This window comes from Verrucomicrobiota bacterium, from assembly GCA_019247695.1.
In the GTDB taxonomy this organism is placed as follows: Bacteria; Verrucomicrobiota; Verrucomicrobiia; order Chthoniobacterales; family JAFAMB01; genus JAFBAP01.
Window position 1 is genome coordinate 1 of the sequence record JAFBAP010000088.1, and the last position, 52027, is coordinate 52027.

Here is a 52027-nt window from a genome sequence, read left to right on the forward strand (position 1 = left end):
CGCCGTGTGAACTCTTCCGTGGTGCCCGCCAAACCCGCTGTGCCCGCCGTGTGACCGGGGGGCGAGGGTCGAGTTTGGGCCTCCGGTGTGCTTGTTTGGGCTGGAGGGATCTGAAACAACGTTTACGTTCGAACCGAATTGATCGCAGCAAAAGGATCGACCGTTAAGGACTATGGATTACGCTCAGGCTGTTTTGGAATTGGCGCACGCTGCCGGAAGCCATCCGTCAGGTTGGGTCATCTGGGACGAGGGACTCGTGGCGGGAAAACAAGGGAAGCACCTGGCCATCAGTGCTCCGGGCGCTCGCCTGACGAATCTGCAAGCGTCAGATCTGATTGCCGTGAAACCGGCGGTTCTCCTTGAGGCGCTGACGGCGAATCATGGCCGCACCCACGTCGACAGCGAGATCCTGGGGCAGGCGCGGCTTGCGCCGGATGCGCCGGTACCCGGCCCGGAAGCATTCCTGGCGGCTGAACTCCTGGCGGAGGATTGGCCGGCGCTCCTGGTCCTGCTTCAGCCGGTACCTTTGCACCAGATTCTGGCATCGCCGCGGGCGCGGCAGTTTGCGGACCGCCGGGTGACGGTGAGCGAATCGTACGGCCTGGGCCGGGCGATGCCGTTGGTGCCGTACGCCGACCCGGGGATCGCTCTGGCCAAAGAAATGCGCAGCCGGATTTCCTTGTGGCGTGACCGTTACAAAGCGGTTCCGCGCATCGTGCTGCTGCAAAATCAAGGGGTGATCGTGCTGGGTGACACCGTGGCCGAAATCGTCGAGACGACGGAGAAGCTGATGAAGGCCGCCGATGTCTTCATCGGGGCGAGTGCGCTTGGCGGCCCGCAATTTCTCAGCATCGACAACCTGGACCGGGCTTTGGTGTTCCAACAGGCATTATCGCCCGTCGCCCCGGCTGACCGCGCCGACGATGCAGACGAGTGAACCCGGGTTCCGTCGAGGGAGGACCGAGGGTCTGGCCCGCGCCGTGGCTCCTCGTCGGGGCGGGATTGGCGGGTTATGTGCTCCTGCTGGTTTCCAACCCCGTTTTCCCCTTCCTGCTGAACGGGTTGCGGGCGCTTCAACGGCATCCCCGGATCTGGCTGTGGTTCGGGGCACTGAGCGGTTCGTATTTTCTTTTACAATGCATTCAGGCCTACGAACTTGGTTTCCTGCAAATCGGCGTTTCCGACGTTCTCTACTGGCCGGCTTTTCAGCCTGAGACCGAAAGCATCGCCGCCGCGAAAGCCTGGCTGCCGGCCCTCGATGGTGTGGCCGGTCTTTTCCAGCAAGCCGTGGTTACCTTTCCGGCCTCAGCCCTGGCGGCGTTCCTTTTCCTTGTCAACTGGCGGAATGCACGCACCACGACCTTCTCGGTGGCGCGAAAACGCCTGGAGCGGTGGCGGTTCCCGGTGTACTTCGGCGTGCTTTTGTGCGCGGTTGCCGCCCTTCTCAAGCCACTTTTCGCCGTCTGCATTTATCTGCTCAACGATTTTATCGGTGCAGTTCAGTTGCTGCAGCTCGGGGCGGTTCTCGACGCGTGCTCATTCCAGTTTGAAGCCCTGTTCGGCACGCTGATCCAGGTTTACCTCGTGCTCCTGGTCTACGCGTGGCTTCGCGGCCTGAGCGTGTCTTCCGACCGCGTGTTCGCTCTGGCCATCAAGCGCAGCGTGCATGCCGCCCGCTGGACCGGCCTTTTTCTGCTGGCGGGACTGGTGCTGGTGCACCTGCCCCTTCTGACGACCTACGCCCAGCTTCAGGGTGACGCGGACTTTACAAAGGCGGTCGTGCAGTACATTGACCAGATCGCACGCCCTTTGCTGGATGTGGTCCTGATCCTTTTCTGTTCCGTCCAGTTGAGCCTGGTATTCCATAACGAGGCGTTGAGCGACGCCCTGGGCATGCACGCCGCCTTCGTACGCGCCCATTGGTACCGGCTGCTCTGGTTTTTGCTGGTTGCCGCGCTGCATTTCTTTTTGCTGGAATGGCTCAGGCATTTTCTCGCGACCGGTTTCCCTGAGAATTCCTTTCCGGAGCGGTTGACTACCCTGCTCGCGCTGGAGGCCAAAGCGTTCCTGTCGGCATGGTTTCTCGCGAGTTGGGTTTGCCTTTACCGGGGGTGCACGGGAGCGGGACCGGCGGTGAGGTTTTAGGGTAGCGGGTAACGAGTAACGGGTAACGAGTAACGAGTAACGAGTAACGAGTAACGAGTAACGGGTAAGGGGTAAGGGGTAAGGGGTAACGGGTAGCGGGTAGCGCGTAATGAGTAACGGGTAACGGGTAGCGGGGAGCGCGTGGGGGCAAATCGATGGCGATGTGGTGAAAGCCAGTTTTCGCTTTACGCGGGCTGACGCGCGTGGTGAGCTTCCGTGTCCCGGCTTTTGAAGAATTCCGTAATGCCCATTCTTCTTCGTGCTCAGCAGCTCCAGGGTAAACGCCAGTTCGGGGACCAACCCGAGGAGAAGGTGCAGCCGTTCGATTATGCGTTTGAGTCCCGCCGGATCTACCGGTTGGACGGTCCTGACCGGGGCGGCAAGGACCTGGCGTGGCGCCTCCTGACGCTGCTGGAGCGCCCGACGGCAGGCGAACTGCTCGTGCGCGAGGCTGCCACGTCGCGTCTCGGCGACGCCGCGCTGGCGGAGTTGCGAAACCGCGAAGTCGGCTACGTTTTTCCGACGCCGTACCTGTTGCCCGGGTTCACGGTGGTTGAGAATGTCGCCATGCCGTTGTTCAAGGTCCTGCAGGTTGACCCGGCGGAGGCAAAAGAAATTACGGAGGAACTGTTAGGAATAACGGGTCTGTCCGGCGTTACGGAGGAGACTCCGGACGGCCTGACGGCGCTCCAGCAACAGGTTGCCGCCCTGGCGCGTGCCGTTATCCACCGGCCCTCGTTGCTAGGCATCGAATCACTCGGAAAAAGCCTGGCTCCGCGTGACGCCCTCCTGTTTTCGGAGGTTTGCCAGCGACTCGTAAATCACTTCGGACTCACGGCTGTCGTCACCGTGGCGCCCGGCACGGAGACCGCCTGGTCAAGTGTAATCCTGGAAGTTGCGAACGGGACGGTGCAAGAAGTAGTAAAGGCTCACCCAAGCCAATGAGTTCCGCGCAGGAGATTACCAAAAAGAGCCAGTCAAATCTGGCGCTTGCGTTCTTCGCTCTCCCGCGGCAGCGCCGCGAGGCGATAACCATTTTCTATGCGTTTTGCCGTCACATAGACGATCTCGCCGATGATGCAAGCCAACCCCTCGATGAAAGGGTTGCGGCGTTGCAGGCCTGGCGAGCCGCTCTCCGGGGACCGATTCCCGGCGAAATGCCGTTTGCGGCGGAGATGAGGGGGGTGATTGAGCAGTACCGGATCAATCTGCGGTACCTTGACGACATCCTGGACGGGGTGGAGTCGGACCTGAGCCCGAGCCGGTTCCAGACCTTTTCCGATCTCAGCCGGTACTGCTACCGGGTCGCCAGCGCGGTCGGCCTGGTGAGCATTGAAATCTTCGGCTACCGCAACCCGGGAACGCGGCGTTACGCATACATCCTGGGGCATGCGTTGCAGCTGACCAACATCATCCGGGACGTCGAAGTGGATCTGCGCAACGGCGGGCGAATTTACCTTCCGCTTTCCGAAGTGGAACAATACGGCTACTCGGAGGAACAACTCCTGGCACGCGCTTATAACCGCCGGTTTTTGAACCTGATGCAAGCCCAGGCCGAGCGCGCCCACGGTTTTTTCCGGGAAGCGCGCCGGTTACTGCCGCGAGAAGACGTGCGCTCGATGGTGGCGGCCGAACTGATGCGCGCCACCTATTTCCGGCTGCTGCAAAAGATCGAGGCGGACCGGTTCCGGATGTTTTGCCGGCGCTACCGGCTCGGCACGGCGGAAAAACTTTCGATGATCACGCTCGCGCTTTCGTCCAACTGCCTGGGTATCAAACTGTGAGTGAAACTGCCCCGTACACGCGAGCGTAACGGCTCGGGTACGCGAACTCGCTTCAAGAGGAATGGAATTGGAACATCGTTGTATGAGGTTAAAAATCTGTGTACTGGCGGTCGTGACGTCGGCCGGCTTGTTGAGCGGCTGTGACACGCCCGAGGGGCAAGGCGCAGGCTATGGTGCCGCGGGGGGTGCGATCATCGGCGGTCTGGCCGGCGGTAACGTCCGGAGCGCGGCGGCCGGTGCAGCCGCGGGAGCCGCGACGGGTGCGATCATCGGAGCCATCGTGCACGAGAACGAGCGCCAGCGTTATGATCAGGATGCCCCGCCGGGGGGATACCCCTATGGACGCCGGACCGAATACCCGGGAGTGGTGCAGAGCCCGTATTATCCGCACAACCTGATCGACGTCCACGGGATCCCGCCCGGCGCCCTGGTGCTGGATCCATCAGTGAACCGCCCCTTCGTGCGGCCCTGAGGGGAAATGCCACAAATGGAAGAGAGTGGCGGGTAACGGGTAATGAGTAACGGGTAACGGGTAACGAATGTAAGGTGTCGGGTGTCGCGTCGAGTAAATGCCGCTGAGCGGTGACTTCGACGGCTCATGCGCGTGGCGTTGATTCCATACCGCCGGGGTTACAACTTCGGCCCGTGCCCTTCCACCCGACACCCGACACTCGTTACCCGTTACCCGCCACTGTCTTCCATTTGTGGCATTCTGCTTCTAGCGGAACAGGAGCCGGCAGAAGGCGATCGCGGCGATCATGCCGGCCAGGTCGGCGAGCAACCCGGCCGCAATCGCGTGCCGGGTCCGGGTGACGTTAACTGACCCGAAATACACCGCCACGACGTAGAACGTCGTCTCGGCACTGCCGTAAATGGTGGCGGCCGTGTAGCTTGTGAGGTGATCCGGCCCGAGGCGTTTTACGAGGTCGCTCAGCACGGCAATGGAGCCGCTGCCGCTGAGGGGGCGCATAAGGATCATCGGCAGCAGATCCACCGGCGCGTTCAGCTGCCTAAACACCGGTGCAAGCAGTTGTTGCAACATCTCCAGTGCGCCCGCCTCCCGAAAGACGCCGATGGCCACCAGGATCCCGACCAGGAACGGGATAATGCGCACGGCGATCTGAAACCCTTCTTTTGCGCCCTCGACAAATTCGGTAAAGACCGGAACACCGCGGCCGGCCGCGTACAAGGGAAAACCGGTGATCAGGCAAGGAACCACCAAGGGCGAAAATGCCCGGAACAAGTTGGCCGGGAATCCGGGTGCGTCCGGCGGCGCCGCCTGCCCAAGCACTTCCGGAAAAAGGGTGTGAAGGAAGAGGAAGCTGAGAAACAGCACGAGCGCGGCGAGCAACGCAGCCGCCCAGGGGGCAAGGGGACGCAGCCCTGAAACGGCCGGCGCCGGGGCAGAGGGGGTGCTCGCCGGGGGGGGTCCCGGCGCGGATCTTCGCGTAAAGTACGGGTTTTGCCGGGCAAAGACGGGCAGGCGCTCGAGAATCTTCACGATCGCGACGGCGCACACCGTGGCGAAGCCGGTGGCCAGCAGGGTGGGCGCAATGATTGCCGTGGGGTTCCGGCTTCCATTGATCGCCAGGATATTCATCGCGGTAGCCGGGACCAATTGGACGGCGCTGGTATTCAGGGCCAGGAACATGCACATGGCGTTGCTGGCGGCGTTTGCGCCGGCGTTGAGGCGGTTGAGTTCACCCATGGCTTTGAGGCCGAGGGGGGTGGCGGCATTGCTGACGCCGAGCATGTTGGCAGCGATCGACATCATCATCGAGCTCATCGCCGGGTCAGCGGGTGGAACTTCCGGGAACAGGCGCTGCATCACCGGACGAATCAGCCGGGCCATCACGGCGATCAGCCCCGATCTTTCGGCCAGACGCATCAGGCCGAGCCAGAGCGCCATGGTGCCCACCAGCGGCAGCGCGATGTCCATGACCGCACTCTTGGCGCTCGCGAACACGGCTTGATTCAGGGCGTCCAGTCGTCCGGTGATGCCCGCCACGATGACGCCGGCCAGCAGCAAGCCCGCCCAGATAAAATTCAACATGGAGCGGGCGGCTGATTTCTCTGCAATTGCATAAGCATCTCTTGAAGGCAGCGGCAGGCTGGGCTTGCGACGGGGCCGATTGTGACAGAACTGACAGTGGCGGAAAGGAAAGTTTCGGTTGATCGGCTCAAAGCAACCCGGGAAAGTGATTAATCAACATCAGGTCGATTCACGAAGAATTGCCTTTGCCGCATTTCACCTCGTATTGTGCGACCGAAGGTGACGTGAAGCCAAGAATGCGGAATCTGGCGGTTGAACTGGCGCCGTTCGGCAGTACCGTCAACAGCATTGCCCCCCAGTCCGATTGAAACGCCTATCAACGCCAAGCTGTTGAGTGACCCGAAAGCGCTGCAAGGGCTGTTGAGCAACATTCCGCTGGCCCGGCTCGGGAAGCCTGCGGACGTTGCGGGCGTCGCAGTTTTTTTGGGCTTCGGCAGACGCGGATTACATAACCGGCGCGACCATTTTTGTGGACGGGGGATTAACCTGGAACTACAGCGAACAATAACGACGAATACCTATGCAAATCGGCATCGTAGGCCTTGGCCGGATGGGCGCCAACATGGCGCGCCGCTTACAGCGTCATAATCACACGGTTGTCGTGTTCGACCGAAACAAGGAAGCCGTCCAGCGCATGGCCAAGGAAGGTTTTGAGGGGGCCCATTACCTGGAGGAACTGGTTGAAAAGCTGGAGAAACCACGGGCCGTGTGGCTCATGGTGCCTGCGGGGCTGCCCACCGAGAGCAGCGTGCAGTCGCTCAAGGCGTTGCTGGATGCGGGCGACGCCGTGATCGATGGAGGTAATTCCTTCTACAAGGACGACGTGCGCCGCAGCCGTTCGCTTCATGAAAAGGGGATCCACTACATCGACGCGGGGACCAGCGGGGGGGTCTGGGGCCTTGAGCGCGGGTATTGCTTGATGATCGGCGGACCGGAGGAGGCCGTTAAACGCCTGGAACCGATCTTTGCGGCGTTGGCGCCCGGAAAGGGCACGATCGACGCTACGCCGGGCCGGGAAAAACTCCAAAGCACCGCCGAGCAGGGCTACCTGCACTGCGGGCCGTCAGGTGCGGGCCATTTTGCCAAGATGATCCATAACGGGATCGAGTACGGCTTGATGCAGGCTTACGCGGAAGGTTTCGACATCCTGCGCGGGGCGAACGCCGACCAGCTGGAGGATGGTTACCGTTACGATTTTAACGTGGCCGACATCGCCGAGCTCTGGCGGCGGGGCAGCGTCGTGGGTTCCTGGTTGCTTGATCTGACGGCCATGGCGTTGGCTGAAGACCCGGCGCTGGACCATTTCTCGGGGTTCGTGCAGGATTCGGGCGAAGGCCGCTGGACGGTGCAGGCCGCCATTGAAGAATCGGTTTCGGCCGATGTCTTAAGCACATCGCTGTTTACCCGGTTTCGCTCCCGCAGAGAGCACACCTATGCCGAAAAAGTGCTCTCGGCAATGCGCAACAAGTTCGGCGGCCACGTCGAAACCTTTCCCGGCGAATAAGTGAGGTTATATGGACGTATGCCAGCCGACTCCGCGGGCGGGTGATCCGTGCGCGATCGTGATCTTCGGTGCGTCGGGGGATCTCACGAAGCGCAAGCTCATCCCGGCGCTCTATAACCTGACTTCATACGCGCTTCTGCCGGACAAGTTCAGCATCATCGGGGTTGGTAGGCAGGACTGGTCGGATGCAGCGTTTCGGGATCAGCTGGGCAAAGACCTTGCCCAGCTGGGCACCCAGCCGGTCGACCCAAAAATATGGGGTTACTTTGAGCAGCGAATGAGTTTCTGCTCAGGCGACTTCGGCGACGATCAGACCTATGAATGCCTCAAGGGTTCGCTCGAGCGATCCGAAAAGGAATTGGGCACCGGGGGAAACGTCCTTTTTTACTTTTCGATCCCGCCCGGTTTGTTTGCCCCAGTGGCCGAGAAGTTGGCTCAGCATGGGCTGACCAGGCAGGAGAAAGGCAATTGGCGGCGGGTGATCATCGAGAAACCGTTCGGCCACGACCTCACGTCGGCCCGCGAACTTAACGGGCGGCTCACGAGCGTCCTGGAAGAAAACCAGATTTACCGCATCGACCATTACCTGGGCAAAGAGACCGCGCAGAACCTGCTGATCTTCCGCCTGGGCAACGCGGTATTCGAACCGATCTGGAACCGGCGGTACATTGACCACGTGCAGTTGACGGTGGCGGAGTCGCTCGGCGTGGAGAACCGGGGCGCCTTCTACGAGCGGGCCGGCGCGTTCCGGGATGTGATGCAGAACCACATGTTCATGCTGCTGGCGCTGATCGCGATGGAACCGCCGACGTCGTTGCAGGGGGAAGCCGTGCGAACCGAGAAGGTCAAGGTGCTTGACGCGATCCGTAAACCTTCCGAGGAACAGGTGCTGCGCATGACGGTGCGCGGCCAGTACGGCCCGGGAATCATCGACGGCAAACCGGTGCCCGGTTACCGCCAGGAGGCCAACGTGGATCCGCATTCGCTGACGGAGACCTACGCCGCCATCAAGCTTATGATCGACAACTGGCGCTGGGCCGGGGTGCCGTTCTACTTGCGGACCGGCAAGCATCTGGCCAAGCGCAGCACCAAGATCGTGATACGCTTTAAGATACCGCCCCTCGCGCTCTTCGGTGGCGCGGAAAGCGATCCGATCGCGCCTAACTACCTCGTGTTCCACATCCAACCCGACGAAGGCATCGCCTTCCAGGTCCGAGCCAAGGTACCGGGGCCGACCATCGCGACCAAGGCGGTGCACATGGATTTTGACTACAGCCAGTTCGGGGGCCAAGTGCCGACCACCGGGTATGAAAAGCTGCTCTACGATTGTATGGTCGGCGACGCCACTTTGTTTCATCGGACCGACATGGTCGAGGCGGCCTGGACGGCGGCCCAGCCGATCCTGGACGCGTGGGCCGAGCATCCGCCCGACGATTTCCCGAATTACGACGCCGGGTCCTGGGGACCGGCCGCCGCTGATGCCTTGATGGCGCGGGACAACCACCGCTGGTGGTACGCCCCGGCGAAATAGCGGCGCAAAGGAGAGTTCGGAGTTCGGTCACACGGCGGGCGCAACGGGTGTGGCGGGCACAACGTAAGAGTTCACACGGGCACACCACGGGCACAACGTAAGAGTTCACACGGCGAACACGGAGAGCCACGGCGACCACCGCGGGAAGAGGAAAGAGTTCGGAGTTCGGCGTTCGGAGCGGCATCCTGGGTGCCGGCTGCCGCTGTCGAGTCCAGCGTTTGGGATTCTGTTTCTACGTATTCTGCGGATGATTCTGTCTTCCCGCCGTGTGAGCGTGACCTCAGGGGAGATCGGACCGGGTTCTACGACGCCTCCGAACTCCGAACTCCGAACGCCGAACGCCGAGCCCCGAACTCTTTCCTCTTCCCGCCGTGGTCGCCGTGGCTCGCCGTGTTCGCCGTGTGAACTCTTACGTTGTGCCCGCCAAATCCGCCGTGCCCGTGGTGTGACGGCGTTGCTTTTTGAAGACTGCGTGCTTAGCTTGCCAGCCTCTTGTTGGTTATGGCTGCAAGCATTATCCCGAACGAACGGTTGCACGAAATTCAATTTAGCAACGACGAGATCGCGCGTTACTCCCGGCACCTCATCATGCCGGAGGTAACGCTTGAGGGTCAGAAGAAACTAAAGGCGGCCAGCATCCTGTGCATTGGGACGGGCGGCCTTGGCTCGCCGATCGCCCTTTACCTTGCGGCTGCCGGCATCGGGCGGCTCGGGCTCGTCGATCCTGATGTCGTCGATTTTTCTAACCTGCAACGCCAGATCCTGCACGGAACGGACGACGTCGGCCGTAAAAAGCTGAACTCGGCCCGTGACCGCATCAAGGAGATCAACCCGAACGTCCAGGTTGACCTGTACGACACCCTGTTCCGGAGTGACAACGCCAGGGAACTGGTTGCCCCATACGATGTCGTTATCGACGGAACCGACAACTTTCCGACGCGCTATTTGTCGAATGACGTCTGCGTCCTGGCAAAAAAGCCGAACGTGTACGGGTCGATATTCCGTTTCGATGGCCAATGCACGGTGTTTGCGCCGCACCTCGGGGGTCCCTGTTACCGGTGCATGTTTCCGGAGCCGCCCCCTCCGGGCATGGTGCCCAGCTGTGCCGAGGGCGGGGTCCTCGGCGTTCTCCCCGGCATCATCGGGGTGATGCAGGCCATCGAAGCGATCAAGCTTATCCTGGGGATCGGCGAACCGCTGATCGGACGTTTGGCGAGTTTCGACGCGCTCAAGATGCGTTTTCGGGAGTTTACCATCCGGCGGGATCCCCAGTGCCCCCTGTGCGGTGAGCATCCGACCATCCACGATCTCATTGATTATGAACAATTCTGCGGGTTACCTCAGGCGGAAGAGGAGAACGCCAGGGAAATGCAGGTGCCGACGATCGAGGCGCGCGAACTCAAGGCGAAACTGGACCGCAACGAGCCCTTCGTGCTGATCGACGTGCGCGAGCCGTACGAGTATGAGATCTGTCACATCCCGGGCTCGCGCCTGATTCCGCTCGGCGAACTGCCGGCGCGTCTCAGTGAACTCGACAGCGCGGACGACATCATTCTTCAATGCAAGAGCGGGGCGCGCAGCGCCCGCGCCTTGCACATCCTGCAGGAGGCGGGCTTCAAGAAACTGAATAACCTTGAAGGCGGCATCATTGCGTGGGCGGAGCAGGTTGATCCTTCCGTGCCGAAATATTGAGCCGGCGAATTCAGCCTTAACAAATGGGCTTTGGTTTTGAACCCGCCTGTTGCTGATGACGGGGTTGCAACCCCGGATCCCGGGTTGATCGCGATCCTGAGGTGCCCGGTGACCCGGTCCGGGTTGCGGTGGGCTGAACCGGAAGAACTGGCCCGGGCACAGCGCGCAATGGCCGCCCGCGCCTTGAAAACGCGGGTGGCAGGCGAGCAAATTCTACCGTTCGAGCATTGTTTGGTTTGCGAAACGGGCGAAATCTGCTACCCCGTTCGCGACGACTTACCTTTTCTCGTCCCAGAAGAAGCGTTTCACCTGCCCCCGGCTTGATTCATTCCGTGTATCCGAGCCCGGCGCCCATCACCCCCGTATGGCCAAGGACGAAAAACTGCAAAACCGGTACATAATTCTTGACGAGCTGGATCAGAACAAGTCCGTCGACCAGGACGAATACAAGGAAAAGCTCAAGGACTACCAATTACGGATGCTGAACCTGCAACGGGTTCTCATGGATTCAAAACACAACGTGGTCGTGGTTGTGGAAGGACCCGATGCGGCGGGAAAAGGAGGCGCGATCAAGCGGCTGGTGGAAAAGCTGGATCCGCGCGGTTACCGGGTTTATTCCATCGTCAAACCGACGGATGAAGAGTACCGGCACCACTACATGTGGCGGTTCTGGAACAAGCTGCCTGCCTATGGCCGGATTGCGATCTTTGACCGGTCCTGGTACGGGCGCCTTCTGGTGGAACGGGTCGAGGCTTTTGCGACGACTCACGAATGGAAGCGTGCCTATCGTGAAATCAACGACTTTGAACGTTTGCTCACCGACGACGGCACCGTGATCGTCAAGCTCTACCTTCATATCGACAAGGATGAACAGCTGAAACGGTTTCGGGTGCGGGAGGCCGACCCGTTAAAGCACTGGAAGATCACCGAGGAAGACTGGCGTAACCGGCGCAAGTGGGAGCGCCATAACGAGGCGGCACAGGAAATGTTCGCACAAACGTCGCCGCCGCACGCCCCCTGGACGGTGGTTGCAGCGAATTACAAATGGTACGCGCGTCTGAAGGTGCTGAAGACAACGCTCAGGGCAGTCGAGGCCCTGGACCTTAAAAGTTAGCTTTGGCCGCTGCGGCGTGCGGCACTTCCCTTTTCCCACGGACCGCGATGATTACGTCTGCCAAAAACTATTCTGCCCCGATCGTTTACGGTTGCATGATGATCGGCGGCGCGTTTGACGCCGCCCCGCTTGATGGCGCCCAGCGGAAGAAGGGCCGGGCGGCGATTGAGGCTGCCTTGGAATGCGACATCAATTTCTTCGACCACGCCGACTTTTACTGTTACGGGAAATCGGAAACGATTTTCGGCGAGTTTCTACGGGATCACGCCGGTGAACGGGACCGCTTGGTCGTCCAGAGCAAGTGCGGCATCATTCTACCCGATCAGCCCGAGAAAGGGTTGCCGGGCCGTTTCGACTTGAGCTACCAGCACATCATGGAGGCCGTCGAGGGCAGCCTGGCGCGTTTGCAGACCGATTACCTCGATGTGCTCCTGCTCCATCGTCCGGACCCGCTGGTTGAACCTGAAGAAGTCGCGCGCGCGTTCGACGACCTGCACCGCAGGGGCCGGGTGCGTTCCTTTGGCGTGAGCAACCATTCGCCTGCACAAATCGAATTGCTGCAGGCCTACGTCGACCATCCGCTGCGCTTCAATCAGATCGAGTACAATCCGCTCCACACCGTACTGCACGATGCGGCCATTCACGCCAATATGCGCCGCCCGGAGTACGGCAATCCCGGTGAAGGTATCATCGAGTATTGCCGGATGCATGATATTCAGCTCCAAGCGTGGGCGCCCTTGGCAAAGGGGCTTCTCACCGGAAAAGCCGATTCGGCCGAAGTTGAGCCCCGGGTCAGGCGGGCCGCCGATTACGTTGCCAAGCTGGCCGGTGAATGGGGCGTCAGCCGGGAAGCCGTGGTCATCGGCTGGGTCCTCCGGCATCCGGCGCGCATCCAGCCGGTCGTAGGCACAACCAATCCCGATCGTCTGCGTTCGGCTTGCGAAGCGCTCCAGCTGAACTTCAGCCGTGAGGAATGGTACCAGCTATACACGGTGGCAATGGGCCACCGGGTTCCGTAAGCACCCGGACGAGTTGGGCCGCGGTGCCCCCGCCTGCGCGCGCCGGGCGAGCATCCGCGCCTGGGTCGGATCGATCCGGCCTTGATCCGGGACGCACCACCGGCGATTCAGTACGGATGCGCAGGATGTTGGTGCTGGCGGTCGTTGCGGCCGCGGTCGCGGGCGGTCAACCCGGCCGGGTGCGAGCGGAGAACGCTCGGGACTATGCCGTCGCCGGGGTGGAGATGGTCAGGGCCGGCAAAGACCGGGAGGCTCTGGACGACTTCACCAAAGCGATTCAACTCGCCCCCGGCGACGCGATGCACTACCGAAACCGGGCCGCGCTATACGGCCGGATGGGGGCCTGGGACAAAGCCGCGCAGGATTACACGACGGCGTTGAATCTGCAGAACGATCCCGGGGTGCAATTCAACCGTGGGTACAGCTACCTGCAGGTTGGCAGAGGCGACGATGCGCTGAAAGATTTTGAGGCCGTGCTTAGGCAGCAACCGGATAACGAGCGTGCCCTGCGGCTTCATGCGTACCTCCTGGCAGCGCGAAAGGAGCCGGAAAAGGCCATCGATGATTATGATAGACTTCTGGCCAGGAACCCGGACGACGCCGCGGTTTTGAAGGCCCGTGCAGATGCGTTCCTGGCAATGGGGCAACCGGACCGGGCGATTGCTGACGACACGCAGGCAGTCAAGCTGAACCCGCAGGACGCTGAGGCTCAATCGGCGCTGGCGACGGCGTGTTTGCGGGCCGGCGACAAGGTACGGGCCTTGGAAGCGCTCGATGCCGTGCTCCGGGCAAAGCCGGACGACGTCGACGCCCTGATCCGGCGTGCCCGGCTTCAATACGAGCGGGAACAGTTCGCCGCCGCCGCCGCGGCCTACACGACGGCGATCGGGCTCAAACCGGCCGAGGCCGAGCTTTATTCCGGCCGCGGGTACGCCCGGCTCAAGCAAGGGGATAAACCCGGTGCCCTGGCTGACTTCAACAAAGCCGTCGAACTTGATCCGAACCGGCCGGCCTATCACACGACGAGAATCTACCTTTATGAATCATTGGGTGAAACGGAAAAGGCAATTGAGGATCTCGGCCGCATGCTGGCCCTTAAACCGGATGATCCGCAACTGCGCCTGCACCGCGGCGACCTTTGCCTGAAAGCGAATCAGCCGGACGCAGCTTTGGCGGATTATGATTCGATTCTCCGCGCTGACCCCGGCAACGTTTCCGCCTTGGCCGGCAAAGGCCAGGCGCTGGCGCAGAAAGGCGACCGGCGCGCCGGAGCCGAACAATTACAGAAGGCGTTGGGCACGGCCAAAGATCCGAAACAACAGGACGAAATCCGGCAAAAGCTGCGGGCCCTCGGGGTCGGACCTCTGCTCTGAAAATGCCACAAATGAAGACGTGGCGGGTAACGAGTAACGGGTAACGGGTAACGGGTGTCGGTCACACGGCGGGCACAGCGGGTTTGGCGGGCACAACGTAGGAGTTCACACGGCGAACACGGCGGGAAGAGGGGGAAAGAGTTCGGGGTTCGGAGCTCGGCGTTCGGAACGGCAGAGAACGCCACAAATGACACTGGGTGGCGGGTGCCGGGTAAGAGAGACGCTATATCCGTCGTATGCCCCCTAATCTGTGTAATCTGTGGATGTTTTCTCTTTTCTGCGTTCTTCTGCGTGTTCTGCGGATGATTCCTGTCTTCCCGCTGGGTGAGCCTGACCCCCTGGGGAGATCGGACCTGATTCTACGCTGCCTCCGAACTCCGAGCTCCGAACCCCGAACTCTTTCCCCCTCTTCCCGCCGTGGTCGCCGTGGTCGCCGTGGCTCGCCGTGTGAACTCTTACCCCGTGCCCGCCGAACCCGCTGTGCCCGCCGTGTGACCGACACCTTTCTCCAGTTGTGGCATTCTCCTAACTGCCGTCAATGCTGTACTTGCCCGGGCCGACAAAGGCCAGCAGCACGAATATAAACAACATTTCCAGCGGCCGGGAATACTCCTCAAAATGGTGGGTGGCATGCAGCACGGACATAAAGGCCACGAACATGGTGAAGGCGATAAAACTGCACGCCGGCCGGAACAGAAGCCCCAGGATCAGCAGGACACCGCCGAAGCACTCAGAAAGGCTCGCCAGCAGGCCCCAGGCCAGCGGCAAAAAGCTGATGCCGAGGTTGGTCATGGCGTGGCCTAGCCTGATCCACATCGGCGCGCCGCCGGCGAGCTTGGGCCAGCCATGCAGCACGTACATGACTCCCAGGCCCAGACGACCGACTAACAGGCCGAAATCAGAGTATTTGCTCAGGAAACTCAACATGACTCGATCAAGTAACGATTTTCGGTGTGGGACATGGTCTTCCCACCCGGCGGGGAAGGGTGGCCTGCCACAGAAGGCCGAGGAGTTCAATTGAGCGTCCTGATTACGGTTCCCGCCCGGATGCGACCGCCGGCGGGTTGCTGTTGCTGCTTGCGCTGCCGATCCTTTCGGCCGCTATCTCGGCTGGAAAGACTTCAAACCGGGCCAACGCTTGCTGCACCCGGGCGAGCGGCAGACCGACCACATTTTCGAACGAGCCTTCCACTCGCTCGATCACGAGTTCCGCGGCCGATTGGGCCGCGTAAGCACCCGCCTTGTCAAGCGGGTCAATCAGGGCGTGATAGCGTGAAATCTGCGCGTCCGACAGCGGCTTCAGGGTGACGTACGTCAGTTCCGCATCAACCACGGCTTTGCGGTCCGCGTGGCAAACCACGCAAAAAGCTGTTACGACGAGGTGCGTCTTTCCCGCTAATTCTTTCAGCATCGCTGCAGCCGAGTCGAGGTCTGCGGGTTTGCCGAAAGTCTTGTTTTCCAGGGCTACGACGGTATCGGCGCCGAGTACCACCGCGTGAGGATGCTCCTGTGCGACCTGGCGCGCCTTGAGCCCGGCATTTAGCAGGGTGAGTTCGCATGGGGAGAAGTGCGCCGAGTCCGATTCCTGGACGCGACTCGGGCGGACCTCGACGCGGTAACCGGCGCGCCGAAGGAGATCGGAGCGCCTGGGCGACGTGGAAGCGAGGATGAAAGGCTTCACTTCTGGGTAGTGGGTGACGGTTTGGTAATACCTGCCGGTGACGGCGACGGCGACGATGCCGGGCTGGGCGCAGCGTTCATCTGCAGTTCCTGATAACCGTCCGGGATCGCAAAATCAGCATCGTTGATGGCGGTCTCTTGTACTGAAACAATCGTCGTGACCACCTTCTGGCCCATCACCTCGACCGTGGTGCGGATCGGCAGGCCGGGGAATTTATCGGGCGGGAGCGCAAGCGGACGAAACGCCTCCATACCAGGACCATTCTGTACGTTGTAAAGGACGGTAACCAGTTGCTGATAATTTTTGAAGTCTTTATCGATGGCGACCGTGTTGTGAACGCCGTTCAGGTCGTAGGTATACTCCTCGGTCGGGTAACCATTGATTGTTTCCTGTTTGCCGGTCGGTTTCAATTCCACTCCCGCCGGGTTGTCGGCTTGGTTGCCCAGCATGTTTTTCATGGCGTTAGCCTGGGCAACCATCTGCTCTTTGCTGATCTTGATGAATGCCTTTTGCGGATGAATCAGCACCACCGTTTCGCCCGTGTTGGAATCCATGATGGCGCTCGACTGTTCCGTCGCGTCCACCCGGCATTTCCCGTCCTTCAGCTTAAGCGTGATATTTTCGTTCTGGCCTGCGTTCTCGACGGTTTGCGTGATGACGTAGTCGGCGCGTGCCCCTGTGGCGAGGGCAACAACCGTCCAGGCAAGGAAGAATAAGGGTTTCATCGAAAGGAGACAAAACGTAGCCCGTATCCCCGAGGTGACGCAAGGAGAGCTGATCGTGCCGGGTCAATCGTCGTTGATGACCCCGACCAGCGACACCGGCTGGGGTAACGGCAGTTTCAGGCGCCAGCTCAGGAACGATGCCGGCTGGGTTTTCCAACGAGCGAAGTTCAGCCCGTTGTAGGTGACGACCCGCCAGCGTGGCTCCAGGGGGATGCCGCTGAGTTCGGGCGCTGAAAAAACGCAGGCGGCCGGGCCGGAGCCGGCGAGGAAGGACGCCGCGCTTTCCGGGCGCAGCCGCTGATGGAATGGCCCGGTCACGCTTCGCAGATACCACACCAGGCTTTGTTCATCGTAACCGACCGAACCGGTCCGCGTGTCGGGCCGAAGGTAAGGGCGCAGCCGCTGAACGATCATCTTGGATGGAAACGCGGGTTCAACCGCGGCGAAACCGGCCGTGGCAATCAGAACGTAAACTGCAACGCTCAGGCCCGTGACCCGTCCGGCCGGGAACTCAGGCGACAGGTGCCGGCCGACCAGGAGCGCGAGCAGGGGGAACGCGGGCAGGGTGTAGTGGGGAAGTTTCGTCTGGATCAGGGTGAACACGAGGAAAACGAGGCCTGCCATGAGCAGGAGATAACGATCAACGGCGGCCCGCATGCCGGCTGCCCGGCGCAAAACCTTCAGCAGGCAAAAGCTCCAGGGGGCGAAGCTGACAAAAATCGTGACCAGGTAGAACGGCAGGAAAAGCAGGTACCCCGCGATCCCGGGCGCACCATGGCTCTCCATCGGTTCGATGGAGCGTTGGACCACGTGTTTGCCGATGCCGACGCGCAGAAATTCACCGTGGGTCAAGACCAAGGCCGGTACGCCCCAGACGCCGACGATGACCAGCATCAGGATCAAGCCGGCTCCCTCCGAGATCCACAGAGCGGGTTGGCCATCCCGGGTCCGCTTCCGCGCGTAGACCCAGGGGGTGATCAACGGCAGCAGGGCGATCGGGCCCTTGGCCAGAAAACCCAGGGCTAACGCCAGGTAAAATGCCGCCCAGAGGCGGACCGACGCCGGGCGTTCGAGCCGCTCCCAGCCTGTCCAGCACGCCGCGGTGAAGAAAAAGACCATCGGCATGTCGGCCACGGCGGCACGGGCATGGACAAAGACCTGCAGGCATGTGCCGAATACCAGGGCCGCGGTCCAACCGGCGCGGGAGTTGTTGCCGCAGCGGCGGCCCCAGGCGGCAATCAGCAAGGCGGTGGCGGCAGCAAATACCGTCGAGGGAAATCGAACCGCGAAATCATTTTGGCCGAACAGCTTCATCGCGCCCGCCTGGCACCAGTAAGTGAGCGGCGGCTTATCGAAACGGTACTCGCCGTTAACCCGCGGGATGATCCAATCACCGCTTTGCAACATTTCACGCGAGGCTTCGGCGAAGCGTGGCTCATCCCGGTCGATCAACGGCAGGGTGGAGTTGCCCAGGCCGTACAGCGCCAGCAGCGCGGCAAACAGCAGCAGGCGGCCGGACCAGGCGGGAAAAGCAGAAGCGTTCACTTGAGCATCGGTGGAACTGAAAAGCCGTGCGTGACGGCCGCGGCATCCCGTGTTAGCTGATTTTTTTGCGGCATGGGGCACGCCCACCCTACTGAATTCTCGCGTGATGCAAACCGGAGAGTGGTTTGGACGCTGGCGCTTTCCGCAATCGCCGCCGGCCTGATCGTGGCTGCCTTCTGCGGCGATGCCGCTTGCATCCAGTGGATGCAGGCGCATCAAAACCGGACGGTGTCACGCCTGGCGGCAAAGCTCAGTGAGTTCGGGGATTGGCCGGAACTCATGGTCTATGGTTCGGTGGTCCTGGCCATCGCCTGGATTCGCCGCGCCGGCCGGTTGGTGCATTTGGTTCTCTGTATGATGCTGGCGTCAACGCTTGCAGGTGCGGCCGTGAACTCCATCCGCCTCCTGAGCGGCCGGACCCGGCCGGGTGAGCGGGAAATTCGCAGCGGCTGGTACGGGCTGTGGTACGGCAAGACCTTTCTCCTGCGCAAGAATAAGTTTCACAGCTTCCCATCGGGGCATACCGCCAGCGCCTTCGCTTTTTTCGGCACGGCCGCATGGGCGCATCGCCGTTGGGGGTGGCTCCTCCTGAGCCCGGCCGGTGCAATCGCCTGGTCACGGTTGTATCTCAACGCCCATCATCTGTCCGACGTCGTCGTGGCCCTCATCATCGGGCTGCTCCTGTCTTTTATCGTCTGGCGCCGGGCCGGCCCACGGGTACGCCGCTGGGTTGATGCCCGCTGGCGGCTGCCGGAATCACCCACCGGCCATAAATAGATATGGAAGCATCGGAGCATGGAAGCGCGCGGCGCCAGGGTGTGCCGGGTGCCGGGCTGCCCGCGGCCAGCAACTCTCATCCAGCCATCCGCGCCCGTCTGCTCCGCCTTCGCGCCACCGGGGCGCACTTTAAAAAAAAGCGTGCCAAGACAACGGGGAGTCGTTTAGCTTTTTTAAGATTTCGCAAATGGGGCCATGATGGTGCGTTTGGGCCGGCGTCGGATTTCCCCAGTCCGTCGAACAGGAATGCGAATCGCGGTGATCGCAATCCATAAATCGGATCGATGCCGCCAGGGGTTGATACAACCGTTACAACCGAGACAAGTCATACAATTTAAGCCCTGAGGTATGCCGCATCATGAAGTCGAAGTTTAGGACACACGTTTTTCGCGTCTGGATGCTGGTTGCGTTGTTGCTCTCCTTGGGAGCCTGGGTAGCGGCTCGCGCCGGCGAAGTTCTTTACGCCGATGATTTCACCAACCTAGACCCGACCTGGGGCACCCCGGGTGACATCATCCGCGTCCAGGACGGCAAGCTGGTTCTTAAGCCTGCGCCTAACACGTCCCAAAACATTCTCAACCAATCGCAGGTCTTCGAGGATGCGGAAATAACGCTGGACGTCACCATCACCGACGGAGCGACCGAGGTGCCGGGTGGACTGATCTTCTGGGCGAAGGACTACAGTAATTTTTACTGCTTGTGCGTCAACGCGAATGGCAGGTTCAAGATCAGCCGGTACGTGACGGACCGGTGGCTTAATCCGATCAACTGGACCGAGACCAACGCCCTCAACAAGGGCCTGGGGCAAGTCAACCGGCTGCGGTTGGTGACCACAAGCCATCAGGCGATCATCTACATCAACGACACTTCGATCCTGACCTTCAACGGCCAGCCGCCTCGGGGCGGGGGGTGCATAGGAATTTCGGGTACCTCGGCCGAAGGAAGCCCGACGGTCTGGCAATTTGCCAACCTGCGCGTGATCGCCGCTTCGCCCGGCGGACCAGTGGCTGCGCCTGCCGGTCCGGCGGTACCGACGCCGGCGGCGCTGGCGGCGGCGTCGCCTTCACAAGCTCCACCGGTGCCGACGGCCTCGCCGGCCGCGTCGGTTGCGCCGTCACCGGCTGCAACCGTGGCGGCAGCCGCAGCTACGCCGGCCGCACCCGCAGTGCCGTCGCCCTCCCCTGCGGCGGTCAACGCGGCAACGCCGACTGAAGCGGCGCCCGGACCGGCTCCCGCCGCGACCCCGGTTGTTGCCGCGAGCCCGGCCGTTGCCGCGACGCCTGGACCTGCCGGGGGACGCCGAGTTGCGCTCAGGCTCCATGGGTCGAACACGATCGGCGCTGAACTCGCCCCGGCCATCGCCGAGGAATTCCTGAAGCACGAGGGCGCCATCTCGGTGCAGCGCAAGCCGGGGCTCAGGGAGGATGAAACCAATCTGGACGCCGTCCTGCCGGATGAATCGGCGGAATCGGTGGTCATTGAAATCCAGGGCCATGGCTCCAAAGCGGCGTTTGACGATCTGGCGGCTGACGCCTGCGACATCGGCATGTCGTCACGACGGATCAAGGCCGAGGAAGCGCAGCGGTGCGCGCGTGCAGGGCTCGGCGACCTGGTTTCGGCCGGGGGCGAACACCTGCTGGGTTTGGACGCCATCGTGATCCTGGTTCACAAGTCCAACCCGATCGGCGCGTTGAATAAAGAGCAGCTGGCCGACATTTTCAGCGGTAAAATCACCGATTGGTCACAGGTCGGGGGCCGGCCGGGCGGCATCAATCTATACGCCATGGGCGATCGGTCCGGCACCTTCGACACGTTCAAGGCGCTCGTCCTGGGCTCCCGGAACCTTTCCCCGCGAGCCTTGCGTTACGAGAGTAATGCAAAGCTTTCCGATGACGTGGCAACCGATAACAACGGGATCGGTTTTGCCGGCATGGGGTTTGTACGCGGAGCAAGAGCAGTCGCCCTGGGTGAACCGGGCGCCGCGCCGGTAATGGCCACCCCGTTTTCGATCGTCAGCCAGGAGTACCCGCTTTCGCGCCAACTTTTGCTCTACAGCGCGGTTGAACCGAAAAACCCGTGGGTGCGCAAGTTCCTGGACTTCGCCCGGCCAAAGTTGGAAGTCTTTTCCTGGTGGACATCGGGGGGTGAAGCGGCAGCCCTCGACGCGCTGGTGCGTACCTACCAGACTGCCTACCCCGGGGTGGCGGTGATCAACGCCACGGTGGCCGGCGGGGGCGGATCGGCGGCGAGGCCGGTGCTGCAAACCCGCCTGGCGGTTAACAATCCGCCGGATACGTGGCAGACCCATCCCGGGTGGGAGTTGCTGGGCCAATACGTTACGCCGGGCTACTGCGACTCGCTCTCCGAGTTGTTTCGCAGCGAAGGCTGGGACAAGGCGTTCCCCAAAGCGCTGGTGGATCTGGTCACGAAGAACGGCCAACCCTACGCTGTGCCCGTCGGCATCCACCGCGGCAATGTGCTCTGGTACAACAAGAAGCTGCTCGCCCAGCAGGGTATTACAATCGGACCGAAGCTGAGCTTTGATGAGTTTTTTGCCGATTGCGAAAAATTAAAGGCTGCCGGCGTGCCGGCGCTGGGAGTGGGGGACGCGGGCATCTGGGCTTCAGCGCAACTGTTTGAGAACACGCTGCTGGGGGTGGTGGGACCGCAGGGTTGGTCGGACCTGTTCAGCGGGCGCCGGCGTTGGGATGATCCGGCGGTCAAACAGGCCGTCGAATACTTCGGACGGATGCAGGATTACTTCAATAACGACCATGCGGCTCTGACCTGGGATCAGGCCATCAAGCGCCTAATGGACGGCAAAGTGGGTTTCAGCTGCATGGGCGACTGGGCCGACGGGGAGTTCATAAAAGCGCGACTCCAGGAAAACGTCGATTTCGGCTGGGTGAGTTTCCCGGGGACAGACGGTGATTTCATGCTGGTGTCGGACAGCTTCACCCTGGCGAAAGGGGCGCCGCACAAAGAGTCGGCGATCGCGTGGCTCAAGAGCATCGGCAGCAAAGACGCCCAACGAACCTTCAGCGCTCAGAAGGGTTCGATTCCGGCGCGTACTGACGTGGAACGGGCGGGATTTGACCTTTATCATCAGTGGTCGATGACCGATTTCGCCGAGGACAAACTGCTGCCCAGTTGCGTCCACGGGTCGGCCGCACCGGCCAGCTTCCAACAGGCGTTTAATGATGCGGTGGCCGCCTACATGGCCGACCGCAACACCGATAATTTCACCGGGGCACTGGTGCAGGCAGCCCAGAAGATGAGCCCGGAGGCGGTGGAAAGGGTTGATCTCGGCGGACGAAAGATCGAATTGATGGACAGCCCGCCGTTGCCGCCCGATGCGCCGCCAGACTACGCGCGCCAAGTCCAGGGTGCCGGAAAATTGAACGTAACATTTCGTTTCAGCGCCGGCAGCCGGCGTCTGGATGAAAAGTCGAGGCGAGACCTTGAGCGGATGGTCGAGATCCTGCGGAATCCGCAATACCAGCGGCGCCAACTCCTGCTGTTCGGTTTCTCCGACAACAAGGGTAGCGCCAGGTGGAATGTGGCGCTTTCCAAGGACCGGGCGAAGGAGGTCGCGGAACTGTTCAGAAAGCACGGCATCAGCCCGGCATTGGTTACGGGGTACGGCATGGCTCTGCCCGTTGCTCCCAACGACAGCGACCAGGGCCGCCAGGAAAACCGGCGGGTTGAGGCGTGGTTGCGATAGGGGTAGTGGCTGCCCCGATCCATCGTGGTCGATCCCGAATTGCGCGCACCTGTTGAACGCGGGCGCGCAATCGGGAGCAAGGCCGGCAATCGTCAGTGTATCCGTTTACGACATTTTCAACTATGACTATCAGAGACGACGAACAAATCGACCTGCAAACGCCGAATGGCCCGATGAGAACTTACGTGCTGCGTCCCGCAGCCGACGGCCGCTACCCTGGAATCGTCTTGTTTTCCGAGATCTTCCAGGCAACCGGCCCGATCCGGCGTAGTGCGGCGTTGCTGGCCGGGCACGGCTTCGTCGTCGGAATACCCGAAATTTTTCACGAACTGGAAGCGCCTGGAACCGTTCTCCCGTACGATCAGGCCGGTGCGGATCGCGGGAACGCCGACAAATACGGGAAGGAACTGGCGAGTTACGACACCGACGCGCGTGCGGCGCTCAGCTACCTGAAATCACATCCACAGTGTACCGGCCGATTGGGCGTCATGGGTTTCTGTATCGGAGGTCACCTTGCGTTTCGAGCAGCAATGAATCCTGAAGTGCTCGCTGCGACCTGTTGTTATCCCACTGATATTCACAACGGTCGCCTGGGCAAGGGAATGAAAGACGACTCTCTGGCGCGTGTTCCGGAGATCCGTGGCGAACTCCTGATGGTGTTCGGACGTCAGGACCCGCACGTGCCGCGCGAAGGACGTGCGATCATCTACAATGCGCTGGCCGACGCGAACCTGAACTTCAGCTGGCATGAATTTAACGGCGCCCACGCCTTCATGCGCGATGAGGGATACCGTTATGATCCTGTGGCGGCCCGCATCGTGTACGGCATGGCGGTGGAGATGTTCAAGCGCAGGTTGAACGATGGCGAGGCAGTCGCCGAGCCGGTCCGGGCCGGGTGATGGTGCGCGTGGCCCCGGCTGGCACCGTTTGGGCCCGCCTCAAACGAAGGGCAGCCCGGGCCTTCGGCGTTTGAGGCGAGTTGGCTGCGCCGGCGTCGGTCGCCGAGGGGAGGGGACGGTTTTACGGCCTAAACCTCGTCATCCCCGTCTCCGGTACCCTTTTTGTACGTGAGGCCGCGCAGTTTGCCTTCAATAAACGCGTCGAGGTCACCATCCATCACGCCCTGCACGTTACTCGTTTCTACCCCGGTTCGATGGTCTTTAACCATCTGGTAAGGCTGAAACACATAGGAGCGGATCTGGCTGCCCCAGGCAATGTCGCCCTTCTCACCATACTGCCGGTCGAGTTCGGCCCGTTTTTTGTCCTGCTCAACCTGGTAAAGCTTGGCCTTGAGCATGTTCAAAGCCATCTGGCGATTCCGTCCCTGGCTGCGCTCCGCCTGGCATGCGACGACAATACCGGTCGGAACGTGGGTGATGCGCACGGCGGTTTCCACCTTGTTCACGTTCTGCCCGCCTTTGCCGCCGCTGCGGAACGTATCGAAGAGCAGGTCGCTCTCCTTGATCTCGATGTCGACGTCATCCTTAAGTTCAGGGACCGCATCGACGCTTGCGAATGAGGTGTGGCGCCGCTTGTTGGCGTCAAATGGCGAGATGCGAACCAGGCGATGGACGCCGCGCTCAGTCTGGAGGTAGCCGTAGGCGAATTCACCGGCCACAAGCAGGGTCGCCGACTTGATCCCGGCCCCTTCTCCCTGCTGGATGTCGACGATCTGGCTCGAATACCCGTTCCTTTCAATCCAGCGCTGGTACATGCGAAGGAGCATATCCGCCCAGTCGCACGATTCTGTGCCGCCTGCGCCAGCGTGGATCGTAAGAAACGCATTGTTCCGGTCAAACTCCCCGGACAGGAGCATTTTTAACTCAAAATCATCCAGCCCGCGCGTCACCGCCGCGTATTCGTTTTGCAAATCCTGAAAGGCGGCGAGTTGCGCCGCGTGGTTGGCTTCTTCCTGCGTCAGGTCCCGCAACACTTCGAGGTCGTCCACTTTCCGGATCAACTCGCCGAGCGGTTGCACCCTGGAGCGCACTGCGGTGGTTTCATCGATGATCTTTTGCGCCTGTTCCTTACGGTCCCAGAAATCAGGCGCGGCCATCTGCTCTTCCAGGTCCTGAAGTCGCCGTTGTAGGGCGGCGTAGTCAAAGATACCTCCGAAGCTCGCCGATGCGGGACTTGAGTTGATCGATGCGAATGGCTTGGAAATCGATTTCCATAAGGTGGATTAAACTGAGTGAGATCAGCGTCCCTGTAAAGGGTCACACGGCGGGCACTGCGGGTTTGGCGGGCACAACGTAAGAGTTCACACGGCGGGCCACGGCGGGCCACGGCGATCACGGCGGGGAGAAGAATGCCGCAGATGAGGGCTGCTGGCAGGCACGCCGGGCACTTGCGCCGTCTTTGCCCCGGGGCGGAGACGGCGCATCCTCGCCAGGGCCCGAATTCGGGGACCGGATGATTTTGTCTTCCCGCCGTGGTCGCCGTGTGAACTCTTACGTTGTGCCGCGTCCGAAGGCGGCCAGTTCAGGAAACTGCGTACGAACGAAGCGGCGCACCTCTTCGCCGCGTACGGCCCCGCTTTGGACCAGCGTTTCGCAGGCGGCACGGCACCTTTCCACGTGGAGCGTGCGCACGATGGCCTTCGTCCGGGCGACTACCCGGGGGCCGACGCTCAGGGAGAGCAAACCGCACCCCAGCAGAAGCGGAATCGCCTCAGGGTCACCCGCCAGTTCGCCGCAGATCGACAAGGACCGCGACGCCGCGCGGGTGTCGCCCGTTGTCATGCGAATGGTTTTCAGAACGGCGGAATGCAGTCCGTCCTGAAATGCGCCCAGGCCCGGGTGCCCGCGTTCAGCGCAGAGAAGGTATTGAACCAGGTCGTTGGTTCCCAGACTGAAGAAATCCGCTGCCGCGGCCAGCGAACCGATGCTGAGCGCCGCGGCCGGGGTCTCGACCATGGCGCCGACGGACAAGGGCCATTTGTGAGCAACGCCGCGTTCGCGCAAGCCATGGTGCTCCTCGACCAGCGTGCGTTGTGTATCCAGCAGGTCCACCGCGTCAGCCACCATGGGAACCATCACGCTCAGGTTGCGATTATTCGCCAGGCGCAGGAGCGCCCGCAGGTGGGCACGGAGGAATTCCGGGTGCCGCAGGAGAAGCCGAATCCCGCGAATGCCCAGGAACGGATTTGCTTCGGCGCCGACGCCAAGAAACGGAACGGATTTATCGGCGCCGGCATCAAGCAACCGAATCACGACGGGCCGATCATCCCAGGGCTCAAGGAGTTGATGCAGCAACGCAAACTGCGCCGATTCGTCCGGCGATGTCCTGAACTGCTGAAACAGGAACTCTACGCGCAACAGGCCGATTCCGTCTGCGCCTTCGGCCACGGCGGATTGGACCTCTTGAGCGGAGTTGACGTTGGCCAGAACGCGGATCATAGCACCGTCGACGGTAACGGCAGGGCCGGGTGGCTGTGCCCGCCATTGGGCTTGAGCTTTTTCAGCCGACTCGCGGCGCTCACGCACGTAGGCGACAGTGGCGGGATCCGGATCCGTCCAGATCTGGGTGGCCCCCGCGTCGAAGGCGACCTGGCGGGCTTGCCGGAGTTGCGGGGCGGCATCGCGGGCCCCGCCAAGGCAGGGAATCCCGGCGGCCCGAGCCAGGATGGATCCGTGCGAGAAAGGACCGCCGCCCAGTTGCAACACGCCCTGGAGCCATGACGAACGAACCTGGTCGAGCAGGGAAGGGGAGAGTTCCTCGCACACGAGCACGAACGGTTCGTCCGGCAACTGGCGGGCGGCGGGTCCGGCGGAAGCGCCGGGCAAATGCCTGAGTACGAGCCAGCCCAGTTCACGAAAGTCGGCGGCGCGCTCACGGAAGTACGAATCGTCGGCCTGTTCCTGCAGGGAGGCCTGCTCGGCCATGGTCTCGACCCAGGCGCGTGCGGCTGACCTGCGTTGCTCGCGGACGCGAGCCTCAGCCTGGTCCCTGAGATACGGATCACCCACGATCAACACCTGCGCTTCGACCATGGGGCGTTGCTGTTTGCCGAAGGAACTATCATCCCCCATGCGCAGCTTGTCTTTCAGCGCTCGAACGGCCGCCGCCAATCCGCGCGCGAGTTTATCGAGCTCTGCAGGGATCCCGGGCGGCGAGACGGGTTCATCAGCGACCTCGGCCAGTGGTGCGAGGTTATCCTGATCAATCCAGAACGGCCGGCCGATTGCGACCCCGATCGAACTGGTGAACAACAAGCCCCTGCCGGACTGCGCATCGGGCGCCGCCGGACCTCCAGGTTCGGTGCCGGAGGCTTCCTCCCCGAATCGTTGAGCCGCGAGTGAGCGAATCCGCCGGCCTGCCTCCTCCGCCTGCAGCCCTGCCAATTGAAAGCGGGCACGGTCACCGTACGAAAGTTGCAGGCGGGCGATTTCCACGAGGCTGCGCGCCTCGACCGGCCCGCGCTTTTTGGTCAGATTTTCCACACGGACCTGAGCATCGAGTCCGGCCAGGACGCCGAGGAGAGCTGCGACCGGCCGCAAGTGCAGTCCATGGGCGTTCTCGATCCTTAGTTCAATCTCTTCCTCGGGCAGTTGCGCGGGCGACCTGGAAGGATCGGGTTGCGGACCCAGGTCCCGCGCTTCGGCATCGCCCAATTGTTCCTGCTTGGGCGTGAGGCTTGCTGCGGCGGCGGCGACCACCTGTGCAAGGGGGGATCCGATGCGAATCTGTACTGCCGCAGCAATTGCCCCTTCAACCAAAGGAGCTGAGCATAAGCGGACGCGGGGCCGTTGGGTTTCATCCAGCAGATCCAGGGCGGTCTGCGCGCTCAGGACCGCACTGCCCATATCCATCAGGACGGCGGCCCCGGCATCGGATAGCACCGCCTGGATCGCCTCGAGAATGTCCAGTGCGTCCGTGCCAAGTTCCCGGTGGTCCTCGCCGGTTCCCCCCGCGGCCGCCACCGGCAATTCCGGTCCGGTGGCTTGCCTGGCGAGTTCCGCTGCCGCGACGGCGAGCTTACGGCTGTGTGAAACCAGGATCAGGCCGACCATCGATGATCCCATCTCGAACGCGGTCCGGACGGATCCCGGTTATGGCTTCGGCGTCTGCAGGGCGAACGTTTCCGCCAACGCCGTGAAAAGGTACGCGGCGGACGTTGCGCCCGGGTCCTGGTGCCCCCGGCTGCGTTCTCCCAGGTAACTCGCGCGCCCCTTGCGGGCCAGCAACGGGATCGTCGCTTTTGCGCACTCCTGGGCCTGCGCCGCCACCTCGGCCAGGGCTGACGGGGTAAGCTCGCCGGCCTCCGCCGCTTTTCGCAACGCCGCGACCGCCGGTTCAAGCACGTCAACCATCGTTTTGTCCCCGGCGGCGGCTTTGCCGCGCTGAATCACGCCGGCTACGCCCTTTTCCAACCCGGCGGCAAACTCCTGCGGACTGAGGGTTGGACGCCCGGCCAGTCCGGCGCCGGCCTGCAAAAAGAAGGTGCCGTACAACGGCCCGCTCGCACCGCCGACGGTGCTGATCAAGGTCATGGCGGTTACCTTGAATACTTCGCCCGGATCCTTGCCTTCCAATCCCGGGAGTTTCGCTAGGACGGCCTGAAATCCGCGGTGCATGTTGGCCCCGTGGTCGGCGTCGCCGATGGCGGAATCCAGGGCGGTGAGGTGATCCTTGTTTTCCGCCAGGATCCCGGCGTAACGCTCGAGCCAGCGAAGCGCGGTAGCGGTGGTGATCCCGTTCGCCATAACTAACTCCGGCGCACCCTGGTTCCCGGCCTAGAGGCCCCAGCGCAGGGCCGGCGTGCAGACCGGGGCATCCCAAAAATGCTTAAGCTCATCATCGAGTCGGAGAAGGGTCATCGAGGCTCCCGCCATTTCCAGGCTGGTGATGTAAGGCCCAACCAAGGAGCGCGCCACGCTGATGCCCCGGTTCCGCAGGATCTCTTGCGCCTTTCGATAGAGAATAAACAGTTCCAACAGGGGCGTCCCACCCATGCCGTTCACGAAGAGCAGCACTTCATCCTGCGATCCGGGCGCGAGGTCATCCAGGAGCGGCTGCAAAAGCATTTCGGTGACCTCGTCAGCCGGCCGTATCTTCATCCGCTCACGACCCGGTTCGCCGTGGATCCCGATGCCCATTTCCATCTCATCCTCGGCCAGTTCGAACGTCGGCTTACCGGCGTGCGGGACGGTGCATGACGTCAGGGCCATACCCATGCTTCGTCCAGCCGCGTTCACCTTGCCGCAAAGGGCGGCCACTTGCTCAAGGGACCGGCCTTCCTCGGCAGCTGCGCCGCAGATTTTTTCGGCGAGCACGGTGGCCCCGACCCCGCGCCGTCCCGCGGTGTAAAGGCTATCCTTAACGGCGACGTCATCGTTGATCACCACCGCTTCGACCGCGATGCCTTGATCCCGGGCAAGGTCCGCGGCCATCTCAAAATTCATCACGTCACCGGTGTAGTTCTTCACGATGTGAAGCACACCCTTCCCGCCATCCACCGCTTCGGTGGCGGCAAGCATCTGGTCCGGCGTCGGGCTGGTAAACACCGCCCCCGGACAGGCGGCGTCCAGCATGCCCCGGCCCACGAACCCGCCGTGGAGCGGTTCATGGCCGCTTCCGCCACCGGAGATCACGGCAACCTTACCTTTTACGGGTGCATCCGTTCGCTTCAGGAAGTTAGGACCGAAGTGCGCCGTCAGGATGCCATCATAAGCGGCCGCCAAGCCGGCCATAGCTTCTTCGACAACGTCTTCAACAGAGTTAATGAGCTTTTTCACGGGGGAGGGGACGTCGGTCGCGTCCACTATACCCGGCGGCGGCCGAGCGTCGAGTGTCGAGTTCGGAGTTCGGTCACACGGCGGGCACAGCGGGTTGGGCGGGCACGACGTAAGAGTTCACACGGTCACGCCACGGGCACGACGTAAGAGTTCACACGGCGAACACGGCGGGCCACGGCGACCACGGCGGGAGGAGGAACGAGTTCGGAGTTCGGAGTTCGGAGCGGCAGCACGGGGGCCGGTTGCCGGTGTCAAGCCCAGGGTTTCTGGATCCTTTTCTGCGTTCTTCTGCGGATGATTCCGTTTTCCCGCCGGGTGAGCCTGACCCTTCAGGGAGATCGGACCCGTTGATACGACGCCTCCGAACCCCGAACCCCGAGCCCCGAACTCCGAAGTCGTTCCTCTTCCCGCCGTGGTCGCCGTGGCCCGCCGTGTTCGCCGTGTGAACTCTTACGTGGTGCCCGTGGCGTGACCGTGTGAACTCTTACGTCGTGCCCGCCCAACCCGCCGCGCCCGCCGTGTGACCGAGCTTTCGCTTTACCTCATGATCGTGACCGGGGTGCCGATGTCGACGTTGCTGAAAAAGATCTCGGCCATCTTGCCCGGCATTCGAATGCATCCGTGGGATGCGGGATAGCCCGGCAGATAACCTTCATGCATGCCCACGCCGCCGGTGATGCGCATGAAAAACGGCATTGGCGCACCTTTGAAGAGTGCCCCGGGCGGCTTCGGATCCTTGCCTATGGAGACGTCTTTTTGGATGACGTTGCCGGCCACGTCCACATAGTCCCCGTAGAGGTTGGACGCGTGGTCCCGATCTTTCTGCATGATCTTATAGCTGCCCGGCGGCGTGTTATATCCTTCACGCCCGGCAGAAACCTGCGACACGCCGACGAGTTGGTCCCCCTTGTAAAAATAGGCCCGTTGCTCGTTCAGATAAATAACCACGGAGGCAGGACCTTGAACACCGTCCCCGTCCCAATAAGAAATCGGATCGTACCCGTCCGCGGGGCCCTGCGCGGTGGCCAGGGAGCCGGTCGTCGGCAAATACGACGTGTTCGGGTTCGCGATTCGCGCCTTTTCGTTGTTTCCGCAGGCGGACAGCACGAGCGCGGCCGCGACCAACGCGATACGACGGAAGTACATCATAGGCTTAAAGCAGGAGCGCTGACATAGACAACTTATTCAGGAAGGTCAAGCCGCTGTTTATGATTTGAAAACCGTGAAAACGGGGGCCGCGTTGTCCCAAAGGGCTTTTGCTGCTATATTCCGGGTTCATCTATGCCGACCTACGAGTACCGTTGCGAGAAGTGCGGGCAGAATTTTGAGGCGTTTCAATCGATGAAAGACCCTGCCTACAAGGTTTGCCCGAAAGAGCTCTGCCGCCAGCCGGAGTGGGAGCAGGGTCCGGTGAAGCGCCTGCTCGGGACCGGCGCCGGCCTGATTTTTAAAGGCTCAGGTTTTTACATCACGGATTACCGGAGCCCAAGCTACAAAGAAGCGGCCAAGAAAGAGTCGGGTTCGAGCGCGGGCAGCGGCGGGAATGGCGGTAGTACCGGTGGCGGGAGCAACAGCGGAAGCAAACCCGGTGGTTCCACGGGTACCGCCGGCGGCGGCACACCGGCCAAGAGCTGAGTGGTGTCGAGGGTTGTCGCAGCTTGACGGCGATGATATCTATTCACCTTCATGCCGGCCGCATCATTTCTGTCGTATGTTTCGATTAACCCGGCGCGAACAGGTTCTCATCCTGGGGTTGTGCCTTGCCCTTTTTGTGGGCGCAATCGTTCAGCACTTTCGTGCGGCGGGCAAGGTGCCGGCGCAGGTTGAAAGCAAGTAAAATCATCCATGCAGAAGTCCTTCAACGAGATTGTCGATCAGATCGTCGAACATAACCCTCGGTACGACCGGGAAGCGTATCGGTTCGTCAAGGAGGCCCTCGAGTTTACCATCAAGCAGCGCAAGCGGGCCCTGGCGGAGACCAGCCACCACGTTAATGCTGCCGAGCTTCTCGACGGTTTTCGCCAGTTTGCCCTGAAGGAATTCGGGCCGATGACGTCGACGGTGCTGGATTACTGGGGAATCCGAGCCTCGGAGGATGTGGGTCAAATTGTCTTCAACCTCATCGAAGCCGGTGTCTTCGGTAAGACGGAATCCGATTCGCTGGAGGATTTCCGGGGCGGGCTCGATTTTCAGGTTGCGTTTGTGCAACCCTTCGAGCCGGTGCGAACCTCGTCGAAGGGGAAATCTTAGGGGCGCTGGATCGATGGAGTTTACGGAACTGCGGACGACGCAGCACGAACTTGCGAACGGCACGACGATCCTGGCGGTTGAGCGGCCCGGTACCGAGGCAACCAGTATCCAGGTATGGTGCGAGACCGGCAGCATCAATGAGGGTGCGTGGGCCGGGTCCGGCCTGACGCACCTCCTCGAACACATGTTATTCAAAGGGACGGCGCAGCGCAGCGCAGTCCGGATTGCCGAAGAGATCCACCGGCATGGCGGTTATCTGAACGCCTACACGTCCTTCGATCGGACGGTATACTGGGTTGATTGTCCCCGGTCTGCGCTGGGGCCGTCCTTGGAAGTTTTAGCCGACATGACCTTCCGGTCGTCGATCGAACCCGCCGAGCTGGAGCGCGAAATGGACGTTATCCGGCGCGAGTTTGAGATGGGGTATGACGACCCGGACCGGCTGCTGAGCCAATTGACGTTTGCAACGGCATACCAGGCCCATCCCTGCCGGTTCCCCGTCATCGGTCTGCGGGAGATATTCGATCGCCTGAACCATGCCGCGGTAATGGACTATTACCGCCGCCGCTACGTCCCGAACAATGTGTTCGTGGTTGTTGCCGGCGACTTTGCCCCGGAGGCCGTCCGGGATGAAGTGGAACGGGCATTTAGTTTCGCCCAGCCGGCGCCCCTCGAGGCCGCCGTCTTGCCGGAAGAACCGCGCCAGCAGGGGCGCCGATCCAGGAGCCGGGTGTTCGATGCCGAGCTTGGCTACTTCAACCTGGCGTTCCATATCCCGCCGCTGTTCAGCCCGGATACGCCCGCGCTGGACATCACTTCCGTGATCTTGGGCGGGGGTGTCAGCTCGGTCCTTTACAAATCGCTACGGCAGGAGCGGGGTCTCGTGTACGGAATCAACGCATTCAGCTATACGCCGGCGTTTCCGGGGCTCTTGACGATTTCCGGAACGTGTGCGGAGAAGGGGCTTGACTCGGTTGAACACGAGGTGATGTCAGCGCTGCGGCAATGGCGGCGCCACGCCCTGGAACAAGCGCAGCTGGAGAAGGCCAAGCGCGTGATCTGGGTCACCGCGATCGAGCAGTTGCAGACGGTCAAAGGCATAGCCACCGACGCCGGCCTGAACTGGCTGTATACCCGCAACGTCAACTACAGCCATCGGTACCTGGAAAAAGTTTGGGAAGTGACCCGGGAACAAGTCGCGGATGTCTGCGACCGATTCCTGGTAGAGGATAACCTCTCCTTCACCAGCCTGCAGCCCCACCTTGCCCCGAAGGCGCGCCCGGTCCGGCGACCACTCCCGGCGGAGCCGGAGATCGTAACTTTGGCGCCTCATGGGGAGGTGCTGCTGATTCCGGACGCTCGTTTGCCTCTCCTGCATGCGTCCGCGATTTTTCGTGGCGGGGTGCTGGCGGAAGGTCCCGGGCAGGGCGGTTTGGCGCGACTGCACTCGCAGTGCGCGGTAAAGGCGACCCGGCGCCGGAATCCGGCGGTATTAGCCGAACAAATCGAAAGCCTCGGCGGCTCACTTTTCGGAGATTCCGGCTACAACTCGGTGCGACTCACGATCAACACGCTGGCGGCGGACAGCGACCGGTTGCTCGACATTTTCGCGGACGTGCTCGCGGAACCTGTTTTCCCGCCGGGAGTACTGGAACGGGAGCGTGAAAGCCAGCTCGCCGCGATCCGGGCCGACGACGCGCAACCGTACATGGTCGCCCGCCGCATTTTGCGCCGTGCCGTTTACCGGGATCATCCCTATGCGCACAACGTGTTGGGCACGGTCGATTCCGTGGGGCGGCTGACGCAAGGCGATCTGCACGCGATGAACGAGCGCACCGTGCTTGGGGGGTCCGGGCTGCTTGCCTTCAGCGGCCAGTTTGACCGGAACCGCCTGCTGGATCAGCTCACCGCCCGGTTGCCCGCCATGCCCCGGGAGAGGACGGGGGTCGCTGCAGACGTACCGCCCGCGCAGCCGCTTGAGGACGAGCGAATCACGCACCGGGACCAGCGTAACCAGGCCATCACGATGATCGGATTTCTGGCGTGCTCACTTTACGACCCCGACCGCGTCGCCTTCGAGCTGCTGGATGAAGCCACCGGTGACTCGAGCTCCCGATTTTTCATCCGGATTCGGGAGGAGCTGGGGCTCGCATATTCAGTGGGGACGTCCCTGTCGCTGGGGCTTGCGCCGGGCTTGTTTACCGTTTATGCCGCGACGAGCCCGAACGCCGTCGAACGCGTTGCGGAGCTCTGCCACGAACAGGTGAAACTGATCGCGGAGCACGGGCTCAGCGAGCGCGAGTTTGAGCGGGCGAAGGCCCGGTTGCAGGCTCAGTATGCCTTCCAAAAACAAAACCTGGACGGATACGCGCACGCGACGGCGTTGAATGTTCTGTACGGGCTCGGTCCGCGTTACCAGGAAGCCCGCCAGGAGGCCATCGGCGCGCTGACGCTGGAGAGCGTCCAGGCAATCTGCCGTAAATATTTAATGGATAAACCATCGGTAACAGTCATTGTTAAACCTTAACCCTATTCGATCAGTATGGCAGAATACCAGCACACGGTCACGTCCGCAGGCGAGATGACCCAGCGATTCATCGAATTTGTTCTGATGCACGCTCAGAACGCCGCATTTATGCTCGGCCAGATCCCGCATCCGCAAACGGGTAAGCCCGAGGTCAACCTGGATATGGCGCAGTTATTGATCGACCAGCTCGTCATGCTCCAGGATAAGACGAGCGGAAACCTGAATTCAGACGAAGCCCGCATCCTTAACGGCACGATCGCCAACCTGCAGATCGCCTTTGTGGAGGCTGTGCGGAAACGGGAAGGGCGTGGTGAACCGCCGGCCGCGACGTCGTCCGCCCCCGAGGCGGCGGCCGGACCGGGCCAGGTCTCGCGTCCGGAGGCCATCGCCGAGCAGCAGCCGCCGCCGGATGCGGATCCTGGCAAGGTGGAGCCGGCGCCGGCGACGGAGTCACGCAAGAAGTTCGTCAAGAGCTATGGCTCATGACGGCGGCCGTGGTGTAATCACTTCGCGGCGAAGGTCTTCGGGAGGTCTCGACGCCGGTGTAAGACAGGTTGCCGCGGCCGGGCCTTCCGCTCAACCGGGGCGCATCCCAGCGAGTTTGCCGCATGTCGAGAACCTGCGTTGTAGGTGACGTCGAGTTTGGGGGCAGCGCGCTCGCTTTTGTGCTCGGGCCTTGCGTCATGGAGTCGGAGGGGTTTGTCCGCAACCTTGCCGGTGACCTTGATAAGGCATGCCGGAAGCTCAGGGTGCCCTTCATCTTCAAAGCTTCCTACGACAAGGCAAACCGCAGCTCCGTCCGGTCTTTTCGCGGTCTCGGGCTGGAAGCCGGCTGCGAGCTGCTCGCTGAGGTGAGGGAAACTACGGGCCGGCCGGTAACGACGGACGTACACTCGGCGGAAGAAGCAAAGGTGGCCGGCCGCTACGTTGACCTGCTGCAGATCCCCGCTTTTCTGTGCCGCCAGACGGATCTCTTGCAAGCGGCCGCCGAAACGGGGCGCCCGGTTAACGTGAAGAAGGGGCAGTTTCTGGCGCCCTGGGACGTGAAAAACATCGCCGAGAAACTCGAAACGTTCGGCTGCCGGCAGTACGTCTTCACGGAACGCGGGGCCAGTTTTGGTTATCAGAATCTCGTGGCGGACATGCGTTCGCTTTACTGGATACGCGAGCAGGGTTACCCGGTAATCTTCGACGCCACCCATTCCGTTCAGCGTCCCGGCGCCGGTGGCGATCGGAGCGGAGGCGACGGCGTGCTCGCCCCGGTCCTCGCACGGGCAGCCGTTGCAGCCGGGTGCGACGGGGTGTTTATTGAGACGCACTACGATCCGGGTGCCGCGCTCTCGGACGGACCTAACCAGATCCGCTTCCAGGAGTTGCCGCACCTCCTTCGCAGGCTCACCGAAATTCATGAAATCGTACGTTAGGACGTGCGCGACATTGGGCGTAACCGGGACGCTGGTCGCTGCGTCGTTCGCTCAGGACGCAGCGTCGGGGCGCAGGTTGGATATCCCCGTACCGGTGGGACACGAGGTTAAGGGGTTGCACCTGCCTGTACGGAACAACGAAGGTAAAATGGACATTCTGTTCGACATTGAAACCGCAACGCGGCTTGACGTCCAGAATGTGCAGATGCAGACCGCGTCGATCCAAACCTACAACCAGCAAACTTCGCTACCGGAGGTGAAGATTGACCTCAGGAATTCGACCATGAATCTGCAGAACAACGTGATCCGGAGTAACGAGCCGGTCGTGATCACGAGGAGCGATTTCAAGCTCACCGGGAATGGCCTGGAGTTCAATTCCAAGACGCGCCAGGGTCGCGTCACCGGCAACATCCATATGCTCATCTACAACCGGAATGAGCTCGACCAGAAACAGGAGAAACGCGATCCGGCGGCTCAGGCACCCTGATGAAGTACTGGTTTTGCATTTTGACGGTGGGTTGTTGGGTAATGGCTGTAACGGGTCGCGCGCAGGACCGGCGCCCCGCAAAGGCGGCGCCCAAGGCGGCCGCGGTGGCCGCCGCCAGCCCGAAAAAGAACGACCGGAACGGCAACGACCTGTTCGGCGACAGCCAGCAGGAGGCGAAGGGACCGACCGAGATCACGGCGAAAGAGGAGGCGCAATTCGACTCGCAATCACGGAGCGCGGTTTTCGTCGGCAACGTCAAGGTGATCGATCCGTCCTTCACGATGACCTCCGACAAGCTCACGGTGCATTTGAATCGTGAACAGGACGGTGGCGGGTTGCAAAGTGCGGAAGCCGAGGGTCACGTGATGATCGTTCATATGAACCAGCCCAAGCCACCGCCTGCGGGTGCGCCGGCCGGGCAGACTCCGGCCGCCGCGGCCGCCGCGGCCGGGGCCCAGCCGGGGGCGCCGCCGGGACAACCGGCGCAGCCGGTGCGTTCCACCGGCCAGTCTGAACGCGCGATTTACGAGCCCAAGGACGGTTCGGTCACCCTGCTCGGATGGCCGCAGGTAACCCAGGGGCTTAATACCCACATTGCGATCGAGCCGAACGTAAAAATGGTGCTGTACCGCGACGGCCGGATGAAAACGTACGGAAGCACCCGAACCCTCATTCAAGAGAAAACGGAGCCGAACAAGTCCCAGACGAATGCCGCCCAGTAACTTAACCGCACCTTTTCCTGACGTGGAAACCGTTCAGGAGACCGGTAACCGAGTCCTGCAGACCGAGAAACTGGTAAAAATCTACGGGGGCCGTGCCGTCGTCAACGGCATCGACATCCACGTAAACGAGGGGGAGGTGGTCGGGTTGCTCGGCCCGAACGGGGCCGGTAAAACGACCACGTTTTACCTTATCGTCGGGTTGGTACGGCCCAACGGGGGCAGGGTGCTCTTTCGGGAGCGTGACGTAACCAAGCTCCCCATGCATCGCCGGGCCAAGCTGGGCATGGGCTACCTGCCCCAGGAAGAATCGATCTTTCGGAAACTGACGGTCGAGGAGAATATCCTCGCCATCCTCGAAACGCTGCCCATCTCCCGCAAAGCGCGGCGGCTGAGGTGCGAGGAATTGCTGCGGCAGTTCGGCATCGAAAATCTGGCCCGAAATCAGGCCCTTACCCTGAGCGGCGGTGAAAAGCGCAGGCTGACGATCGCCCGCTCGCTGGTGACCAATCCGCGGTTGATGATGCTGGACGAACCCTTCAGCGGCGTCGATCCCATCGCCGTGGCGGAAATTCAGCAGCACATTTCCAATCTGAAGAAGTCCGGCCTGGCCATCCTGATCACTGATCACAACGTCCGGGAGACTTTAGAGATTGTCGACCGGGCATATTTGATCTATGACGGAAGAGTAGAGAGCCACGGCACGCGGGAGTTCCTGATTAACGACCCCGTAAGCCGCCACCTCTACCTGGGAGAACGTTTCAGAATGTGAGGGGTCACCTGACCAGAATCATGACCTCAGTTGAGCCGATCGGTTCTCATGCTGTCGGGCTCAGCGGCCCCCTTCACCTCCCAGCCATCGCAAACGCCACTCCCGTGACCTCTTGTGCACCGGGAGCTGGTCCTCTTAATCATCACATGGAGACCTCGTATGCAGATTAGAAATGCGAATCCACCTATCCAGGTAACTGGCCGGCATGTCAGCGTCACCGAGGCAATGAAAGAGTATTGCCGTCGGAAAGTGGCCACATTGCACCTCGATTATCCGAAAATCATCGAAGTGCAGGTGATCCTAGACGTCCAGAAGTATCGACACTTGGCGGAGGTGATTCTGCATTGCAGCAACCATATTACCATCGAGGCAAGTGCGGTTAGTTCCGACATGTATGCGTCAATCGATCAGGTGGTTGATCGGATCGGGCGGCAGATGCGCAAGTACAAAACGCGTCTGATGCAAAATCACCGGCCGCGCAAGCAGGCGGTCAGGCATTTGGAGGAACAAATTTTGCGCTGGCAATGGACGGAGCCGAAAGCAACGGTCGAAGCGGTCCTGGCGGATGAACCGGCGCCCCTGCCTGCGGCCGGGCAGGACGGTGCTGGCGGGCCGGAGGTGATCCATACGGAGAAGTACCCGGTGAAGCCGATGTTCGTCGACGAAGCCGTCCTCCAGATGGAAATGTCGACCAAGCAGTTTTTGGTGTTCCTGAACGCGAAATCCGATAAGGTCAATGTCCTCTACCGACGAAAGAGCGGCGATTTTGGCCTAATCGAGCCGACTTTCGACCGGTGATTTCTCCGCTGACCGGCTGGCTACCGTCGTTCCAGCGATTCATCCGCGGCGCCCGGTTCACGTGCCGGGCGCCGCAGACATTCCGGCCATTCGGTCCGGACGGCGGAATCCGCCCATCATGCCCCGCCGGGAGACGGGTAAGGCAATGATCGGTCGTTGGGCCGGCCCGGAACCGGGTCATCGCTTGGTGATGTCCCCATGCCGGGGCGGGGGGAAAGGTCATGCGGCGGGTTAAAGTGCCGGTAGTTGAGGTCGGCGAGTTTTACGCCCGGCACGCCGAAGCGCTGCACCTGAAACTGGTGGGCCCGGCGCTGGGGTTTGACCGAAAAATCCGCGAGCCCACCATCAACCGGCCGGGGTTGGCGCTTTCCGGATTTTTCATCTACTTTGCAGGAAAGCGGATCCAGGTTCTTGGCAATGCCGAGGTAAGTTACTTGAAAAGCCTTGATGTGGACGAACAGGCGAACCGTTGCGTGCAGCTCTGCAACCAGCACATTCCCTGCATGGTGGTTTCACGGAGCCTGCCGGTCCCCAAGGCCCTGAGCGATGCGGCCGGCCAGTCCGAGGTCTCCATCTTCCGCACGCCCATGGTGACCATGCGATTCATCAACGCCGCCACGATCGCTCTGGAAATGGAGTTTGCGCCGACCGTGACCGAGCACGGCAGCATGGTCGACATCATGGGGGTGGGCACCCTGGTCCGCGGATCGAGCGGCATCGGCAAGAGCGAATGCGTCCTCGGCCTGATCGAACGGGGCTACAGCCTCGTAAGCGACGACGTCACCCGGTTCCGGGGTTTCGAAGGACGCGAATTGGTCGGCACAGCCCCTGACCTGACGCGGTATCACATGGAGGTACGCGGGCTGGGAATCATCAACGTGGCGTCGATCTTTGGCGTCGGGAGCATCCGCCTGGAGAAACGCCTTGACCTGATCGTAACACTTCGTGACTGGCAAGAGCTTGAGGAGGTGGATAGAATTGGACTCGAGCAGGAGCACTATGAAATCCTGGGGATAAAAATACCCCACATCACCATCCCGGTCCGTACCGGGCGCGATATGGCGCGCTTGGTGGAAGTGGCCGCTCTGGATCAAAAGTTGAAGAGTTTAGGACAAAATAGTGCGATAGAATTCAACCAGCGGCTTTTAAGCTTTATGCAAAAAAACAAGGAGACGTAATGGGGCTACTGAGTCGTCGACCTGCTTCCGGAAAGATCCAAAAAGAAGTGACTATCTTGAACAAGCTTGGTTTGCACGCGCGCCCGGCCGCCATGTTTGTGCGTGTGGCAAACAAGCACCGCGCCGAGATCTGGGTCGAAAAGGATGGCGAGCAGGTAAACGGCAAGAGCATCATGGGTCTGATGATGCTCGCCGCTGGTCAGGGAAGCCGTCTCCTCATTACCGCCGAAGGTGCGGATGCCCAAGGCGCCCTTCAGGAGTTACAGGATCTGGTTGAACGCCGCTTTGACGAGGAATAACGCAAATAACGCAGCCCCCGAACCAAGCCGGCGCTGCAGCCTGGAGCCGCTTCCGTGAACTGATCGGCTTCATGCGGGACAGGGCGCGGCAGCCGGCCATCCACGAAAATCCGCTCTCCCGGAGAATTTTGGGCAATGACGGCCCGGCGGCTCGAGTTTAAATCTTTTTTATCGAAACTTAACCGGATTACATTAGCCTGCCATCCGCAATGAGCGGCCAGGAAATCAGACTTGAGGGAATAGGGGTCGCCCCAGGCATCGCCCGCGGGATCGTTTTCATTCATCACCCGGACGATGAAGAGCCGCCAAAGCGCCGCATCGACGATTCTGAAATCCCGGGCGAGATCAGCCGGTTTGAAACGGCCCTGATCGCCACACGGGCCCAGATTCTCGAGATGCAACAGCGGATCGCTGAGGCGATCGGCGCCAAGGACGCCAGCATTTTCGACGCCCATCTGCTGGTCGTCGAAGACCGGACCCTGATCGATGAAGTGCTGCGCACGCTCGAGCGCGACCGGTTCAACATCGAATTCATTTTCGCGCAGGTGGCCAACCGCTACGCGCATACCTTGAGCCAGATCGATGACCCGTACCTGCGCGAACGGGCCTTTGACATCCACGACGTCACCCGCCGCGTAATTCGCAACCTTCTCGGACAGACCGGGCAGTCGCTTACTCACCTCGATTCGCCTCAGATCGTCGTCACGCACAACCTCACGCCGTCGGATACGGCCATGCTGAACCGCCAGATGGTGCTCGGGTTCGCCACGGACATCGGCAGCCGGACGTCCCACACCGCCATCATGGCGCGTTCCTTGAATATCCCTGCGGTGGTGGGCCTCAAGGACGCTTCGACGCGCCTGAATCCGGGCGACCACGTGCTCCTCGACGGCACGAACGGTTACCTGTTCGTGAACCCGACCGATCAAACCTTGTGGGAGTACGGCGAGGTGGAGGTGCGGCTGGAGCAGGTCGAAGAAGTCCTGACCGGGCTGCGGGACACCGAGAGCACCACGGCCGACGGCCGTCACGTCATCCTTTCAGCCAATATCGAGTTGCCTGAAGATGTGGAACTGGTAAAGAGCGCGGGTGCCGAAGGGATCGGGTTGTACCGCACCGAATTCTTTTTCCTCAACAAGAACGATTTGCCGGACGAGGAGGAACAGTACCGCGTCTACCGGCAGGTTGCGGAAGCCATTTATCCCCAAAGCGTCATCATCCGTACCCTGGACCTGGGCGGAGACAAGTTCCTGAGCCATGCGCACCTGCCGGCCGAGATCAATCCGTTTCTAGGCTGCCGGGCCATCAGGTTCTGTCTTGACCGCCCTGATGTTTTCAAGGCCCAACTTCGGGCGCTTCTCCGCGCGAGCGCGGTGGGCAACGTGCGGATGATGTACCCGATGATTTCAGGCCTGCCGGAGCTTCGCCAGGCAAACGAGGTTCTCGACGTCTGCCGCCAGGAACTCCGCGCCGAAGGGACGCCGTTCGATGAAAACCTTGAGGTCGGCATCATGATCGAGGTGCCCAGCGCCGCCCTGGCAGCCGACGCCCTCGCCAAAGAGGTCGACTTTTTCAGCATCGGCACCAACGACCTCATCCAGTACACCATCGCCGTCGACCGGGTCAACGAACGAATCGCCCACCTTTATGAACCGACGCACCCGGCCATCATCCGTTTGATCGAGCTCACGGTGCAGGCAGCCCACAACGGCGGGATCTGGGTCGGTGTCTGCGGCGAGATGGCGGGTGAAATCTCGCTGACCCCGCTTCTCCTCGGGCTCGGTGTCGACGAGTTGAGTGCCAGTCCCGGCTTGGTGCCCCGGGTGAAAAAAGCGGTCCAGACGCTCAGCACCAAGGAGTGCCTGCGCCTGGTTGAGGACATCCGGTCGCTGAACTCAGCTTCGGAAATCCTTAAATGCTGTGAGGATGTCGCCCGCCGCCATTACGCCGAACTCCTGAGCTAGGGGATTTGTGAGGGCCGGGGCGATGGGCGATGGGCGACGAGCGATGAATTGGCTTAGCTTGCGCGTCTGATCCATCCTGTCGTTTATGCGCATTTCTACCCCTGCTCGAGTCGGCCTGATCGGTTGCGGCAACATTTCACCTGCTTATTTGCAGGCGAGCAGCCGCTTCCCGCAGCTCGAGGTCGTGCTTTGTGCCGACGCCGTCTTCGAAGCCGCCAAAAAACGTGAAAACGAATACGGCGTCCGGGCGGTTTCCGTTGACGAGGTGTTTTCCGATCCTTCCGTGGAGATCGTCCTCAGCCTGACGCCGCCGCAGAATCATGCCCCGATCATTCGCCGTGCGCTGGAAGCGGGGAAGCACGCGTACACTGAAAAGCCGCTGGCGCTGTCGACCGAGGAAGCGAAGCCCTTGCTCGCTTTGGCCCGGGAGCGTTCGCTTCGAATCGGTTGCGCTCCCGACACGGTTCTCGGCGGTGGAATTCAGAGCGCACGCAAGGCGGTCGATGACGGGTTGATCGGACGCCAGATCGGCGGCACCGCCTTCATGTTTTATGGGGGGCCCGAAAGCTGGCATCCGAATCCGGCCTTCTTTTATCAGCAGGGCGCAGGTCCGCTCTTCGACATGGGTCCGTATTATCTGACCGCGCTCGTGACCTTGCTGGGACCCATCAGGCGCATCTTTGCTTCCGGCCAGATCACGCACCAGGAGAGAATCTTCGGGGCCGGCCCTCGCAAAGGTGAAACCTTCCCGGTCGAAGTGCCGACTTACATCGCGGCGCTGCTGCTCTTCGAATCCGGTTGCACCGTTCACCTTGGAATCAGTTTTGACGTGCCGCTCCATACCCATTCGCACATCGAACTGTATGGCACCGAAGGCACGCTGGTCGTCCCGGATCCGAACCGGTTTTCAGGAAATGTCCGGCTGGCGCGAACCGGCGCTTCCTGGAGCGACGTAGCGCACTCGCACGGCTTTGGAGATCGCGACTGGCGTGGTCTGGGCCTTGCCGAAATGGTTGAGGCGCTCCGCGCGGGTGTGCCGCACCGTGCATCGGCCGACATGGCTTACCATGTGCTTGAGGTCATGGAAGCCATCGCCGCCGTGGCGATCGGCGGCGGTGAAAAGGTCATTCACTCCCGTTGCGAGCGGCCGCGGGCGGTGAAGCCGCTGGAGCCGACTTACGACCTTAGTTAGGGCACGAACCTGCTTTTGGGGGGCGTTACGCCGGCGGCATATTTAGTTTAGAAAAGCAAACTTAGTTGACGTTAACTTCGGCAGGCCTACGTTGCGGAAGCGTTTGCCGGGCTGAACGTGCTGGATATACCCGCGTTGTGAACCCGTCCCGCGGCTTTGCCCGGCCAAATGCGCGCGAGTGAATGGCCAGCATACCTTATAGTACCCGCCAACCGGATAACGAAGCCCCTGCGAAAGTCTCGCTGCCGGAGGTGCACCGATCCATCCCGATCCCGGCGGCGGCCTCTTTTTGGACCCGGCTCTGGATGTTCCTCGGGCCGGGCTTCCTGATTGCCGTCGGTTACATGGACCCTGGCAACTGGGCGACTGACCTCGCGGCGGGAGCTCAGTTCGGTTACACGCTGCTGTTTGTCATCCTCATCGCAAGCGTGATGGCGATCCTGCTGCAATACCTCTGCATCAAGCTGGGCATCGTCACCGGCCAGGATCTCGCGCAGGCTTGCCGGACCGACTATCCGCGATGGCTTAGCCTGAGCCTTTGGATCCTCGCCGAAGTGGCCATCGCTGCCTGTGACCTGGCCGAGGTGCTTGGGGCGGCGATCGCCTTGCAACTGCTTTTTAAGCTGCCGCTCATCGTTGGATGCATCCTGACCGGGCTTGACGCGCTGCTCGTGCTGCTCCTCCAGGGCAAAGGGTTCCGGTACGTTGAAGCCATGGTTGTCGGCCTCATCGCCGTCATCGCCGGCGGCTTTGCCATCGAGCTCCTCTGGGCACACCCCTATTGGTTCGGCGTGGCGGCAGGTTTTCTGCCCAGCCCCGTGCTGGTAACCGATCCGAAGGCGCTCTTCATCTCGACCGGCATCCTGGGTGCCACGGTGATGCCTCACAACCTGTATCTGCATTCCGCGATCGTCCAAACCCGTGCGTTCGATCAGGCGGAACCGGCCAAACGCGAGGCGATCCGCTTCGCCTCCTATGATTCCGGATCGGCTTTACTGTTTGCGTTACTGGTGAACGCAGCCATTCTCATCGTCTCAGCCGCGGTTTTTCACGAGAGCGGGCACCAGGACGTTGCGGAAATCCAGGACGCCTACCGTCTCCTGAGTCCTCTGCTGGGAACCGGGGCGGCCAGTTTCGTCTTTGCCTTCGCCCTGCTCCTGTCCGGTCAGAACTCCACCTTGACGGGCACCCTGGCGGGCCAGGTTGTGATGGAAGGATTTATGCGATTCCGGATGCAGCCATGGCTGAGGCGGCTGTGCACCCGTCTGGCCGCAATCCTTCCGGCGGTGATCATCATCGGCATCTACGGGGAACGCGAGACCACGCAGCTTCTGGTTTGGAGCCAGGTGATCCTGAGCCTGCAGCTCAGCTTTGCCGTCTTGCCCCTGCTGCTGATGACCAACAGCCGCAGGAAGATGGGCAATTTCGCCAATCGGGGCATGATCAAGGCCCTTGCGTGGTTGACGGCGGTCGCGATCGTCGTTCTGAACGCAATATTGTTGTTCAACCAGTTTACAGGCAACGGGTGAAATGCCGGAAACGGTACAAGCGGAAAAATGCCACGAATGACGGATGCCATTCAGACGGTTATCTCGGTTCAATGCCGCCTTAGGGCGGGTGTCGGCGCGGGAGGAGGCTCCGTACTTAGTTGAACTGGTTTTAGGCCCAACGGGCCGGGAGAACATAGCCCAGGGTTTACCCTGGGTAACCGTCAAATCACGATCGAGCCCTCCTAAGGCGTCACGCCTGTACGCCCATCCTGACAAACACCCGCCCCGCCGGGTTGGATTTGCTGAAGGGGCGGCAGAACCCGCCGGCCACGCCTTCTGCCGCCTTTTCGGGGCTGGGTCGAGTGGAAGCGCCTTTCCAGGGTAAACCCCGGGGCTATGTTCTGCCGGCCCGTTGGGCCTAAGACAACATGTTACCTCGATGGTCATCGAAAGGGTATGATTGAGACTTAATCGATACGATCATGACCGTTTATACGGTTTAATGGGTGTAAATCCGGCAGGGCACCTGAAAAGGAGGACAAAACTTTACCTCGATGCTCATCGAGCCGGTATGAGTCATAATCGCGGCCTTGCCTGCCGCTATTCGGCTTACAGCGTCAGGTCAATGGCGCCCGTGACAGAAGCAGGAGACAGCGCCACCGCGATACCGTCGGTATTTCCTGATTCCCGACCCGCACGATTTCCAGAGGAAACCCCCGCGTTGGGTTCTCATTCGTTTGTGGCATTTGTGGCATTCTTCCGCTCGTGGCATTTATTTCCACGTCAGGCTGGCGAAGCGCCGCGCCGCTTCTTCCGCGTTCTCGCGGCTGTTGAACGCAGAAACGCGGAAGTAGCCTTCGCCTTGCGCACCGAAACCGGATCCCGGGGTGATGACGACCTGCAATTCGTGAAGGATCCGGTCAAAAATTTCCCAGCTCGTCCGGGTGCCCGGAGCTTTAACCCAGATGTACGGCGCGTTGGTGCCGCCGAAGACGTTGAGGCCCGTTCGGCGAAGTGTATCCGCCAGGATCGCCGCGTTACCGAGGTAATGCCGGATCAGGGCGTCAACTTCCCGCCGGCCCGGTTCAGAGTAAACGGCTTCGGCCGCCCGCTGAACCGGGTAACTTACCCCGTTGAACTTGGTGCTGAAACGCCGATTCCAAAGCGGGTGCAGAGGCAAAGGCTCGCCGGAGGTTGACCGTGCTTTCACCCGCTTGGGCAGAACGGTAAAGGCGCACCTTACACCGGTAAAGCCGCCGTTCTTGGAAAAGCTTCGAAACTCGATCGCGCATTCCTCAGCGCCGGGCAGCTCATAGATCGAGTGAGGAATGGCCGGGTCCGTGATGTAAGCCTCATAGGCGGCGTCAAAAAGGATCACCGCGCCATGCCGGAGGGCGAATTCGACCCAGCCGCGGAGCTCTTCACGCGTCGCCACCGCGCCGGTCGGGTTATTGGGGTAGCAAAGGTAGATCACGTCGACCGGCTGTGACGGCAGCTTCGGCACAAAATTGTTGGTTTCGTTACACGGAAGATAAATCAAACCCTCGTAAGACCCATCCTTTTGCGCCTCTCCCGTATGACCGGCCATCACGTTCGTATCGACGTAAACCGGATACACCGGATCCATCACCGCGATACGATTCTGATGGCCGAGGATGTCGAGGATGTTCCCGCAGTCACACTTGGAGCCGTCAGACACAAAAATTTCGTCGTCCGCGATGTTGAGCCCGTGGCGCCGGTAATCATTTTCGGCAATGACGTGCCGGAGGAACTCGTAACCCTGTTCAGGGCCGTATCCACGAAATGTTTCGCGCCGGCCGAGTTCGTCCACCGCTCGATGCATCGCGTTACGAACCGCTTCCGGTAAGGGCTCGGTCACGTCGCCGATCCCGCAACGGATCAAACGCCGGCCGGCTTCCGGATGTTGCTCGATGAAGGTATTTACCCGGCGCGCGATCTCGGGGAAAAGGTAGCCGGCCTTGAGTTTCAGGTAGTGGTCGTTCAGGAAAGCCATAAAGGGGCCGGGCACGCCACCGCGTGCCCGGCAGGAATAAATCGCTCAATTCAGCGCCGGCGCACTCTTGCAACCACGAACCACGGCGCGTCCGGGGACGGCGCCGAGGCCGGGTTCCTTGGGCCGGCAAGTCTCAGGCGCGGAGTGCGGCCTGGTAATTCTTTTCGGCCTCGTCCCAATTCACCACGTTCCACCAAGCCTTCAGGTACTCGGGGCGCCGATTCTGGTACTTCAGGTAGTAGGCGTGTTCCCAGACGTCCACGCCGATGACAGGTTTGAGGCCCTCCATCAACGGGTTGTCCTGATTGGCCGTAGAGGTCACCTCAAGTTTGCCTTCCTTGTTCAGCACCAGCCATGCCCAACCGCTGCCAAACCGAGCGGCCCCGGCAGCATTGATTTTTTCTTTAAACGGTTCGAAACCGCCGAAAGTTGAATTGATGGCCGTCGCCAACTCGCCTTTCGGCTCACCACCGCCGTTAGGCGATAGAATTTTCCAGAACAACGAGTGGTTTGCGTGGCCGCCGGCATTGTTCCGAATCGGGGTTCGGATGTTTTCCGGAACGGCGTTCAGGTTCGAGATCAGCTCCTCAACCGGTTTGCCGGCCAGATCCGGATGATCCTTTAGCGCGTTATTCGCATTGGTGACGTAGGTCTGGTGATGCTTGTCATGATGGATTTCCATCGTTTTGGCATCAATATGCGGCTCCAAGGCGTCGAAGGGGTAAGGTAAGGGCGGTAATTCGTAAGCCATAATTCGACAATGGTTGATCTTGGAACGCGCGCCGAAAGCTCGCGACGTTCATTGGGCCAACCTAGAGCACGTCCGCCGAAAGCGTCAAACCGGCAGGAGCGGATAAAAAAGGCGGTCAAGTACGGTTGAAAAGGTCGAGTTGACCGTCGTACAGGAGTAATTCCTGGCCGGCCGGGAACGCGGGCTCATCCGGTTCCCCGGAGCCCGGCTGCCCGGCGGCCGCCGCTTGCCGCTCGAGTTGCTGGAGGCGGGTTTGCAGCAGTTCCGCCGCAGCGATGTGCATCGGCTGGCCGCAACGCGCGCTGTGTTTCCGGAGTAGTTGCAGCAGTTCTTCGTTCAGGATGATCTGAAGAAAGCTTTTGTTTTCTTCTTTAAGGCGCGCGCGGCGCCGGCGTTGCGCATCCCTTAACTGCTGCCGCCTTTTTTTTTGCTGCTGGGAGGAAGGCTGCGCCATAGAAGGAAGGGGCACCGATGATAGTGCGCGCACTTGCCGAGGTCGAGGGCGAATGGGGACGTCCGACAACGGAATCTTGCAGAAAGACCATACGGGCCGCGACCGCACCGTGTGTTTGCGGGTTGAGCACCCGAGTTATGATCATTTCCGTGTTCCCTAAGATAAATTACTATTTCTATAGGCATGCCGTTCACGACCGGCGTGTTTGCCGCCGCGTCCCCGGGAGGGCGCTCCGGTCTGAAATGCGGTCCCCGGCTGGACTTTCGCCGGTTCTTACATTACATGGCACGATTGTGTTACCACTCACGTTCTCGTCTTCACTTCCTGCCAACCGCCGCGAGGAACTGGAGGAGTTGATGTTTTTTCACCCTGAACAAGGTGAACACACGGCCAGCATCAACGCTTCAATTGAAGCGTACGGGTTCCCAAAGATCCTGCAGGAGGAGGATTCTCTGCGCATCAGCATTGCCGGCCTGGACGTCCAGACGCTATACGCCTTTGTGCCGCGCGGGTCGACCCAGGAACTAGCCGGCGTCGTGGTTTACACCCGGACATCGGACGACACGCTGGTATTGCTGCACATGGCCGTCAAACCTGAGTTCAGCTTTGCGAGCGGATACCGGAACGAGTTGGTGCTCCCGCGGATGCTTGTGCAGTTGCGGGCGATTGCCAAACGCATCAAAGGCATCAAGCGACTCTCAATTGTCTACGCGGACCACCGGGAACTGCGACCCGTAACCCAAGGCTGATGAAGCTGCAGGAGGTCGTTGCTTTCCTGGACGGTTTTCTGAACGTATCTGAAATCCAGGATTACCCGAATGCCCTTAACGGGCTGCAACTCGAGAACGATGGCCGCGTCCGGAAAGTCGGCGCAGCGGTTGACGCATCGGAGCCGGTATTGCGCGCGGCGGTCGAGGCGCAGGTCGATCTCCTGATCGTGCACCACGGTTTGTTCTGGGGGGGCCTCACCCGCGTGACCGGGCCGGTATACCGCAAATTTCATCTCGCGATCACGGCCAACCTCGCCGTTTACAGTGCGCACCTGCCTTTGGATCTGCATCCGGCGGTCGGCAACAACGTGCTGCTCGCCCATCGCCTGGGGCTCACGGAACTCAAGCCGTTTTTTCTCGAACGCGGCGCGTGCATCGGAGTCGCCGCAGAGGTTCGGTTGATGCGAGACGAGCTTGTCCGGAGGCTCGAGCAAACCCTCCAGCGAAAGGTTTGGATGGCCGCGGCCGGGCCGGTGGAGATTCATCGTGTGGGGATCGTCACGGGCGGGGCCGGGGCCGAGGTCGGCAAGGCGGCAGCCGAGGGCGTCGACACGTTCATCACCGGCGAGGGTCCGCACCACACGTTCGGCCTTGCCGAGGAACTGAGGGTGAACCTGATCTACGGCGGCCATTATGCGACGGAGACCTTCGGGGTCTGCGCGCTTGGGGAGATGCTTAGTCAAAAACTCGGTGTGCCCTGGGTGTTCATTGACCGGCCGTCCGGCCTGTGATCGCCATGGGCAACGTGGGTCGCTCCTTTTTCCAGACTGACCCTCTGACCTGCGCGCGGGCCTTGATCGGTTGTGATCTGGTCTGGGGTCCGACCACGGGCGTTATCGTTGAGACCGAAGCCTACGCGGAAATCGGCGACGAGGCGTCCCATACTTTCCTTCGCCGGCACGCGCGCACCTTCATCCGCGACCACCCCGCCGGCTCGCTTTACGTGTACCTGAACTATGGGGTGCACTGGCTGTTAAACCTGCTGGTGCGTGACGGCACCGCGAACGGCTTCGTGCTCATTCGCGCCCTGCAGCCCGGGTCCGGTCTGGAACTCATGCGCGGACGGCGCCGAACGGACAACCTCGGGGCCCTCTGTTCGGGTCCGGGCAAGCTGACGCAGGCCCTTGCGATTGACGGCAGCTTCCACGGCAGGGACCTTTTCGCGCTGCCGGACGCCGCCGTCCGTGTCCCGGAACACCAACCTGAAGTCGACACCGACCGGCGCATCGGCATTACCAAAGCGGCGATGCTCGAGTGGCGCTTTCTCGCCAAAGGGTCACCCTATGTCAGTGCGGGCAAAGCCCGCCCCAGAAAGGTCTGAGGCGGGTACAAATCCTCCAGCCCAAACCTCACCACAACTAAACGGCTTGGGTAAGGCCGAGACCTTATTTGGAGTAACCGGTTGTAGGTGCAGCCGGTGGGGGCGGCGGCGGCTGTTCCTTTTTACAAGCAGAAACGCCCAGCACCGCAGTGGCCAGAGCCACCAAAGTCAAGTACTTTACAAGGTTCATTCAGTCTCGCCTCCTTTCTTAGCTAGCAGCTAACCCGTATTAGGCTGAACCCCTGCCGGACACAAATCGATTTTTCCATTTTGTCACACGGCGTGCCCGCCGTGTGACCGAACCCTACCCGTTACCCGTTTACCAGCTACCCGTCACCGGGTGTGATGACGACCTCCGTGCCCGGTTCGACCTCGTTGAAGAGCCGGTCGATGTCCGCGTTGGCCATCCGGATGCAGCCGTGACTGGCCGGGCTGGCCAGCAGAGCTTCCTGGTTGGTTCCATGAATGTAGATGAACCGCTCTTTGGTGTTGGCATTGTGCGCCTCCAGGCCGTTCAACCAGAGGATGCGGGAGGTGATCAAGTCAGGTTCGGACGTCCAGTCCGGCTCCTCGGAGACAACCGGTTTGCGTCCCCGGAAGACCGTGTTCAGCGGTTGATCGCCTCCGACCTTTTCCGCGATTTCAAACCGGCCCAGGGGCGTTTTGAAACTCCCGGGTTCACAGCCTGCGCCGAAGCGCGAGCTGGAGATCGGATAACTTTGAAGCACTTCCTCCCCGCGACACAGGTAAAGCCTTTGCCGGTCGAGACGAATCACGATCTTGAGTGGCGTCATACTTGTTTTAAAGTGCTGGCGGTATGGGCAAGCATTTCACGGTAGCGATTGTCGGCGCAACGGGTGCCGTCGGAATCGAACTTCTGCGGCTATTGGAACAGCGGGCGTTCCCGGTGCGCGGCTTGAAGTTGCTTGCCTCCCCCCGATCGGCGGGTAAACGCCTGCGTTTTCGAGGGGAGGAATTGCCGGTGGAAGCGTTGTCGGGCGAGTCATTCAAGAACGTCGATTTTGCCCTCTTCAGTGCCGGTGCGTCCACGTCGAAAGTATTTGCCCCGCTCGCGGTGAAGGCGGGGACGACGGTCATCGATAATTCCTCGGCGTTTCGGATGGAGCCGGAGGTGCCCCTGGTGGTGCCGGAAATAAATGCTGACGACGTTCGCCATCACGCGGGCATCATCGCGAATCCGAATTGCACGACCATCATCAGCTTGATGGCCCTTTGCCCGCTGCACCGCGCCTTTGGTTTGAACCGCGTCCTTGCGGCAAGTTACCAGGCCGTTTCGGGGGCGGGCGCAAAGGGGATCATCGAATTGAAAGCGCAGGTCGAGGCGGGAGGCGAGCATGCACCGGTCGCCGCCGTCTTCCCGCATCCGATCGCCTTCAACGTCATCCCTCAGGTGGATGTCTTCCTGGCGGACGGGTACACGAAGGAAGAGCACAAATTCGTTAACGAAAGTCGCAAGATCCTGCATCTGCCGGAGCTGCGTGCTTCCATCACGTGCGTGCGCGTACCCGTTTACCGGTCGCATGCCGTCGCCGTGCACGCCGAATTCCGCAACCCCGTGTCGGTTGACCGGGCAAGGGACGTTGTCGCCAAATTTCCGGGCGTCCGGCTGGTTGACGAGCCGGGTGCGGGCAAATACCCGGTTCCGTTGGCCACCTCAGGAAATGACGATTGCCAAGTAGGCCGTATCCGGCTCGATTCTGCGCTGGACAACGGGTTGGCGTTCTGGGTCTGCGGCGACCAATTGCTCAAAGGTGCCGCGTTGAACGCCGTCCAAATTGCCGAACTCCTGGTTTGAGGCGGTTCGCTCAGACCCGCCTCGAACCATGCGGATGGCGGGCCTCCGGCTTCAAAGGGGGGCCACGCCGTTCGCTACCCGTGAGCGCGCTCTGGCGGCCGCCCTTTCGCCGTATCGACCGGCGGCACGTGCTTCTTCAAGAATTGCTCCATCGCTTCGTAGAAGGAGAAGCGGTTCTCCTCGTTGTGGAAACCATGGCCTTCGTTTTCCTTGACCATGTATTCGACATCAACGCCCCGTTTTTTTAACGCTTCCACGATCTGGTTCGACTCGGCGATGTTCACCCGGGGATCTTTGGCGCCCTGAGCCACGAAAAGCGGTGCCTTGATCTTATCCGCGTTCAGAGCCGGGGAATGCTGCAGAAACCATTCCTTATCCTGATCCGGGTTTCCGACCA

At 61.3% G+C, this 52027-nt stretch carries 48 protein-coding genes; 33 read left to right on the plus strand and 15 right to left on the minus strand.

Annotated features, from left to right (window positions below; all coding sequences use genetic code 11):
• Positions 1 to 172: 172 nt before the first annotated feature.
• From JO015_09695 to JO015_09715, 5 genes are all read left to right on the plus strand, one after another.
• Positions 173 to 937, plus strand: a complete 765-nt coding sequence (locus JO015_09695) for a class II aldolase/adducin family protein (protein ID MBV9999371.1) — start codon at positions 173 to 175, stop codon at positions 935 to 937.
• A complete protein-coding gene (locus JO015_09700; protein MBV9999372.1) occupies positions 934 to 2145 on the plus strand; it encodes a hypothetical protein in 1212 nt (403 codons plus the stop codon). The genes JO015_09695 and JO015_09700 overlap by 4 nt, the downstream gene beginning before the upstream one ends.
• A gap of 243 nt (positions 2146 to 2388) precedes the next feature.
• Positions 2389 to 3090, plus strand: a complete 702-nt coding sequence (locus JO015_09705; GenBank protein MBV9999373.1) for an ATP-binding cassette domain-containing protein — start codon at positions 2389 to 2391, stop codon at positions 3088 to 3090.
• A complete protein-coding gene (locus JO015_09710) occupies positions 3087 to 3929 on the plus strand; it encodes a squalene/phytoene synthase family protein (GenBank protein MBV9999374.1) in 843 nt (280 codons plus the stop codon). Before JO015_09705 ends, JO015_09710 begins: the two co-directional genes overlap by 4 nt.
• An 82-nt stretch (positions 3930 to 4011) precedes the next feature.
• Positions 4012 to 4401, plus strand: a complete 390-nt coding sequence (locus JO015_09715) for a hypothetical protein (GenBank protein ID MBV9999375.1) — start codon at positions 4012 to 4014, stop codon at positions 4399 to 4401.
• A 246-nt stretch (positions 4402 to 4647) separates the two neighbouring features.
• On the opposite strand, the gene JO015_09720 is transcribed toward JO015_09715, so the two are convergent.
• Positions 4648 to 5982, minus strand: coding sequence for a nucleoside recognition protein (locus JO015_09720; protein ID MBV9999376.1), 1335 nt, complete (start codon positions 5980 to 5982; stop codon positions 4648 to 4650).
• A 520-nt stretch (positions 5983 to 6502) separates the two neighbouring features.
• Between JO015_09720 and gnd the strand changes: the two genes are divergently transcribed.
• The 7 genes from gnd (at position 6503) to JO015_09755 (ending at position 14215) form a co-directional block, all read left to right on the plus strand.
• Positions 6503 to 7486: a decarboxylating 6-phosphogluconate dehydrogenase gene (gene gnd / locus JO015_09725; protein ID MBV9999377.1), complete on the plus strand. Its 984-nt coding sequence runs from the start codon at positions 6503 to 6505 to the stop codon at positions 7484 to 7486.
• 10 nt (positions 7487 to 7496) lie between these two features.
• Positions 7497 to 9017: a glucose-6-phosphate dehydrogenase gene (gene zwf, locus JO015_09730; GenBank protein ID MBV9999378.1), complete on the plus strand. Its 1521-nt coding sequence runs from the start codon at positions 7497 to 7499 to the stop codon at positions 9015 to 9017.
• 501 nt (positions 9018 to 9518) lie between these two features.
• Positions 9519 to 10709, plus strand: coding sequence for a molybdopterin-synthase adenylyltransferase MoeB (moeB, locus tag JO015_09735; GenBank protein MBV9999379.1), 1191 nt, complete (start codon positions 9519 to 9521; stop codon positions 10707 to 10709).
• 36 nt (positions 10710 to 10745) lie between these two features.
• Positions 10746 to 11033 carry a hypothetical protein gene (locus tag JO015_09740; GenBank protein ID MBV9999380.1) on the plus strand — a complete coding sequence of 96 codons (288 nt, stop codon included), beginning with the start codon at positions 10746 to 10748 and terminating at the stop codon, positions 11031 to 11033.
• A 40-nt stretch (positions 11034 to 11073) separates the two neighbouring features.
• Positions 11074 to 11823 carry a UDP-galactose-lipid carrier transferase gene (locus JO015_09745; protein ID MBV9999381.1) on the plus strand — a complete coding sequence of 250 codons (750 nt, stop codon included), beginning with the start codon at positions 11074 to 11076 and terminating at the stop codon, positions 11821 to 11823.
• A 47-nt stretch (positions 11824 to 11870) separates the two neighbouring features.
• The gene (locus JO015_09750; GenBank protein ID MBV9999382.1) at positions 11871 to 12842 is read left to right on the plus strand and encodes an aldo/keto reductase; all 972 of its coding nucleotides are present in this window, start codon (positions 11871 to 11873) and stop codon (positions 12840 to 12842) included.
• Positions 12843 to 12958: 116 nt separating this feature from the next.
• Positions 12959 to 14215 carry a tetratricopeptide repeat protein gene (locus JO015_09755; protein MBV9999383.1) on the plus strand — a complete coding sequence of 419 codons (1257 nt, stop codon included), beginning with the start codon at positions 12959 to 12961 and terminating at the stop codon, positions 14213 to 14215.
• A 525-nt stretch (positions 14216 to 14740) separates the two neighbouring features.
• Here JO015_09755 and JO015_09760 read toward each other — a convergent pair.
• From JO015_09760 to JO015_09775, 4 genes are all read right to left on the minus strand, one after another.
• Entirely contained in the window at positions 14741 to 15142 is a 402-nt protein-coding gene (locus tag JO015_09760; GenBank protein MBV9999384.1) for a DoxX family membrane protein, read from the minus strand.
• 103 nt (positions 15143 to 15245) lie between these two features.
• Complete coding sequence (gene maf, locus JO015_09765) at positions 15246 to 15896, minus strand: septum formation protein Maf (protein ID MBV9999385.1); 651 nt, start codon at positions 15894 to 15896, stop codon at positions 15246 to 15248.
• Positions 15893 to 16621, minus strand: a complete 729-nt coding sequence (locus JO015_09770) for a DUF4412 domain-containing protein (GenBank protein ID MBV9999386.1) — start codon at positions 16619 to 16621, stop codon at positions 15893 to 15895. The genes maf and JO015_09770 overlap by 4 nt, the downstream gene beginning before the upstream one ends.
• A gap of 63 nt (positions 16622 to 16684) precedes the next feature.
• A complete protein-coding gene (locus JO015_09775) occupies positions 16685 to 18166 on the minus strand; it encodes a glycosyltransferase family 39 protein (protein ID MBV9999387.1) in 1482 nt (493 codons plus the stop codon).
• A 120-nt stretch (positions 18167 to 18286) separates the two neighbouring features.
• Here JO015_09775 and JO015_09780 point away from each other — a divergent pair, with 120 nt between their 5' ends.
• The 3 genes from JO015_09780 to JO015_09790 all read left to right on the plus strand — a co-directional run bounded on the left by JO015_09780 (position 18287) and on the right by JO015_09790 (position 23566).
• A complete protein-coding gene (locus JO015_09780; GenBank protein MBV9999388.1) occupies positions 18287 to 18943 on the plus strand; it encodes a phosphatase PAP2 family protein in 657 nt (218 codons plus the stop codon).
• A gap of 358 nt (positions 18944 to 19301) precedes the next feature.
• Positions 19302 to 22667: an extracellular solute-binding protein gene (locus JO015_09785; GenBank protein MBV9999389.1), complete on the plus strand. Its 3366-nt coding sequence runs from the start codon at positions 19302 to 19304 to the stop codon at positions 22665 to 22667.
• A gap of 122 nt (positions 22668 to 22789) precedes the next feature.
• A complete protein-coding gene (locus tag JO015_09790) occupies positions 22790 to 23566 on the plus strand; it encodes a dienelactone hydrolase family protein (GenBank protein ID MBV9999390.1) in 777 nt (258 codons plus the stop codon).
• Between the two features lie 128 nt (positions 23567 to 23694).
• Here JO015_09790 and prfB read toward each other — a convergent pair whose 3' ends face one another.
• From prfB to JO015_09815, 5 genes are all read right to left on the minus strand, one after another.
• The gene (prfB, locus tag JO015_09795; GenBank protein ID MBV9999391.1) at positions 23695 to 24831 is read right to left on the minus strand and encodes a peptide chain release factor 2; all 1137 of its coding nucleotides are present in this window, start codon (positions 24829 to 24831) and stop codon (positions 23695 to 23697) included.
• 286 nt (positions 24832 to 25117) lie between these two features.
• Positions 25118 to 27679: a phosphoenolpyruvate--protein phosphotransferase gene (gene ptsP, locus JO015_09800; GenBank protein MBV9999392.1), complete on the minus strand. Its 2562-nt coding sequence runs from the start codon at positions 27677 to 27679 to the stop codon at positions 25118 to 25120.
• 39 nt (positions 27680 to 27718) lie between these two features.
• The gene (dhaL, locus tag JO015_09805) at positions 27719 to 28372 is read right to left on the minus strand and encodes a dihydroxyacetone kinase subunit L (GenBank protein MBV9999393.1); all 654 of its coding nucleotides are present in this window, start codon (positions 28370 to 28372) and stop codon (positions 27719 to 27721) included.
• A 30-nt stretch (positions 28373 to 28402) separates the two neighbouring features.
• Positions 28403 to 29404: a dihydroxyacetone kinase subunit DhaK gene (dhaK, locus tag JO015_09810; protein MBV9999394.1), complete on the minus strand. Its 1002-nt coding sequence runs from the start codon at positions 29402 to 29404 to the stop codon at positions 28403 to 28405.
• 537 nt (positions 29405 to 29941) lie between these two features.
• Positions 29942 to 30553 (minus strand): L,D-transpeptidase family protein, encoded by a 612-nt coding sequence (locus tag JO015_09815; GenBank protein MBV9999395.1) that lies wholly within the window; start codon positions 30551 to 30553, stop codon positions 29942 to 29944.
• A 132-nt stretch (positions 30554 to 30685) separates the two neighbouring features.
• Here JO015_09815 and JO015_09820 point away from each other — a divergent pair, with 132 nt between their 5' ends.
• The 14 genes from JO015_09820 to JO015_09885 all read left to right on the plus strand — a co-directional run bounded on the left by JO015_09820 (position 30686) and on the right by JO015_09885 (position 44543).
• The gene (locus tag JO015_09820; protein MBV9999396.1) at positions 30686 to 31039 is read left to right on the plus strand and encodes a zinc ribbon domain-containing protein; all 354 of its coding nucleotides are present in this window, start codon (positions 30686 to 30688) and stop codon (positions 31037 to 31039) included.
• A gap of 210 nt (positions 31040 to 31249) precedes the next feature.
• Positions 31250 to 31654, plus strand: a complete 405-nt coding sequence (locus JO015_09825) for a hypothetical protein (protein ID MBV9999397.1) — start codon at positions 31250 to 31252, stop codon at positions 31652 to 31654.
• Between the two features lie 13 nt (positions 31655 to 31667).
• Positions 31668 to 34181, plus strand: coding sequence for an insulinase family protein (locus JO015_09830; protein MBV9999398.1), 2514 nt, complete (start codon positions 31668 to 31670; stop codon positions 34179 to 34181).
• A 15-nt stretch (positions 34182 to 34196) separates the two neighbouring features.
• Entirely contained in the window at positions 34197 to 34667 is a 471-nt protein-coding gene (locus tag JO015_09835; GenBank protein MBV9999399.1) for a DUF1844 domain-containing protein, read from the plus strand.
• A 122-nt stretch (positions 34668 to 34789) separates the two neighbouring features.
• A complete protein-coding gene (kdsA, locus tag JO015_09840; GenBank protein MBV9999400.1) occupies positions 34790 to 35605 on the plus strand; it encodes a 3-deoxy-8-phosphooctulonate synthase in 816 nt (271 codons plus the stop codon).
• Positions 35589 to 36092: an LPS export ABC transporter periplasmic protein LptC gene (gene lptC, locus JO015_09845; protein MBV9999401.1), complete on the plus strand. Its 504-nt coding sequence runs from the start codon at positions 35589 to 35591 to the stop codon at positions 36090 to 36092. Before kdsA ends, lptC begins: the two co-directional genes overlap by 17 nt.
• A gap of 41 nt (positions 36093 to 36133) precedes the next feature.
• Positions 36134 to 36814, plus strand: a complete 681-nt coding sequence (locus JO015_09850) for a hypothetical protein (protein ID MBV9999402.1) — start codon at positions 36134 to 36136, stop codon at positions 36812 to 36814.
• Positions 36801 to 37583 carry an LPS export ABC transporter ATP-binding protein gene (lptB, locus tag JO015_09855; GenBank protein ID MBV9999403.1) on the plus strand — a complete coding sequence of 261 codons (783 nt, stop codon included), beginning with the start codon at positions 36801 to 36803 and terminating at the stop codon, positions 37581 to 37583. The genes JO015_09850 and lptB overlap by 14 nt, the downstream gene beginning before the upstream one ends.
• Positions 37584 to 37742: 159 nt before the next feature.
• Entirely contained in the window at positions 37743 to 38381 is a 639-nt protein-coding gene (gene raiA / locus JO015_09860) for a ribosome-associated translation inhibitor RaiA (protein ID MBV9999404.1), read from the plus strand.
• A gap of 221 nt (positions 38382 to 38602) precedes the next feature.
• Positions 38603 to 39559, plus strand: coding sequence for an HPr(Ser) kinase/phosphatase (gene hprK / locus JO015_09865; GenBank protein ID MBV9999405.1), 957 nt, complete (start codon positions 38603 to 38605; stop codon positions 39557 to 39559).
• Entirely contained in the window at positions 39559 to 39858 is a 300-nt protein-coding gene (locus JO015_09870) for an HPr family phosphocarrier protein (protein ID MBV9999406.1), read from the plus strand. The genes hprK and JO015_09870 overlap by 1 nt, the downstream gene beginning before the upstream one ends.
• A gap of 209 nt (positions 39859 to 40067) precedes the next feature.
• Positions 40068 to 41822, plus strand: coding sequence for a phosphoenolpyruvate--protein phosphotransferase (gene ptsP, locus JO015_09875; GenBank protein ID MBV9999407.1), 1755 nt, complete (start codon positions 40068 to 40070; stop codon positions 41820 to 41822).
• Positions 41823 to 41907: 85 nt separating this feature from the next.
• Positions 41908 to 43014 (plus strand): Gfo/Idh/MocA family oxidoreductase, encoded by a 1107-nt coding sequence (locus tag JO015_09880; GenBank protein ID MBV9999408.1) that lies wholly within the window; start codon positions 41908 to 41910, stop codon positions 43012 to 43014.
• Between the two features lie 182 nt (positions 43015 to 43196).
• Positions 43197 to 44543: an Nramp family divalent metal transporter gene (locus tag JO015_09885; protein ID MBV9999409.1), complete on the plus strand. Its 1347-nt coding sequence runs from the start codon at positions 43197 to 43199 to the stop codon at positions 44541 to 44543.
• Positions 44544 to 45276: 733 nt separating this feature from the next.
• Here the strand turns inward: JO015_09885 and JO015_09890 are convergent.
• The 3 genes from JO015_09890 to JO015_09900 all read right to left on the minus strand — a co-directional run bounded on the left by JO015_09890 (position 45277) and on the right by JO015_09900 (position 47723).
• On the minus strand, positions 45277 to 46518 hold the full coding sequence (locus JO015_09890) for an LL-diaminopimelate aminotransferase (protein ID MBV9999410.1): 1242 nt from the start codon (positions 46516 to 46518) through the stop codon (positions 45277 to 45279).
• 133 nt (positions 46519 to 46651) lie between these two features.
• Positions 46652 to 47269, minus strand: a complete 618-nt coding sequence (locus JO015_09895; GenBank protein ID MBV9999411.1) for a superoxide dismutase — start codon at positions 47267 to 47269, stop codon at positions 46652 to 46654.
• A gap of 115 nt (positions 47270 to 47384) precedes the next feature.
• Positions 47385 to 47723 carry a hypothetical protein gene (locus JO015_09900; GenBank protein ID MBV9999412.1) on the minus strand — a complete coding sequence of 113 codons (339 nt, stop codon included), beginning with the start codon at positions 47721 to 47723 and terminating at the stop codon, positions 47385 to 47387.
• Positions 47724 to 48079: 356 nt separating this feature from the next.
• Here JO015_09900 and JO015_09905 point away from each other — a divergent pair, with 356 nt between their 5' ends.
• Genes JO015_09905 through JO015_09915 form a run of 3 tightly spaced genes read left to right on the plus strand, consistent with a single transcriptional unit; the run spans position 48080 to position 49814 of the window.
• Entirely contained in the window at positions 48080 to 48472 is a 393-nt protein-coding gene (locus tag JO015_09905) for a hypothetical protein (GenBank protein ID MBV9999413.1), read from the plus strand.
• Positions 48472 to 49224 (plus strand): Nif3-like dinuclear metal center hexameric protein, encoded by a 753-nt coding sequence (locus tag JO015_09910; protein MBV9999414.1) that lies wholly within the window; start codon positions 48472 to 48474, stop codon positions 49222 to 49224. Before JO015_09905 ends, JO015_09910 begins: the two co-directional genes overlap by 1 nt.
• A gap of 5 nt (positions 49225 to 49229) precedes the next feature.
• On the plus strand, positions 49230 to 49814 hold the full coding sequence (locus JO015_09915; protein MBV9999415.1) for a DNA-3-methyladenine glycosylase: 585 nt from the start codon (positions 49230 to 49232) through the stop codon (positions 49812 to 49814).
• A 326-nt stretch (positions 49815 to 50140) separates the two neighbouring features.
• Here the strand turns inward: JO015_09915 and JO015_09920 are convergent, their stop codons facing one another.
• Positions 50141 to 50608 (minus strand): L,D-transpeptidase, encoded by a 468-nt coding sequence (locus JO015_09920; GenBank protein ID MBV9999416.1) that lies wholly within the window; start codon positions 50606 to 50608, stop codon positions 50141 to 50143.
• Between the two features lie 23 nt (positions 50609 to 50631).
• Here JO015_09920 and JO015_09925 point away from each other — a divergent pair, with 23 nt between their 5' ends.
• Positions 50632 to 51630, plus strand: coding sequence for an aspartate-semialdehyde dehydrogenase (locus JO015_09925; protein ID MBV9999417.1), 999 nt, complete (start codon positions 50632 to 50634; stop codon positions 51628 to 51630).
• 74 nt (positions 51631 to 51704) lie between these two features.
• On the opposite strand, the gene JO015_09930 is transcribed toward JO015_09925, so the two are convergent.
• A partial coding sequence (locus JO015_09930) for a prolyl oligopeptidase family serine peptidase (GenBank protein ID MBV9999418.1) occupies positions 51705 to 52027 on the minus strand: 323 nt, incomplete at its 5' end.

Excerpts from the sequence above, each read along its gene's own strand:
- JO015_09905 (MBV9999413.1), top strand. The coding sequence starts at position 48,080 with ATGTTTTTTCACCCTGAACAAGGTGAACACACGGCCAGCATCAACGCT.
- JO015_09910 (MBV9999414.1), top strand. The coding sequence starts at position 48,472 with ATGAAGCTGCAGGAGGTCGTTGCTTTCCTGGACGGTTTTCTGAACGTA.
- JO015_09815 (MBV9999395.1), bottom strand. The coding sequence starts at position 30,553 with ATGATGTACTTCCGTCGTATCGCGTTGGTCGCGGCCGCGCTCGTGCTG.
- JO015_09885 (MBV9999409.1), top strand. The coding sequence starts at position 43,197 with ATGGCCAGCATACCTTATAGTACCCGCCAACCGGATAACGAAGCCCCT.
- zwf (MBV9999378.1), top strand. The coding sequence starts at position 7,497 with ATGGACGTATGCCAGCCGACTCCGCGGGCGGGTGATCCGTGCGCGATC.
- hprK (MBV9999405.1), top strand. The coding sequence starts at position 38,603 with ATGCGGCGGGTTAAAGTGCCGGTAGTTGAGGTCGGCGAGTTTTACGCC.
- JO015_09880 (MBV9999408.1), top strand. The coding sequence starts at position 41,908 with ATGCGCATTTCTACCCCTGCTCGAGTCGGCCTGATCGGTTGCGGCAAC.
- JO015_09900 (MBV9999412.1), bottom strand. The coding sequence starts at position 47,723 with ATGGCGCAGCCTTCCTCCCAGCAGCAAAAAAAAAGGCGGCAGCAGTTA.
- raiA (MBV9999404.1), top strand. The coding sequence starts at position 37,743 with ATGCAGATTAGAAATGCGAATCCACCTATCCAGGTAACTGGCCGGCAT.
- ptsP (MBV9999392.1), bottom strand. The coding sequence starts at position 27,679 with ATGGTCGGCCTGATCCTGGTTTCACACAGCCGTAAGCTCGCCGTCGCG.
- JO015_09920 (MBV9999416.1), bottom strand. The coding sequence starts at position 50,608 with ATGACGCCACTCAAGATCGTGATTCGTCTCGACCGGCAAAGGCTTTAC.
- JO015_09820 (MBV9999396.1), top strand. The coding sequence starts at position 30,686 with ATGCCGACCTACGAGTACCGTTGCGAGAAGTGCGGGCAGAATTTTGAG.
- lptC (MBV9999401.1), top strand. The coding sequence starts at position 35,589 with ATGAAATCGTACGTTAGGACGTGCGCGACATTGGGCGTAACCGGGACG.
- JO015_09825 (MBV9999397.1), top strand. The coding sequence starts at position 31,250 with ATGCAGAAGTCCTTCAACGAGATTGTCGATCAGATCGTCGAACATAAC.
- JO015_09705 (MBV9999373.1), top strand. The coding sequence starts at position 2,389 with ATGCCCATTCTTCTTCGTGCTCAGCAGCTCCAGGGTAAACGCCAGTTC.
- gnd (MBV9999377.1), top strand. The coding sequence starts at position 6,503 with ATGCAAATCGGCATCGTAGGCCTTGGCCGGATGGGCGCCAACATGGCG.
- lptB (MBV9999403.1), top strand. The coding sequence starts at position 36,801 with ATGCCGCCCAGTAACTTAACCGCACCTTTTCCTGACGTGGAAACCGTT.
- JO015_09835 (MBV9999399.1), top strand. The coding sequence starts at position 34,197 with ATGGCAGAATACCAGCACACGGTCACGTCCGCAGGCGAGATGACCCAG.
- JO015_09925 (MBV9999417.1), top strand. The coding sequence starts at position 50,632 with ATGGGCAAGCATTTCACGGTAGCGATTGTCGGCGCAACGGGTGCCGTC.
- JO015_09695 (MBV9999371.1), top strand. The coding sequence starts at position 173 with ATGGATTACGCTCAGGCTGTTTTGGAATTGGCGCACGCTGCCGGAAGC.
- kdsA (MBV9999400.1), top strand. The coding sequence starts at position 34,790 with ATGTCGAGAACCTGCGTTGTAGGTGACGTCGAGTTTGGGGGCAGCGCG.
- JO015_09745 (MBV9999381.1), top strand. The coding sequence starts at position 11,074 with ATGGCCAAGGACGAAAAACTGCAAAACCGGTACATAATTCTTGACGAG.
- JO015_09760 (MBV9999384.1), bottom strand. The coding sequence starts at position 15,142 with ATGTTGAGTTTCCTGAGCAAATACTCTGATTTCGGCCTGTTAGTCGGT.
- JO015_09895 (MBV9999411.1), bottom strand. The coding sequence starts at position 47,269 with ATGGCTTACGAATTACCGCCCTTACCTTACCCCTTCGACGCCTTGGAG.
- JO015_09850 (MBV9999402.1), top strand. The coding sequence starts at position 36,134 with ATGGCTGTAACGGGTCGCGCGCAGGACCGGCGCCCCGCAAAGGCGGCG.
- JO015_09720 (MBV9999376.1), bottom strand. The coding sequence starts at position 5,982 with ATGTTGAATTTTATCTGGGCGGGCTTGCTGCTGGCCGGCGTCATCGTG.
- JO015_09790 (MBV9999390.1), top strand. The coding sequence starts at position 22,790 with ATGACTATCAGAGACGACGAACAAATCGACCTGCAAACGCCGAATGGC.
- dhaL (MBV9999393.1), bottom strand. The coding sequence starts at position 28,372 with ATGGCGAACGGGATCACCACCGCTACCGCGCTTCGCTGGCTCGAGCGT.
- JO015_09750 (MBV9999382.1), top strand. The coding sequence starts at position 11,871 with ATGATTACGTCTGCCAAAAACTATTCTGCCCCGATCGTTTACGGTTGC.
- moeB (MBV9999379.1), top strand. The coding sequence starts at position 9,519 with ATGGCTGCAAGCATTATCCCGAACGAACGGTTGCACGAAATTCAATTT.
- JO015_09915 (MBV9999415.1), top strand. The coding sequence starts at position 49,230 with ATGGGCAACGTGGGTCGCTCCTTTTTCCAGACTGACCCTCTGACCTGC.
- JO015_09715 (MBV9999375.1), top strand. The coding sequence starts at position 4,012 with ATGAGGTTAAAAATCTGTGTACTGGCGGTCGTGACGTCGGCCGGCTTG.
- JO015_09710 (MBV9999374.1), top strand. The coding sequence starts at position 3,087 with ATGAGTTCCGCGCAGGAGATTACCAAAAAGAGCCAGTCAAATCTGGCG.
- JO015_09785 (MBV9999389.1), top strand. The coding sequence starts at position 19,302 with ATGAAGTCGAAGTTTAGGACACACGTTTTTCGCGTCTGGATGCTGGTT.
- JO015_09770 (MBV9999386.1), bottom strand. The coding sequence starts at position 16,621 with ATGAAACCCTTATTCTTCCTTGCCTGGACGGTTGTTGCCCTCGCCACA.
- JO015_09755 (MBV9999383.1), top strand. The coding sequence starts at position 12,959 with ATGCGCAGGATGTTGGTGCTGGCGGTCGTTGCGGCCGCGGTCGCGGGC.
- JO015_09870 (MBV9999406.1), top strand. The coding sequence starts at position 39,559 with ATGGGGCTACTGAGTCGTCGACCTGCTTCCGGAAAGATCCAAAAAGAA.
- JO015_09890 (MBV9999410.1), bottom strand. The coding sequence starts at position 46,518 with ATGGCTTTCCTGAACGACCACTACCTGAAACTCAAGGCCGGCTACCTT.
- ptsP (MBV9999407.1), top strand. The coding sequence starts at position 40,068 with ATGAGCGGCCAGGAAATCAGACTTGAGGGAATAGGGGTCGCCCCAGGC.
- JO015_09830 (MBV9999398.1), top strand. The coding sequence starts at position 31,668 with ATGGAGTTTACGGAACTGCGGACGACGCAGCACGAACTTGCGAACGGC.